This window comes from Pseudoalteromonas sp. XMcav2-N (assembly GCF_024124545.1).
Classification (GTDB): domain Bacteria; phylum Pseudomonadota; class Gammaproteobacteria; order Enterobacterales; family Alteromonadaceae; genus Pseudoalteromonas.
In genome coordinates this window covers 114,003-154,382 of sequence record NZ_JAMXSF010000015.1, presented here as the reverse complement: position 1 = coordinate 154,382, position 40,380 = coordinate 114,003, and the positions used below count along the sequence as shown (strand labels likewise).

Sequence of the window (40,380 nt, the reverse complement as noted above, 5' to 3'; positions counted from 1 at the left end):
ATGTTAGTCACTCAGTTCAGTTGAGACTCTAAATTTTTGTGCGTCACTACCTAAGTAGCTTCGCTGTTAGAACTCAATCTGTACGAGTGCCCACACAGATGATTGCTTCATATTTTTAAAGAACAGTATAACTAACCTTAGTTAGTTACCGCAGCCTTGCTGCGAAGTGGAGCGCCATATTAACCGCTTCACTTTTAAAGTCAACTAGAAAATTTAATTTTTCTTAATTAAGCTTTCCGTTTGGCTTTCCCTTCACTTGGCTCGTTGCTTTTCAGCGTTGTGCCCCGTGTCGGTGGATGCGCATTATAGGGAAATCGAAACCCAGCGCAACCCTTTTTTATAAGAAAAGTAATTAAAATAGCTATCTCGAGCAATTTTCATACTAAACACGCCAAAACCCCTATTATTGTCATCAAATATTCACCTATTTGACACAATCAAGCTTCCAAGGGATCTAAGTATTGTACATTTCAGAAGAGACGCAAGAAAAAATGGCGCTTTTTTGCGCCATTTTTATTAGAGAAAAGAATCAGTACAAAAGACTGTAAAGTTTTCGCCGGTAGCGAGCTGCTATTTCGTCGCCTTCCGGTAAGGATGCAATGATATCCAGGTAGCCTTTTTTGGCTTCTCCAAAGTTCATGTCTTTTCTTAGTACAGATATCAGGCTTTCCAAAGCATCAGCTTTCTTGCCTGCATCAACCTGGGCCTGGGCAAGTTGGCACCATATCGACAAATCATCCGGTGACGATTCGGCTTCACTCATAAGACGCTTGAGTTCAGGTGATTCCTGCGCATCTTTTGCCAGTTCCAGTTTTGAGCTTAAATTGGTGAAGTAGGCATCTTGTGCTTCTGCTGGGACAGACGCTAATAGCGCCTCAGCTTCTTCCACTTTTTGTATCTGAATACAGATATCTGCAAACACCAGCGAAACTCGTGGGTTATCTTTTGCAACACCATAAGCCTGCTTTGCCAGTGCAAAGGCATCATTCAGTTCACCATTAGCAAGCGCGTGCTTGGCTTGATCAAGTAAGATCAGCTCAGGTGAAGGCAGGTGCTCCGACAAAGCCTTGGAAATCTCTTCTTGTGTTTTCGCACCAGGGAGAACATCTACAGGCGCACCGCCTTTCAACACAACCAACGTAGGTAACGCCTGAAGACCCACTTGTTGCGCCAACTGAGAAGCAAGCATTTGCTGCTGATCGCAATCTACCGTTGCAACCACTATGTTATTTGGATATTGCTGAGCAAGCGCATCAAGAATACCAGCTTGCGCAATACAGTTTGGTTCCTGAGCGCTAAAAAACGTCATTAAGATGAGCTTTTCAGGATCAGGAGATGCCAACACCTGTTGAATATTTTCAGGTGTAAGTGAGATTTTATTTTCCATGTTCAAACCAGCTGTGATAGTTGACTATTTATATGGTGACATCCACACCAATTACAAGGCAAATAAAAAAATCCTACTAAGCCGCAGACTTTCGGCGACCCGCTTTAGTCGTCGTGCGTTTTTTTGTTCTTTTTTTGGAAAATAAGGCCCTCGAACCCGATTTGCCACTTTTCAAGCCACTAAACATGGAACTATCACTCATATTTGCGCGCTTAACAATGTTCGTGATTTCTTTTTCAAGAGGATCCATAAATGTCTGATAGGGCTGCTCCTTCATTGCAATTCGCGCCAGTTGTGATTCCCACAATGCCGTTCTGTCCGGCATGGACAAGTCCTCAGGAAGCGTCTTTACAAGCGCAACGCCCAACTCTGTTGATTTGATACTTTTGCCACTGCGTTGCAAAAAGCCTCTTTTAAACAATAAATCGATGATCCCGGCTCTGGTTGCCTCTGTACCCAGTCCATCGGTCTCCTTCAACACTTTCTTGATGTCCGCGTTCGACACAAACCTGGCGATACCTGTCATGGCGCTTAATAAGGTTGCTTCTGTAAAGTGACTGGGGGGCTGAGTATGTTTCTCGATTACTTGTCCTTTAAAACAGTTAAGTAACTCGCCGACTTCCAGCTGGGGCAAAATAACCGGCTTCTTTTCTTCCACTTTAAATAAACGCTTAAAACCAAGGTCGATGATCTGCTCAGCTTTGGCAACAAACACGCCGCCCGCAATTTCTAGTTCCACTTTAGTTTCTGTATATCGATAGGCAGGGTAAAACTGCGCCAGATACTGAGTACAAATTAGCTGGTAAACTTGTTTTTCGTATTGCCCTAATTGAGCCGTTTTCAACTTTTTTGCTGTTGGGATAATAGCGTGGTGTGCGTCAACTTTAGCGTCATTCCAGCATTTACCCTTCAAGTTCAGATCAGCACCAGCAACTTTGTCTGCTTCCAGCCCCTGGTTATTTAATGCCGCATCTAATACCTGTCTGGACTCAGCAAAGTGCCCCTGCGGCAGATAACGGTTGTCAGAGCGGGGGTATGTAATAAGTTTATGCCTCTCATAAAGCGCCTGACAAACATCCAATACTTGTTTCGCAGACATACCAAATCGCTTGTTAGCATCGATTTGCAATGCCGACAAGTTATATGGCAGTGGTGGGTTGTGCTTCTTCGGTTTCGCATCTACTTTCTTAACTTGGGCATTCTGGTCCAGGATCCTCGATGCAACATTATCAGCCAACGCTTTAACCAGCACCCGACCTTCTTCATCCATATAGGGCTGACACGCCTCACTGGGTTGCCACTTGGCACAAAATTCACTCCCACCACTTTTCTTTATATGCGCTTGCACCTCATAAAAGGGCTTGGATACAAAGTTTTCAATTTCAATATCCCGCCTCACAACAAGTCCCAGGACCGGAGTTTGTACTCTGCCAACTGACAGTACTCCCTGGAACCCTGCTTTTTGCCCAACCAGCGTATAAGCTCTGGTCAGGTTCATACCATAGAGCCAATCTGCTCGTGCTCTCGCTAACGCTGACACGCTTAAAGGTACAAACTCCAGATTGGAACGCATCTGAGTGAGGGCTTTTTTTACAGCTGAGGGGTTTAAGTCACTGATCAGCAGTCGCTGTGTATCCTGCTTTTTGTAAGCTGGGAGCTTCGCATCCTGAAGTACCTCATCAACCAGCAATTGCCCTTCTCTGTCAGGGTCGCCAGCATGAACAAGGTGCTTTGCTTTTTTTATGAGCTTTTTAACTACACTCAGTTGTTTTTTTGTCTTTGGCTTTGCTTTAAACTGCCATTGCTGCGGCACAATCGGCAAATGCATCATTTGCCATTTTTTATATTTAGGATCATAGTCTTCTGGAGCAGCCTGCTCAAGTAAATGACCAATACACCAGGTCACACAGTCCCCATTGGCCAGTTCTATATAGCCATCATGCTTTTTATGAGGTTTGGGCAAAACATCCGCTATAGCTCTGCCAAGGGAAGGTTTTTCGGCAATATAAAGTTTCATCATTGAAATAACTGTATGTATTTACAGTTATGATAGTCAACTCTGACGGTAATTGCCAGAGTTGACCCTGAAGGATAATAAGATACAGGGAGGACTTAGGTTTTAAGTAGATTTAACTGCTTGTGCTTTTGCTCCACTATATAGGTCAATGCACTTGCTGCTTGCTCTACTTCGTCAGCAAAACCAGACAATTCAGCTGCTGCGTCAGAAATCCCTGTTGTGTTAGTGCTAATTTCCTCAGTCACCATGCTTTGCTCTTCTGCCGCAGTCGCAATTTGTGTTACCTCATTTGATATACTGCTGAGCTCGCCCACTAAGCTACTCATTAACTCTGCCGACTCCCGGCAATATGAAACCGCTTGTTCACCCTGACTGACAGTCTTTTCAATGATCTGCTCTGAGCCTGTGACTTCGCTTTGCAGATTATCGATAAGCTTGCTAATGTCGTCCGTTGAGGCCTGTGTTTTTGAAGCCAGTGCACGTACTTCATCAGCGACCACAGCAAACCCTCGACCTTGTTCACCTGCCCTGGCCGCTTCTATCGCCGCGTTTAGCGCAAGTAAATTGGTCTGCTCAGCAATGGCGCGAATAACATCCAGGATTTTGGAAATATCACCACTTCGCTCTGAGACTTTGCCAAACGCGTTTTTCGCGTCTAATACCTGCTCGGCGATTTCCTGCACTGTCTCTGTTGTTCTGACTATACTTCGTTCACTACTTTGCACTGTCTCAACAGCATGATTTGTACTTGAAGCGGCTTTTTCCGAGGCTCTGGCCACTTCTGTGGCTGTTGCACTCAACTCATTAATTGCGGTCACAACACTGTCGATTTCAAGGTGTTGATTCGACACCTTGTTTTTTATATTGATGGCAGCTTCTGTGGTCTTGTGAGATTGGGCATATGACTCTTCAGCCAACTCTTTGAGGTCAATGATCATGCTTCTGAGTTTATCTGTAAAGCGGTTAAAGCCATGAGCCAGAGATATCAGCTCAGCATGATGACTTACTTCCAGCTTATGAGTCAGATCACCTTCGCTAGACGCAAGGCTATCGACACGCTCCTCAATATATGTGAGCGGTCCAATGATGGTGTTAATCAGCACCAGCGCAAGACCCAATGCTACTGCTGCAACGACAGTGCCCAGAAATAGCATCCAACGCCCCAGTGAGTTGGTTGATTCTTCTATTTGTTGCTCTATCTGAGTAACAGAGGCCAGTGCAACCTCCTTCGGTAATTCGATAACCAAAGACCAGGTCGTGTTGGCAAGTTTGATCTCAATAGGCACAGCAATAGCCAGCATATCTCCTATTTCACTGAATCCACTTTTTTGATGCAAGTTCAACAGCTTCTCTGCGATATCCGGATTGACAGACTCTTTCAAAGGTCTGGCAAGCTTGTCGTAATGGCTGGCACCGACAACCAACCCCAACTTGCTGAGCAAAGAGACTTTCGCCTGCCCCTGATATAGTGATTCTGATAATTCATCAACCAACTTTTGGAATACCGGCAAGTTCACATCAACTCCTACCAGCCCCTGAAAACGCCCGTTGACATCGACAGGAACCGTTAATGATGTCATCAACATCTTGTTACCTGGAGAAATTTCGTACAAATAAGGTTCCATAATACAAGGCGCCACACTGTCGCGTGCACAGAGATACCATTCGGCTTCGCGAAGCCCAAATTCGTTACGTTTGTCTAAATACTTATCAGCCGCTGACTCAATTTGATGTTGCGTGATCCCGCTGGCATCTCGAGTAAAATATAATTCCAGCGTACCATCACCTGGTGCAGAGTGACTGGCACCGGACGTATAAGCTTGGTCTTGTCCGTCATAACCATTTGGTTCAAACTGAGCATACATTGAGGATACAAAACGATTTTGTTTCAATGCGCCGGCAACCAGGTCTTGCACCTGAGTACGCGCCAATGGCGTATTGACAGAAGTTGCTTTCAGAGCGCCTGCCAATGTATAGGGCACCCGATAAGCAGAGTTAATAAACTCTGCAACCTGACGTGCATAGTATTGTCCCTGTGCCGTTAACCCCGTTCTGATCTCCTGATAAGCCAGCTCTCTGAGCTGTGTACTCTGCACTTTGTTCTCTTTTTGCAGGTTCATCCACATCGTTGTTACTAGCAAGGCAACAAGGGCAGTCACCAGCGTGACCACAAACAGGATAAGCTTCTTTTTGATGGACATATGCTGCATATAAAACACTCACAAATGGTTGTTTATTGGGATAACTTTAGCAAAAGTTTCGCTATCTTGCGTATTCTAAAATGACAGCTTTAAGTAATTATGACTACACTATTGGGCGATTTTTTTTACATTAAACAAGGGTAGTACATAATTTGTACTTATTGATAAGAGTTGAATGGGTGAGAGCAGACTAAACAGCTCACTAGGATGAAAAGTTGGGGATACAAACGAAAGGAGTCGCTGTTGAAGCCCTACAGCGACTCACGATTAAAAAGAAACTCAGTCTTCCTCAATCTTGTCTTTGCCACGGGTGGGCTCGATACTGTCTAATCTGTGGTGAATTGCCGATTTAATCAACATATAACCACTGATAGGCGCGGTAATAAGCAAGAACATAGAAATTAGAATTTCTTTGACACTCACCCCTTCCCCGTAAAAACCATAGTAAGCCATTGCCGCAAATAATAAGCAGGCCATACCCAAAGTCGTTGCTTTAGTCGGTCCGTGCAAACGCATGAAGAAATCCGGCATTTTGACCAGGCCTATGGAGCCGACCAAAACTAAACTGCCGCCTAACAATAACAAAAATGAAATAACCCATTCCATCATTCGCTCCCCCTATTCAATGATATCGCCGCGCAGCAGGTATTTACATACCGCCACTGTGCTGACAAAGCCAAGCAAGGCAATCAATAGTGCAGCCTCGAAATACAGCGAAGTGCCCATGTTCATGCCATATAGCACTATCAGGGCAATCGTATTAATGTACATTGTATCTAATGCCAGAATCCGATCAGGAATAGATGGCCCGACCACAAGTCGCCACAGATTAAGTAGCAAAGATACACCGATCATCGCAAAGACAATCAGAATCACCGTCTCTAACATGCAAAGATCTCCTTAATGGGTTTTTCATAACGCGTTTTAATCGTGTCGATCAGCGCTGCCTCATCATCCAGATCCAGAACATGGATCAACAGGTAACGCTGTTGTGGCTCTGCGCCATCACTCATGTCTTCAGGCCATGGGTAGACTTCTGCACTCACGGTGCCCGGTGTCAGTGACACGGTGCTTGCCAAGATGGTTATGGGCATAGACTGAGCCAGATCAATGGGCACTTTTACAAAAGCGGGCTTCAATTTTCGTGTCGGGCCCAGAATCTTGATTGCTACCTCAATGTTAGCCATCAATATATCGTACAAAACAAGCAATAAATATTGTAGTGCCTTACCAGGTTTCAATACCAAAGGTTGTTTGGTACGAAATGGGAAAGTCGCAAGGGGAATAGCAACAGCCAAAATCGCAGCCAAGATTAAATGACCCGGTGCCACGCTGTTATTTAACAACAACCAAACAATGAACAGCATTAGGCTGCGAAACGGCGTCGGTAACCATTTATATTTTGCTTCCAAACGCATCTAGTTTACTCCTCCTAACACGTCCTGCAGTAGCCCCGTAAAATCGTGCAACTCCTGAGCAGCAAGCAATGCATATTCACTCAGAGGACCTGCAAAAATCACCATCAACGGTGTACACAATACCAATAAAAGTACGGCACAGATCTGAGCTGGGTGAGCCCGCTCCTGTTCACTCTCACTTTTACCACTATGATGCCAGAACACGGTACTACCCGCTTTTGAGACGGAGATAAGAACCGCCAGGCTCGCAACCAAATATACCAGCCAGAACCAGTTTCCATACGGCGTATCCAGCGTTGATCTCAAAATCCACACTTTTCCGACGAATCCAGATAACGGCGGCATTCCAATAACCGCCACCGCGGCAACTAAGAATGCACCACCGATCAGCAAAGGTTGTGCAACAGGCCGACCTGCGGTGATCCTGTCTGCAACTTTACCTCTTTGTCTTGCTATAAGATCCGCCAGCAGAAACAGCGCTGCACTTACCAAGGTCGAATGAACCAGATAGTAGATGGCCGCCGCACTGCTTTGAACTGTTTGTACAGCAACCAAGGCAACCAAAGTACCAACGGACACAACGACTAAGTTCGCCACCATTTTTCTTAAGTCCTGACTTGCTAATACACCGATGGCACCCATCACTATGGTTGCGATTGCCAGCCACCAGAGCCAGTTTTGTGCCATGTGGCTTAACTCACCCGCTTCTTCACCAAAGATCAGGGTGTACACACGCATCATCGAATAAACGCCCACTTTGGTCATAATGGCAAACAAAGCCGCCACGACCGGCATCGCCGTCGAGTAAGTGTTTGGCAACCACAAATGAAGCGGTAATAGTGCGCCCTTGAGTGCAAAGACAACCAGTAGCAAAAGTCCGCCAATCTTGGCCAGGTACACATCATCACCTTGCAGTAACGTCACTTTTTGCGCCATGTCCGCCATATTTAAGGTACCCAGCGTGCCATACAAGATCCCCAAAGCAATCAGGAATACCGACGAGCCAACTAAGTTTAGGATCACATACTGTAAAGCAGCACGTGTATTGCGCTTATCACCACCGTGCATCAGCAGTGAGTACGAGGCAATCAACAGTACTTCAAAGAATACGAACAGGTTGAATGCATCACCTGTAAGAAATGCCCCATTGACGCCTAAGACTAAAAAATGAAGTAGCGGGTGGAAAAAACTTCCCCGCTCATCATCGCCTGCACAACTGTATAAACCACACACTAGCCCCAGAAATGACGTCAGTGTCACTAGCAACGCGGACAAAGGATCTGCTATCAATACGATACCAAATGGTGCAGACCAGTTACCAATGGCATAAACAGACGTGCCATGCTCCTGGGTCATCAGCAGTAAAATTACCGACGCCACTGTAGTGAGCAAGCCCATGCCCACAGAGACGATGCGGCGTGCCCTGAGATTTTTGCCACAAGGTGGCATTAACATAAAGATAGCAGCCAGCATTGGCAGCAATACTGGTAAAGAAGTTAGATGCTGCGTCATGCTTTGCTTTGCTCCTTACGTTGAGAGCCAACATTGCGCGATGCCACTTGTACTTCACTACCATTGACATGGTCGTTACCCAAATCAGCACGACCACGAATAGCCAGAATGACCACAAACGCCGTCATTGCAAAGCCTATCACAATCGCTGTCAAGACCAGCGCCTGAGGCAAAGGATCGGCATACCCGTCGCTAAACCCCAAAACCGCAGCCTTGTTCATGGTCAACCTGCCAGACGCAAACAAAAATAAGTTAACTGCATAGGACAACATAGTAAGCCCCAATACCACCGGAAAGGTCCGGGCTCGTAAAATCAGGAATACTCCGCAGGCCACTAACAGGCCTACGCAAGATGAGTACAATAGCTCCATTAAATATTTACCTCTTCTTTAGGTGCATTGGCTGTCAACTTGCCCAGGCTCGCCAGGATCATCAAAGTTGCACCAACAACCGTAATATACACACCCAAGTCAAATACCAGCGCACTGGCAAGTTCAATCTCGCCAATTACCGGCAAATCAAAGTAATCAAACCAGCTCGTCAGGAATGGACGGTCGAATGCCCAACTGCCCAAGCCTGAGATCATGGCTATGGCAATACCTGAGGCAATAATTTTGCGGTAGTTGAGTGTGAAGCGCTCTGAAATCCAGTTCGATCCGTGCGCGATGTACTGCAAAATAAAGGCAATCGCAGTAACCAGACCCGCAATAAAGCCCCCGCCGGGCAAGTTATGGCCACGCAGGAAGATGTATACCGACACCAATAGTGCCAACGGTAACAAGCTTTGAGAAATAGACGCTAACAGAATGGGGTAACGCTCTCTTGCCCAGGGGCGACCCTCAGAGTCACTACCAGGCATAAATAGCGGCAAATTGATCAATAGCTTATAAATCCCCAGAGCAGCAATACCCAGTACAGTAATTTCTCCCAAAGTATCAAAACCACGGAAGTCGACCAAAATGACATTCACCACATTGGTACCGCCTCCTCCGGTCTTCGCATTGGCAAGGAAGAAGTCAGAAATAGAACTCAATGGACGTGTGATCAAGGCATAACAAATACTACCAACTATGACACCAATGGCAGAAGCTATCCCCAGATCGCGCAACACGCGTACCGAGCTACTTTCTTTCGGTGTTCTTTGCGGTAAGAAGAACAGCGCCAGCATCAACAGAATGATAGTGACAACTTCAACAGTTAACTGAGTAAGTGCCAAATCAGGTGCAGAGAAGCGAGTAAATGCGACGGCTACCATCAGGCCTACAACCGAGATCATCAGCAAGGCAACCATACGTGTACGATGCCAGATCACTGTGCCTATTGCACCAATCATGAGCAAACCTGCACCAATCGCATTGTGAACATCGATAGGTGTTGGTTTGTTTTCACCGACTAGCTGGGTCATTTCGAACAGCGGCCAGCCTGCACTTAACAGGACCACTAATAACATAAGCATCAGGTATCGTTGTAACGACCCGTTTTCGATAGCATCAATGCGTGCACGGCTCCAGCTAACCACTCTGTACATCACATGCTCAAACCCTTTTTTCGCATTAAGAGGAGGCAATGAAGCCTGGAATGTAAACAGATAGCGGCGCTGAGTGTAAATCAACAGACCACCACACACAGCAATACCGCTCATCAACAGAGGTAAATTAAAGCCATGCCAAATTGCAATTTTAAACTGAGGAGGTTCTCCACCCAATACAGCAGCAGAGGCGACATTAAGAATATCACTGACAATAAAGCCCGGGAACATACCTACAATCAGACACAATGCGACCAAAACTTCGATAGGCACACGCATGTAACGCGGTGCCTCATGTGGCTCCTTAGGTAAGCCCACCGGATCTCCGTTGAAAAACACATCATGAATAAAGCGGGCTGAGTATGCCACAGAAAAGGCACCTGCAATGGTTGCAAGAATCGGGATCAACCAGGACATTGAGCCTAGCAACTGCTGATGTAAAGTTTCAGCAAAGAACATTTCTTTCGACAAGAAGCCGTTTAACAGGGGAACACCTGCCATCGCAGCCGCAGCCACCATAGCGAGCGTTGCTGTGTATGGCATAAATCGCCACATACCATTTAGCTTGCGCATATCTCGAGTGCCGGTTTCGTGATCTATGATCCCGGTAGCCATAAATAACGAGGCTTTGAAAGTCGCATGGTTGATAATGTGGAAGATAGCCGCGACCGTTGCCAGTTCAGTATCTAAGCCCAGCAACAAGGTTATCAAACCCAAATGACTAATGGTCGAGAATGCCAGCAGTCCTTTGAGGTCATGCTTAAACAAAGCGATATAGGCACCGACCAGCAAAGTCACAAGACCGGTTAATCCAACCAGAATAAACCAAATTTCGGTTCCGGCCAGTGCCGGATAGAAACGAGCCAGTAAAAAGATACCCGCTTTAACCATGGTTGCCGAATGTAAGTAAGCACTTACAGGCGTTGGTGCAGCCATAGCATGCGGTAACCAGAAATGGAACGGGAACTGCGCAGACTTAGTGAAAGCACCCAGTAATACCAGGATCAGGGCGAGTTCATATAGGTCATGAGCCTGGATCAGTTCACGACTGGCGAGAATGATGTCCAGATCATAACTCCCGACAATATCCCCCAGTAATAGTAAACCGGCAAGCAGAGCCAAACCACCGCCTCCGGTGATTGCCAGTGCCATTTTTGCCCCTTTGCGGGCTTCTGATTTGTGCCACCAATAGCTGATCAGCAAAAAGGAACTGATACTGGTTAATTCCCAGAATAGCCATAGTTGCAATACATTATTCGACATCACAATACCCAGCATAGCCGTCATAAACAGCATTAAGTATGCGTAGAGCTTAGGCATAGAATCGTTACTGCTGAGATAGTAACGCGCGTAGAAGATCACCAATATGCCGATTCCCAGGATCAGGAAAACGAACAACAATGATAAACCATCTAAGCGGAATGAGAGTTCTAAGCCCAACAGCGGGATCCACTCAATCGTGGTACGCAGCTGTTCATTGGCAAACACCTCCGGAGCCATATAGCAGGCCAGCGCAAGTGCCAGTCCGGGCGCAAGCAAAGTTACCGCAGTCGAGTGATTGCGGGATAGTTTACCTGTAAATGATGAGAGTAAACTGCCTAATAAGGATAGCAAGGGTATCCAAAGCAATGTCATAAAGAAAACCTTTTATCTTCAATAACCGTAAATAACGGAACAGCGCGCAGTGTGTAGCTAGTGTTATGCATAGACTATCTGATTTATTTTGCGCACGTTTTTATCACACATAACGCTTACCAGTTATACTTGATTAGTATTTGAGTTGTCTAGACTTTCGCGCTCTATACGCTGCCATTTTAGCCAACATTTACAAACAATTCAGATTAAATTCATAATTAAACTGGGCTTTTAACCCCTGGCGGCTAATTTGGCCTGAATAAATCGCTGAAAGTTGGTTGGTTTATTGCGCTGTTGTTGAAATGCCAATAACCAAAGTTCTTTGTAACGTGTTGACAACGCGAGGCTCTGATATTGCATATTTGACATGGCTTGCTGAGGTTTATAAGCAGGCAACGCCCCTGCCTCACAGCTGTGGCTGGGGTACCATCCCTTGGGAGGCGCATGCCCTACATATAAGTTAGGTGCCTTTCGACCAGGAGTTGCACATAACCACTGAGCTTTTTCTGTGCCAATGGCATATTCATCTTCAAAGCCGCTAAAGTGCATCAACTCATGAATAAACACTTTGTAGTCACTTTTCAGGTTTAATGTCATTACCCCCCGACTGACATTGGCCGCTCCACGCTCGGTCATCAACACCAGATGATCCGCCGAAGACCAGTGTGCTCTGTCAGGCATGTTAACAACATCACAATGTGCATACTTGCGTGCCTTAACACCACACTGTAAGTCTGCCCCCATATAGATCGGACCTGCAAAGCAATAGCTTCCGGCATACGGTAAAGGCGCCTTAAGATACTGCGCTTTGAGCTGCTCCAGTTTATTTAGGCCCAACCAGGAGTCACTCAGCATTAGTACTCGACGCTGACATGCTGGGTTATTCCAGCTGACCTTATCTAGTGTGTCCACCGCAAGTCGGTTTAAATCAGAACGACCAAGCTGGCCTGGAGACACTCCTTGCATAAGTTGTGATAATGTCATGTATGGCTGAGGCAGGGTGAACTGCGCAGACAACTGAATTATCTCAGGAACAGCCTGAATCGCAGTCAGTGATTGCAATAAACGCCTGTGAGCTTGTGCGCCAGCAGCGTTCCAATGTGCGCTGGCAAGCATTACAGCGGTGCTCAAATCGCCTTTTTTGAGCAGCCTGTTCGCCCACTCGAAAGCAGCCTCAGGCAATCCTAGTTGACGCAATGCCAATACAGTGTCATCGGGTAGCTCAGGCAACAATAAGCTGGCCTGTCGGGTGTCGAGGTAAAAACTCTGCGGGCTGCGCTTAAGCAACGATAAGTGTGCCTGACGCGCATTGGGGGAGTGCAATAGCCAGGGGTTGGCAGTACTGCCCGCTATGAGGGTAATGCTAACCAGCATCACCACATAGCGAAGCACAGAAGCAGACATAGCGTTAGCCTACATCCGCCTGATTCATTTCGTCTGCAATGATTTGTAATTCCAGACGAGCGTATTTATGCTCGACAAATTCGTACACATTGGTGGCCAATGCCAATTTAAAATACTCGATAGCTTTTCCAGTCTTACCTTCAAATTGGTAACGCTTGGCAAGATAGAAATAGGCCTCGCACAGACGCTCTGCAAACTCCTGCTGCGACTTAACACCATCTCCAACCTGTGCAAGGAACGCCTGCTGAGACAACTCTCCCAGATATAACTGAACCAGCTGTGTCGCCCATTCGTCATTATTCAATGCCTGGCTGTGTTGCTTAAGCGCCACTTTTGCCGCAATTGGATCTAGCTTTGATTCTGCAAGATAGAGCCACATGAGGCGGTAAGGGTCCTGAGGAGAACGTGCCAGAAAAGCCTCAAAATCACTCACGGCCAGTGCCGGGCGCTCACCGTAATACAAGGCTATACCTCGGTTTAAGTAGGCGTATTCATGGTCTGTGTTCAGCTCAAGTACCGCATCAAACATTTCATACGCTGTGCCGTATTCCTGTCGCAGTGTGTGATGTATACCAAGGAAGTTATAAACTTCAGCCAAATCTGGCTTGAGCTTGACTGCACGATTAAAGTCTATCCGTGCCAGCGTGGTCAATCCCAGACTGTCATATAGCATACCGCGATTATAAAACAGCTGTGCCTGTTGTTCATTATCCAACGTTTTGTTCTGTAACAGCTCGCTGTATCTTGCGATGGCTATTTCATTACGAAAATTAGCCGCCAGTGGCACAGCAAAAGGTACTGTGACATTGGGTGTATCAGTGCCCTGCTGAGTTGACTGGCACCCCAACAAACTCATACAAAACAAAGGTAATAATAACAATCTCAATCTACTTCCCCTTTTGGGCATGTTACGGGTTCACGCGTTGGCTACAACCATCGAGCGATCATTAAAGCACAAAAAAAGGGGCCATTCAGCCCCTTTCATCGAAACTCATTGTTTCTTTATCAGATTTTACTCAGCAGCAGGTGCCGCATCTGATTCCAATGCTTCTTTGATGCTCAGACGCACACGACCCTGACGATCTACTTCAAGTACTTTCACTTTCACTTCCTGGCCTACGCTCAGGTGATCAGCCACGTTGTTTACGCGCTCTTTGCTGATCTGCGAAATGTGTACCAGACCATCTTTACCTGGTAGTACGTTTACGAAAGCACCAAAGTCTACGATGCGGTTTACTTTACCTGTGTAGATAGTGCCCACTTCCAGCTCAGCAGTCAGCGCTTCGATGCGAGCAATCGCTTCTTTCGCACTGTTACCGTTGGTTGCAGCAATCTTAATGGTACCGTCATCTTCGATTTCGATAGTTGTATCTGTTTCTTCCGTCAGCTGACGGATCACTGCGCCACCTTTACCGATTACGTCTGCAATCTTCTTAGGTGGAATGTTCATGGTGTAGATACGTGGTGCGAATTCAGACAGGTCCTGAGACGGGCTGGCAATAGCCTGATCCATCACGCTCAGGATATGCAGACGTGCTGCTTTTGCCTGACGCAGTGCAATCTGCATGATTTCTTTCGTGATACCTTCGATCTTGATATCCATCTGAAGTGCAGTTACACCCGCGCTGTTACCCGCTACTTTAAAGTCCATGTCACCCAGGTGGTCTTCGTCACCCAGAATGTCAGAAAGTACGACAAAGTCATCACCTTCTTTAACCAGACCCATCGCGATACCCGCAACAGATGACTTGATTGGTACACCAGCGTCCATCAGAGCCAAAGACGTACCACATACAGACGCCATTGAAGACGAACCGTTTGATTCAGTGATTTCAGAAACCACACGTACAGAGTACGGGAATTCCTCAAGTGTCGGCATAACCGCCTGTACACCGCGCTTAGCCAGGTTACCGTGGCCAATTTCACGACGCTTAGGAGAACCAATGAAACCTGTCTCACCTACACAGAATGGAGGGAAGTTGTAGTGCAGCATGAAGTGATGCTTCTGCGTGCCAATCAGGTTGTCCATCATTTGTGAATCGCGCTCTGTACCTAAAGTAGCAGTAACCAAAGCCTGAGTTTCACCACGCGTGAAGATAGCTGAGCCGTGTGTACGTGGCAATACGCCAGTCATCACATCAAGCGCACGAACCATATCTGGTTCACGGCCATCAATACGCTTTTCACCCGCGATGATGCGGCCACGTACGATTGTCTTCTCAAGTGAGCTAAACAGCTTAGACACTTCCTGCTCGTCCAGCGCTTCGTCTTCAGCCAGCTCAGCAGTCAGCTTCTCAACCACTTCCGCTTTTGCTTCGCTTAGTGCGTCTTTACGGGCAACTTTATCAGTGATGCGGTATGCGTCACCCACTTTTTGCTCAGCGATAGCTGCGATTTTGTCAGACAGCTCAACGTTTTTCTCTGGTGCAGTCCAGTCCCAAGCCGGCTTGCCTGCTTCTGCAGCAAACTCGTTCACAGCCTGAATGATAGCCTGTGATTGCTCATGACCATAAACAACCGCACCCAGCATTTCTTCTTCAGTCAGAATTTCAGCTTCTGACTCAACCATCAGTACGGCACCTTCGGTACCCGCAACAACCAGGTCAAGTTTACTTTGCTCAAGCTCTGTCACTGACGGGTTCAGCACGTACTGACCATCAGTGAAACCAACGCGAACGGCGCCGATTGGACCATTGAATGGCACACCAGAAATGGCTAGTGCTGCTGAAGTACCAATCATTGCAACCATGTCTGGTTGAATTTCAGGGTTTGAAGAAACCACTGTCGCGATGACTTGTACTTCATTTACAAAGCCGTCCGGGAATAGAGGGCGGATTGGACGGTCAATCAGACGCGCAATTAGCGTTTCATTGTCTGAAGGACGACCTTCACGCTTCAGGAAACCACCAGGGATACGGCCTGCCGCATACATTTTTTCCTGATAGTTTACTGTCAGAGGGAAAAAGTCCTGACCAGGTGCAGCTTCACGCTTACCTACCACAGTGACTAGTACAGAAGTGTCGCCAATACTGGCCAATACAGCACCGTCAGCCTGACGCGCAATCGCACCGGTTTCCAGGGTTACTGTGTGTTGACCAAGTTGGAATTCTTTAATAATTGCTTGCACAAATATATTCCTTACAAAAATAACATATAAGCGCCAACAACGACCAATTACAGTCTTAAGAGGACTAAAGTGACTAATAACTATTTGATAAAAAAGGCTAAACCAAACAGAGCTAGATGATCCGCTTAAGCACTACAATTGGCTGCAGACTTGGCGCTGAACCACCAGAATGGCGGCTCGGGCATAAGTATACTGAGTATATACCCACAAAAAAAGGGGCGATTTAGCCCCTTTTTTCTTATCGGATAAAAATCCGACAAATAATCAAGTTCTTAGCGACGCAGGCCAAGCTCTTTGATTAGTGCAGAGTAACGCTCTACGCTCTTACCTTTTAGGTAGTCAAGCAGGTTACGACGCTGGCTTACTTTACGTAGCAGACCACGACGTGAGTGGAAGTCATGCTTGTGGTTAGCGAAGTGACCTTGTAGCTTGTTGATATCAGCAGTTAACAGTGCAACCTGAACTTCAGGAGAACCAGTGTCGCCTTCTGCGCGTGCGAATTTTGCTACGATTTCTGCTTTTTCTTGATTGCTTAGTGACATAATAAACTCCAATTGTTTAAGTAATGCTTCAGCCGATCACTAATTCAGCCAAAGCGACAAAGCGGGCGGCATTGTATCAGCAATTCCCCCCGCTGACAAAAAATTTTATTGGGCGCTGGATAAGGCACGCTTGGCCTTTAAATGGCCGTGCTGATTGCGCTCACCAATACCAACAAAGCGACCATCAGCCACGACTTTCAATACACCCTCAGGTAGCTCACCAACCACCACGGTCTGACCATGACTGAATGCTACACCTTGCTCGGCGGTTATCTCTACCGCTGGCAAATCAACCAGTGCCGTGTCCATAGGGAGTAACAGCGCATCAATGTAAGTCGACGGCGGCAAATCTTCTGCTTTGGCCTGCTGAAGCTTTTCTTCAAGCTCTTCAAGCGTGATCATTTTATCACTCGGATAATGGCCCACTTCAGAGCGATGCAGCATAATGACATGCGCCCCACACCCCAGCTTCTCACCCAAGTCGTCTACTATGGTACGAATATAGGTTCCTTTGGAAACATGGACCGTCATCTGGATCTCTTGTGCCTGGTCGTCATACTCATCTAATGTGATCGAGTAAACGTTGATCTTGCGACACTTGCGTGGCACTTCGATACCTTCGCGGGCATACTTGTACAAAGGCTGCCCCTGATATTTAAGCGCCGAATACATAGACGGATACTGATCAGACTCCCCCAGGAAACTGGCAACATCCTGCTCCAGCTGCTCGCGGGTGATCTGCACAGAGCGTGTCTCAACCACTTCGCCATCTGAGTCTGAAGTCGTGGTACGTTCGCCTAGCTTGGCACGCACGACATAAGTTTTATCAGTATCCAGCAGGAACTGGGTAAACTTGGTCGCTTCACCAAAGCAGATTGGCAGCATGCCCGTTGCCAGCGGATCGAGCGCACCCGTGTGGCCCGCTTTTTGCGCAAAGTAAATGCCTTTGGCTTGTTGCAAGGCTTTATTGGAGGAGATCCCCTGCGGCTTATTGAGCAGCACAATCCCGTCTATTGGACGGCCTTTACTACGACGCGCCATCAGGCTTCTCCGTCGTCGCTTTTCGTATCTGGCTGCGCTTCGTCACCACGCTTTTCATTGTCTTTGCGGATCACTTCATCAACCAGGTTAGAAATGCGCATGCCTTCCATCAGTGAGTTATCCAGCACAAAGCGTAATTCAGGCATGATCCGGGCGCGGATCCGCTTGCCCAGCAACGAGCGGATATAGCCTGTCGCTTCATTTAAAATCGACAGGTTTTCTTTGGTTTTATCATCATCACCACCCAGGACAGTGATAAAGATTTTGGCATAGGACAGATCGCGCGATACTTCTACAGCCGATACAGTGACCATGCCCAAACGCGGATCTTTAATCTCACGCTGCAAAATCACGGCAATTTCTTTTTGGATCTGTTGTGCAACACGATCAGTACGAGAAAATTCTCTCATTTTCACCACTTCAATTTAATCATTAAAACGGGCAATGCATACAATCGCCCACTAGAGGAAACACAAACACAAATGGGGGCTAACGCCCCCATTTCAAGGTTGAACCCTGATTGACTTACAACGAACGTTGTACTTCAACGGTTTCGAATACCTCGATTTGGTCACCGACCTTAACGTCATTATAGTTCTTAACGCCGATACCACACTCCATGCCGTTACGAACTTCTGCTACGTCATCTTTAAAGCGACGCAGTGATTCAAGTTCACCTTCGTAAATAACAACATTGTCACGCAGTACGCGGATAGGTGCGCTACGTTTAACCACACCTTCAGTAACCATACAACCCGCAACCGAACCAATCTTAGGCGACTTGAACACGTCACGTACTTCAGCCAGACCAATGATCTCTTGCTTGAATTCAGGTGCCAGCATGCCCGACATTGCCTGCTTCACTTCTTCGATCAGGTCGTAGATTACACTGTAGTAACGCAGATCCAGGTTTTCAGCTTCAATCACTTTACGTGCCGAGGCATCAGCACGGACGTTAAAGCCAACAATGATTGCGTTAGAAGCTGCAGCCAGCGTTGCGTCAGTTTCAGTAATACCACCCACGCCACTACCAACGATCTTCACTTTAACTTCGTCTGTAGACAGTTTAACCAAAGAATCAGAGATTGCTTCGATTGAACCCTGTACGTCTGCTTTCAGTACCACGTTCACTTCTGATACGTCGCCTTCGGTCATGTTAGTAAACATGTTTTCAAGCTTCGCTTTTTGCTGACGCGCCAGTTTCACATCGCGGAATTTACCCTGACGATATAGTGCAACTTCACGTGCTTTACGCTCGTCTTTAACAACAGTTGCTTCGTCACCCGCAGCAGGTACACCTGACATGCCCAGGATTTCAACCGGAATTGAAGGACCTGCAGTCGTGATGTCTTTACCATTTTCGTCTTTCATTGCACGAACACGGCCATATTCCAAACCACACAGAACGATATCGCCCTGGTTAAGTTCACCTGACTGAACCAGTACAGTTGCAACCGGACCGCGACCTTTATCAAGACGAGATTCGATAACCACACCTGACGCCATGCCTTTGTGTGCCGCTTTCAGCTCAAGCAGTTCAGACTGCATCAGGATCGCTTCTAGCAGGTCGTCAATGCCCAGACCAGTTTTCGCTGAGATGTGAACGAACTGCGTATCACCGCCCCATTCTTCAGGAATAACGTCCAGCTGAGCCAGTTCGTTTTTAACACGATCCGGGTCAATGCCTTCTTTATCCATTTTGTTTACAGCGATGATCAGAGGTACTTCTGCCGCTTTCGCGTGTTGTACCGCTTCTTTAGTCTGTGGCATTACACCGTCGTCAGCTGCAACAACCAGTACTACGATATCAGTCGCTTTGGCACCACGTGCACGCATTGAGGTAAACGCTGCGTGTCCCGGAGTATCCAGGAAAGTGATCATGCCGCCTTCGGTTTCAACGTGGTAGGCACCAATGTGCTGGGTAATACCACCGGCCTCGCCTGCTGCAACCTTGGCTTTACGGATGTAATCCAGTGTTGATGTTTTACCGTGGTCAACGTGACCCATTACGGTAACAACTGGTGCACGTTGCTCTAGCGCTTCACTTTCGTTACGCTCGCTCAGTACTTTTTCTTCCAGTTCGTTCTCTTTCACCAGAACAACTTTATGGCCCATTTCTTCAGCCACAACCTGCGCAGTTTCCTGATCGATGACCTGGTTAATGGTAACCATTTCACCCATCTTCATCATGGTCTTAACCACTTCAACGCCTTTCACTGCCATACGTGATGCCAGCTCAGCAACTGTGATAGTCTCACTGATGCGCACTTCCTGCTTCACTTCGCTAACTGGCTTCTTAAAGCCATGCTGTAGTGAGGTAGGTGCTTTAAGCTTGCCTTTTTTACCTTTGCCACGCACTGGCTGAGCCACTTTTTCAGCTGGCTTTTTCTTTTTCTTACGACGTGCACTCTTTTCTTCCTGTGCATCTGACTCATCTTCTGCTTCACGTGCATAAGTCGACGTCGTAAGGTGGTGATCTGCAGAAGCTTCGCGACGTGCACGCTCTTCTTCTTCAGCTTTCCAGCGGGCTTCATTCTCTTCAGCTAAGCGTTTCGCTTCTTCTGCTTTACGCTTGGCTTCTTCTTCTGCTTTCTTTAGGGCAGCTGCTTCTGCTTCTTTGCGCAGACGCTCTGCTTCTAGTTTCTCTTTCTCTTGTTGGGCGCTATCCACTTCTTCACTCTGCTGTTCTTTCGCTTGACGTTCAGCTTGCGCTGCACGTTTTGCCTCATCTTTAGCCTTGCGCTCAGCTTCCTCTAGTGCCTTGCGCTCGGCTTCCTCTTTTGCCTTACGCTCGGCTTCTTCTTTGGCCTTTTGCTCAGCTTCTTGCTGAGCTTTCAACTCTGCTTCTTTGCGCGCAGCTTCCTCTGCAGCGAGTCTTTCCTGCTCTTTTTGCTGCTCGATTGCGCTCTTTTTAACGTAAGTGCGCTTTTTACGTACCTCGACCGGAACAGACTTTGCCTTGCCGTGAGAGCCTGTCACACTCAGAGTGCTCTTGCTTTTACGTTGCAAAGTCATGCGCTCCGGCCCTTCAGAACCGGTACCGCCGTGTTGCTTACTCAAATGGTCAAGCAATTGTGCTTTCTCACTTTCAGTAACATGGTCGCCAGTGGCTTTGGTGATCCCTGCATCTGCCAACTGCTGGAGTAATTTATCAACAGTTGTACCAATGTTTTCGGCTAGTTTCTCTATGCTCACTTCTGCCATATTATGCGTTACCTCCCGTTAATAAACTACTATTGCTCACCAAACCAACAAATATTACGTGCGGCCATGATCAAGTCACCCGCTTGTTGTTCAGATAATTCAGTGATTTCGACTAATTCGTCAATGCCCTGCTCAGCCAGATCTTCCAGCGTGATCACCCCTTTACTGGCCATAACGAACGCCAGATGACGATCCAGACCTTCAAGGTTAAGTAAATCTTCTGCTGGTTCTGCGCCTTCCAGGCTTTCTTCGTCACGCAACGCTTTCGTTGTCAATGCATCTTTTGCACGCTTACGCAGCTCTTCCACTGTGTCTTCGTCCAGACCATCGATCTCAAGGAACTCTGCAACTGGCACGTAAGCCACTTCCTCAAGCGTTGAGAAACCTTCGTTGATTAATAGCGTGGCAAAGTCATCATCAATGTCCAGCGCTTCAGTGAACAGGTTGATCAACTTGTCAGACTCTTCTGCGTTCTTGCGCTCCATGTCTTCCACTGTCATCACGTTCAATTCCCAACCAGTCAACTGGCTGGCAAGACGTACGTTCTGACCGTTACGGCCAATCGCCTGTGCCAGGTTATCGGCTTCTACTGCGATTTCCATCGTACGGGTGTCTTCATCCATAACGATTGAGGCAACTTCCGCCGGTGCCATAGCATTGATAACAAACTGAGCCGGGTTGTCATCGTACAGTACGATATCAACACGCTCGCCACCCAGCTCAGTAGATACTGCCTGAACACGCGCACCACGCATACCGACACATGCACCTACAGGGTCAATGCGTTTGTCATTTGATTTTACCGCAATTTTAGCGCGTGATCCCGGATCACGTGCAGCACCTTTGAGCTCGATCATCTCTTCACCGATCTCTGGCACTTCGATGCGGAATAGCTCCATCAGCATTTCAGGTTTAGAACGCGTTACAAACAGTTGCGCACCGCGCGCTTCAGGCTTAACCGCATAAAGCAGACCACGTACGCGGTCACCCGGGCGGAAGCTTTCACGCGGCAGCATATCTTCACGATATATAACAGCTTCAGCGTTATTACCCAGATCCAGGACCACAGTGTCACGAGATGCTTTTTTCACCACACCGGTAACCAGCTCTCCTTCCTGATCTTTATAAGCGTCAACAATCAATGCACGCTCTGCTTCACGAACCTTTTGAACGATGACCTGTTTTGCCATCTGAGTCGTGATACGGTCGAACTGGATAGATTCAATCTGTTCTTCAACAAAGTCACCAAGCTGAATGTCAGGCTCTTCAACCTGTGCCGCTTCAAAAGTGATCTCTGCATACGGGTTTTCCAAAGAGCCGTCTTCTTGCGGATTTACCACCATCCAACGACGGAAAGTGTCATACTCACCAGTCTTACGGTCGATAGAAACGCGTACTTCGATCTCACCTTCGTGTTTCTTTTTGGTGGCCGTCGCTAGTGCGAACTCTAATGCTTCAAAAATCTTTTCTCTTGGGACTGCTTTTTCATTGGAAACAGCTTCTGCAACCAATAATATTTCTTTTGCCATAAGTATTGCCTCGCTTGCCCTTTTTCCTTCGCACCTAATTTTAAAATTTTGCGATCATGTTCGCGCGCTCGATGTTGCTGAGCATAAGGTGATGCTCCTGGCCATCGACGGATAGCGTGATCATATCGCCATTAACTGCAATTAAATCGCCCTTAAAGTTACGGCGACCTTCCTGTGGAAGCTTTGTACGCAAGCGCACTTCTTCGCCCACTGCCTGCTCATAATGAGCTTGTTTGAATAATGGTCTGTCTACACCAGGTGAAGACACTTCCAGGTTGTATTCATTTGTAATGGGGTCCTCGACATCCAGAATGGCACTGACCTGACGGCTCACATCTGCACAATTATCTACATTGATGCCATTTTCATGGTCAATATAGATGCGCAATGTCGAATGACGACCGGCTTGCATCACTTCCAGACCGAGCAATTCGAAGCCACAGGCTTCAACAGCCGGCTCTAACATAGTCGTTAATTCTTGCTCGAGTTTTGTCACAAATTACCTCCATACAAACAAAAAAAGGGCTCAAAAGCCCTAATGATTCAGCTGTTTGCTTCTGGGCTGGGCTCTATTGCTTAGCTCCAGATACAACAACGCCCCGAACCAAGCGGGGCGTCACACCAAAAACAAACTGTGTGGCCAGTGGCCGAGCTTGGTTGCGGGCTGTATCAGCCTAAATTAAGCGAATGCTTAAACGCAAAACGCGCATTACGATGAATGCGCGAACTGTAAGAAATGAAGTCATTTCTTAAGCTTGGTTGCGGGAGCCGGATTTGAACCGACGACCTTCGGGTTATGAGCCCGACGAGCTACCAGGCTGCTCCATCCCGCGTCAACGTGCAGTCTGGCTGCATCAACTGGCGTGTATTATAGAGAGAGTTGTATAAATACGCAACCTTAGATACCGCCTTTAACCAAAATGGCGCCTTAATGTACTGCCTTTGCCGACTATCAAGGCGAAAAGATGAAGCAATGGTGACAACGCCCTAAATACTCGAAATAATTTACCATTACCCAGCATGAGTTCGGGAATAGCGAACAAAAACATCGTTATTAACTTATAAAAAACCACTTGTTCACATTATTTTACCATTTGACTTGTTCTTAAAAGTTAAACATCTATACTGGCGGCCCATCGAGTTAATATAAATTGATGGAGAACCAGTCATGAAAAAGGCATTTATAGGCGTCTCGATGACAGCGCTAACACTACTCACTTTCAACACTTTAGCAAACAGTTGTGAAGGTTTTGGACCACAAACCCCTCGGGATATTGATCAACTGCATGGCGAAAATAAACGCGTTTTTTCTCTTGCGCCGCCTGCCAGTGAGATGAACTTATGTAATATCCATTTTCATAAGAATGCAGAACACAAGGCAAAAGACTTTGCCGTTTTTGCAGGTAACGGCAAGTACGGCGGTTACCAATGTAATGCCACCAGCAGCCTGACTGAGGCTGAATTACGTGCGCCAAAAGGCAAGGTATGTAAAAACGTCAAACCCGGTGATACGATTGAAGTACACTGGGTACACAGTTCATGTGATGTAGTCCCAGGAAAAGGTTTGGGATCCTGTCTGAGTAACGAATGTGCCAATCCCGATTTACGTGTTGAAACTCAGGTTTTCCTCGTTGTGAACGATGAAGATGCACTGGACTTCAATGATTTAAGCTATGATGGCAACATAGTCAATGGCTACCATCAGGCGAAATATATCCCACAAACGACCGGTAAACCGGTTGAGTTTCTGGGCTCTACTACAGGGCCAAGCTACAACAACAAGCAGTGCTCGCCCCTTCAGGTCACCTGGAGTGTCAGACCGGCCTGCGCCAAAGTTGATATCAACAGCCTGGCCAAGTGGTGCGAAGACAATGTATTTGAAGAGGATCACGCCCATGGTGTCAGACAGTTAGTCACCGACCCTAAGTTACTTTCTCCGATTAAATAGTGTTTTTCAGGCTATCAGCTTCGCCCTGTGGTGAGCTGATAGCAGGCTCCTGAGTATTTTTCAAACACAATAATTCGGATAAAGTTTGCCCATCAGATCATATTCTACCTATACTGAAAGTGATGGCGCATGTTGTACCGCAACTCAAACATATTAGGCCATCATTACTTTTACCCAAGTTACTGTAGCTCTCATTATCAGCCTAAGCAGGCTGACTTAGTGAGTCTGCGCAATTACTTGAGCAAATGGATTCGCTCTAATCGTATGTGGAGCGATTATGAGTATTTCACCCTATCAGTACCAGCTATTAAACCAATCTTTCACGACGCTTAAGCCTAACTTTCACTGCTTCTGCGTAAGCTTTTACAACAAACTGAAACAATGCCGGGTCAGCATGACATTGCCTGAATCGGACCAGCATGTTTTGTCTTTAGAATATCGATTACAAGACTTTATGCAGCAATGCCTGATTCACCTGCCCAGGCAGCATGAGCTGACTCAGTTTCTTCGCCAGCAGAGTATTTTGATCGCGGCGCTGTGCCCTTCAGTCAAAGATATCAGCACCTTTTGTAATAGCTTACTTGAGGTACTTAAGCTGCATTTAGGTTCACAGTTTACACTTGCCGTACGCAATGCCTGGAAACGCGCTTTACATGTGTTTGCCAATATCATCAAGGCAGAGTTGTTTGGTATCTCGAATGTTGTACAGCTTGACCGATATCGCAACCAGGCGGCCGCACGCCTGAGAACTTAAGTTTATCAGGCCCCCAGCTGAACAATCCGGCAGCTGTACTTGTACCAACTATGATGATAGCCATGATCAACCATCAGGTGATGTAAACAGGACAGCGTAAATGCGGGCTATATTGTGCGATAGACCATACAGACAGTCATAATGACAACGGACCGCGAAGCCAGTAAACTGACAACAAGTGGATTGATTTTGGATACTTAATATGAAGCGTTCTTTAATTTATGGCATGAGTTTGTTCGCATTGACCGGATGTGATTTTCTGGGAGACTCGAAAGCTAAAATAGAGCAACAATATCTGGCAAATAACCAAGAACTGGAACAAGTCATTGCGGATATCAGAGAGCATGGCCTGGCAGCAATGAGTCAGTCGGCCGAGGCTGGCACGATGGCCAGTTGTGTCGTTAAGCAACTCAATGCCGATCCTATGGGGTCGATGATCGAGGTGGAAGGTGCACTTCAGGACAGTGCAAATCTGGCAGATCTGATGGACACAATAACGGGCCTGGCCGACCAAGAGCTTTCAATGGAAAGCCTGCCGAACCTGTTGCAGGCAGGTGCCGATACAATGAGCTACCTAAAAACCTTACTGGCAAACTATGAGCTGGCAGAGCTACAGCAGCAAGCTCAAACTTTGCTGGAGCAGGGACAGAGCAAAAGCGAAGACATAGGCTCTCACCTGAGAGGTTTAGTGGAGCAGTGTCAGTAGGTTCCACATCGTTAGGCTAGCTAAATGACGCTAGCCTTTAATGCAACAACCAGGTGAGGTAACCCGCAGTGATACATAACCAGATTCGCGCAGGTAGCTCCACGGACAACTGGCTTTAAAACGCGGCTGAGAGCCCATTCCATTTCCCATGTAATTTCGCAAATTTTTGCCATGGTTCTCCACTACAAATGCGACTGGGTATTAAAACAGACGCTGCCAGCGTCGCTTTTTATTCCGTACCTTATGAACCCAGTTGACATTGATGGTAGTCACAGCGAGGACATCGCGCTTAGTTTTAGAGATCAGCTCATAACTGACGCTCTCAGCAGATCCAAAAGCCAGCAAATACTCAAAATGGCTCACATTAGCCCAGCATTGCAAAATCTTCTTTGAGCTACTCTCTCTTATGCAATAGTCACCCATTTGCGGGGCCGATATTGAGAACGTCACATCAGTGTAGCAAGTTCTTCCTTCATGCAATGCAACACACTTATTTGGTGCGGCCTGTAATATCCCTTTCCTATCTTCTTTGGAAGCAGCATGCGCAGTTGTCGAAGCGCAGAGCATCCCGATAGTAATGGCTGAAGTGAGTCTAGAATACATATTTCACCCCAGTAAAAAGCACTCTGGCATGGTTTGATTCCAATAGTGGACTCTCTTTTGCTTCACTGGAGCCAACTAAAAAAGACATTCCTGCACTAAACTCCCAGTCCTCAGCGATTGGATAACTTAACTGAGCTTGAACAAATGCAGACATTCCGCTGCCAGGTTCATATGGCGTAAGATAATCATTACGCTCTTCCTCGGTCACGCCATAAAAGTAGTTATTAAAATTACTGGAGTAATAGTTGGCACCAAAGTTAAGCCACAGATCCCAATTACGTAACTCGAAGTTACGCGTTGCTTCCAGGTGAAAAACCCAGCCATTAGTATCGCCAAACACATCGTAGACCAGTTCAGCCACCGCCAGGTAATCGCCAACGGCACGGTAATACGCGATCCCCAGTGACTGATCAGGATCTCTGTCTTTTATGCCTTTAAGCTCTTTCACTACTGGATCATCGGTATCGAAGTAACCTCTTTGTGTAAAGGGCAGTTGATAACTTCCGTAAATGATATCCAGTCCCCACTCTTCTTCCTGAATGAACTGATATCCCAGATCAGAACCACCAAAAAAATCCCCAGAGTAAGTCACCAGATAAAAGTTTTTGTATTGTAGTTTGATGTCTGCCCGCAAAGTAGCCGGTGCCGGAGAGTTATCGGCGCCAACTAACTCAGGTAACGCCATGTCTACGTAAAAGGCACCTATACTCAACTGCCATTCCAGTCCATTGTCTTCTAGCCAGTCTTCTTTATCACCAGCGCTGTCATTGGCATACACCTGATGCGTCAGGCAAAGCAGCACAGCAGAAAGTAACTTTATAATTTTCATCGTTATTATGACTTTTCATGTGCCTAAATTAAGTCCCCATGATACCTGAGGTCAACGACGACAACAAGGTGTCGAAATTAAGATTTTATTTAACCAATATTTAATACTAATGTAACACAAGGACTTTCTAATTCCCGAGGCTCATATAGAGCCTACATTCTAACTATTGGAACAACACTACAATGAAAAAACTATTATTGCTCTGCGCACTGACTCTGACAGCCGCCGAGACACAGGCGTTTAGTCAGGAAACACATAAGCGCATCGTTATCGACGCCGTCAACTACATGGCACAAAATCCGTCAACCACGCAATTTGCCAAGCTTCAGGCGTATGCTCAGTCGCATGGCATGAGTGTGACCCAGCTTGCAGAAGTAATGGGACAAGCAGCCTATGACGTCGATGACTTTGAAGATACTTTCTTCTGTGGTGCGATTACTGGTGACTGTGTGCAGGCACCTTTGTGGGGCGCAGCTCAAAGTATTGTTAAATACACCAGCTATTGGCATTTCCAAAATCACACCCAAGGCGCTGACGTCCATGGTAACGACTTTGGTGGATACAATTATGACAAGCTCACGGTCTGGGGCACAGTAGACAACATGGCGGCCACTTGGTTAAAAGGCGACTATCTCGATGACGGCAAAGGGGGTGAAACGGGCTGGTTTAGTGCTGATGACAGTGAATATGACAGCTATGGTATTACAGAGAAAAATTACCGCTTAGACAGTCACTCCAGATATAGCATGTACGACGACTTTGAAGAGATGCCATTTCAGCCAATCGATAACCTGGGACAATACTGGTATCAAAGCTATCTGCAAAATGGTAACCCACAGATCCTGGGGTTTGTATTTCACACAACGGATCTCCTTCAACCTCACCACACCTGGACGACCTCTGACCTTAATCACGCCAGCTGGGAATCCTGGGTGAAAGATTACTATGATCAAGAAAACCTCAATAGCCTCACACTGGTAAAGCAGGCAATGAACAGTTTCTCCACACCTGATGCTGCAAACAAAGATATTCGTCCGCTACTGACACAAGGCGGTGCCTATTCTTACTCACAAGGTGGCATTGTACTAAACTCAGAGGATCACTATGATCGTGTGAATACCGCACGTCAGGTTATCCCGCATGCTATCGCAATGGTTGTACACATGCTTAATCATGCCATGGTAGCCCGTTAATGAACTACCTTGTTTTACTCCTGGCAGGCTGTTTAAGCCTGCCATGTTGGGCAACACTGACTCAACTAACTAAGCCTGAACTGGCTCTGATGCAGTCTCTCTATACGCAGCAGGGTCGCGGTTTATCCTCGGCAGACCTGAATAAGCACTTGCTTGAAAATCAGTTTTTGCTGGCTACAGCCCAGCAACTCAACCCCGAGCAGATGATCCGTCAATCCAGTGTCGGGTTTGATAATGACTACCATATCCGTCGTCTTATTGTCACTTTGCTTACGCATCAATTTCCCGAACTCAAATCCATCAAAAAAGAGAAATCAGCTGCCCCTTTTAGCGCACAAGTACTCTCTAAACTGCTTGGAGATTACCCTGCTAATGGCAACTACCAAACCAGGCAACTCGAACAGTGGCAGCAAGTGCGGGTGCTCGACACACCCAAAGTAACCTTGGCGGACCTACTCATCAGTCAATCGATGCAGAATCGATTTCGCCTTCATCAGGGTGACATCGACTTGCTTGTTCATCAGCTTGATGAGCGGCGCTACTATGCGCACCTCACCAACAGAGCCGAGCCTCTGCTGGCAAAGCATGGACTAACCATGTCACGCCTGGAACTGTTGGCTAAAGGCGAGTTATTACGTCCTCCGATGCTGGCGTTTTTAGGAATAAAAGCACAACTGCACGGTGAGCGCAGCACATATCTGGAGCAACTCAGAGCGACTATCTCACAAGCTGAAATACAGCGCTATTATCAGCAGCATCGCAAAGACTTCAGGTACAAATCAACACTGAAAGCCATGGCAACCACCTTTGAATCACAGGCGCAGGCACAACAATTTCATCGCCTCATGAGTAAAAAAGGCCTGGCACAGGCACTAAAAGAGACACAGCAACACAATGAGTTCGACGCTGCAGGCAAAGCCACACTGGTCTCTATTACCCGGGAACATCAAAAACGCTGGCTTATACAACTGGCTTTTAGCAGTCAGCCAGGCAAAGCAACCCCTCCGGTGCGGACGCCATCAGGTCGGTGGGCTGTGGTATATACCCAGCACCCAGAATATGCCTATTACGCTCAGAACAGTGAAACAGTGCGTTATCAGGCATTAGAAGCGCTGACCATACAACACGCCCAGGCAGCTTATCAGCAAAAATTCAGGCGCTGGCAAACACAAAATGGGGTAACACTCTGATGACCCGGTTACAGGCAGTCACACTGGCGCTCGTCCTGACAGGTTTGGGTTATGCACTTTGGGTCCTGTCATCCCTTGCGCCTTTGCTCACTGCAAAGGTGCACTCACAGCGCACCTTTACCCCCACTGAGCAAGCAGGATATCAACACAACACATCAACCGTCTCCGAAACCACGACGATTTCGATGCCTTTGGCCAGCACAGCTAAAATGCCTGCTGCTGTAGCCGACCCCAGTGAAGAACCTGCACCTGAAGACGCACCTTATATCCCGCCCATAGCCTCAAGTACGCCGGCTCCGGTATATTCTGGAGACCTATCCGATCATCAAGCCTACCAGGCCTATCAGTCTGGCGAAATGGATAAGATGAAACAGGACTATATCGCCGCAGTAGATAAAAAAGTTGCCCGACTAGAGCTGCTGCTGGAAAAAGGAGTCAGGCATAAGCTCCCAGAGCAACAACTTCAGGAAGCAAGAGAGAAAATACAGGGGCTAAGAGCCATGCAGAGACAACTGCGCAAGGAACTGGCTCAGTAGTTTCCACAGTGTGGGGTTCAAACGCCAAAGTAGTCGGTCAAAACAGCGGTATAGATCTCCTCAATGGCATGGAGATCTGCTACTGATACATGTTCATTTACCTGATGAATAGAGTCGTTTTTGACCCCGCACTCAATCACCTGAGTCTCATTTGAGGCAAAAAAGCGACCATCCGACGTGCCACCCGCTGTACTGAGTGCCGGAAACTGACCTCTGACCCGAAATATCGCTTGCTCAACCAGGCTAAGAAAGCATGCAGCTTCTCGACTCCCCGTGTAATAGGACTCACAAGGGCGCTCCCATTGCACATTGACATGGTCACCCCAAGGTGCCAGCGCCTGTGCAACTATCTGATAGATTTCCCGACTTTTATACGCGTGGCTATAGCGCACATTAAAGGTTATTTCACAGCTTGCCGGCACCAGGTTATCGACGATATCCGGTACAGTCAGACCGGTAACCTGCAAACTCGTTTGCGAACCCAAAACATCTTTCCACCAGCTGATGTTTGCTAACTCATTAACCAGCTCTCCGGCGATATGAGCGGCATTGATGGTTTGTTCCGGGTAAGCGACGTGCCCTGCTTTGCCTTGTATCTGTATACGTCCGGAGATGGCGCCACGACGGCCATTTTTAATCGTGTCACCAACCTGTTGATGTGAAGTAGGCTCGCCAACCAAACAGGCATCGAGTGTAACGCCTTGTTGGGCCAAATACTCTGCCATGATTTTAGAGCCATATTCGGCTTCACCTTCTTCATCTGAAGTGATTAACCAAAATAGCGTGCCCTGACAATGCTGCGTCTGTTCACATAAACGTTCAGTTGCACTGAGCATAGCAGCCACACCACCTTTCATATCTGCCGCTCCACGTCCATAAATAACGTCATCAATCACAGCCGCAGCGAAAGGATGTGCAATCCAGCCTCTTGGATTGGCCGGTACGACATCAACATGCCCCGCAAAAGCCATAACAGGACCAGGGCCAAACTGCCGTCTGGCAACCAAATTGCGAACGCCATTACAGTCAAGTGGCGTACATTCAAATCCTAAAGCACTCAGGCGCTGTGAAAGATATTCTATTGTACCAGCATCATCAGGGGTGACAGACGGCGCGGTAATCAAACGTCTCAGGGTGTTGACGGTATCATGTTGCGGGCTGTGTTTAGCAGCAGGTTTCGTCGCATGGGAAGGCATACTCTACATTTCCTGTGTTCTGAATATTGAGCGCACTGGGATCCGGTTCAGTCACACAACGCGTGTCACTTGGTATCCAGTGGTCATGCTTTTCTCTCCCGATTACACCGCCCGAGCGTGACCAGTTCATGTCGTCTGCAAGGCAGTTTTGTGACAAATGACCATTGCGAAAAACACAATAACACCCAGGGCTCTGTCATATATTGGTCAATTTCGATAACAAGTTGTCAATTGCCCTGTGTATGCTAGAACTAAGTATGTGAAGGTTAGTATTGATAACCTAATCTTGGGTCCCGGAAGTCACTATTGGGTTATAATTGCTGCAAGATAAGGAACTAGTAATGCAGGATGTCAGTTTTTTGGTCGTCGACGACTGCCAGCTGGTTAGAAATCTGGTTCGTACTACTTTAGTCAACCGGTTAGGCGCAGAAAATGTCTACACCGCTGAGGATGGTCAGGCTGCACTAGAACTGCTCGACGCCCGCCATATCGATATCATCATTGCAGACTGGCAAATGCCAAACATCGACGGAGAGGAACTGCTTAAACGAGTCAGAAAGTCGAAAAAGCACAGTAAAACTCCCTTCATCATGATGAGTTCGCTGGGGGACAGGGAGCATGTAGTCTGCGCTATTCAAAATGGGGTATCACAATATATGATGAAACCCTTTACCGCCGACAAGCTCGAAGAAACGGTTCATAAATCCTGGAACACCATCAGCCGCCGTGGTGCCATCAGACTATCCGGTTTACCAGAACACAGTGTTCGGATCCGCACTGGTAGCCGCACATTATCGGGGCACGTAAAAAACATCAGTCAAACTGGCATGTTGTTGCAATCGCCGTATAGCCGAGAAATGCACTTGTTTAATACCTATGAACTTGAGCTGGATGTCTTTGATCTGAACGATGGAAATTTGCTGATCTCTCCTTTATACGCAGTGCCCGTTCGCATGGTGGCGGTTGAAGGCTTTGTCGATACCAAAATGTGCCAGCTGGCACTGCGCTTCAATCGCGACATGCTCAATGACGTTACTAAGCGCCACCTTGATGAACTCCTGAAACATCTGGGCGGCTGTGAAACCGAAATGATCCAGGATAATTAAGCTGCTATCCCAGGCCATCTGAGTCAAAAACTTAATCTAAATCAAGTTTTCAATTTTTTCTGAAACCTCGCAATTTGAATATTGATCTAGAACAGTTTTTGAAAAATCCCATCGGCCTATGATAGCTGCAACAAAAAGATTTACCTTGTACAGGTTCAGGAGATGAAAATGAAAAAACTTACTGCCGCTATCCTATCTACGCTGATGCTAACTGCTCCACTGGCTCAGGCTCAATTCAGTGTAAATGTGGGCGCAATTAACGTTAATCCGAGTGACACTGGCTCTGCGTTGAATGAAATCAAAACAGCAGGCTTGGTGGCTGACTCTGATACGCAACTGGGTATTACATTTGACTACCAGTACAACGATAACATTGTATTTGAATTAATTGCAGCGACTCCGTTTTCGCACACAGTTGAAGGAGTAGGCTATATTCCGGGTAGCCCGAGCACGCAACTGGGTGGCGTAGAGATTGCTTCTGTTAAGCACTTACCACCTACATTATTGGCGCAGTATCACTTTTTCGGTGCAAATGATAAGTTCCGCCCATTCATCGGTGCAGGACTGAACTACACAGTGTTCTTCGACGAAGAAGCAAGTGCGGCACTTAAGGGTGTATTAGGCACTGATGATGTTAAGGTGGATCTGGACAGTTCATTTGGTGTAGCACTTCAGGTCGGTTTCAACTATGACCTGAACGACAAGTGGGGCCTGCACGGTATGATTTCTAAGATGGACATCAACACTGATGCAACCGTATACGCAGACGGTAAGCAAGCGCTAACTTCAGATGTAGAGTTAGACCCGATTGTTGCCATGTTCGGTGTGAAATACAAGTTCTAATGATTTAAGGTGCCCACACTATGTGGGCACGATACAGAGTTACTTTCTCAATCCCCAGGGGTCATAAACACTATGACCCTTTATGCCACTTTATTATTGCGTGCTTTCTTTTGCTCCAGCATTTCTTTCCAGTGAACCACTTCTTCAGGCAAAATTGGCGCTTCACCGGTAAACTCGGCAACTTCCAACATTTCTTCAACACTGATCACGCCCTGACGACTTTTAAACACGCCACGCACATAAGCGATAGCATGCAGACCACGGTCTGAATGAAATTTCTGCTCGATATAAAAATATTTGTGATCCCAGCCAACTAGCCGCGTTGACACTGTAAACTCTTGCAGTGGTTTGATGTCTCGGATATAGGTTATCGCAGTAGCATTCACAATGGGAAACCAGCGACGTTTCATAATCGCACTGAAAAGCCCAACTCGCTCAGTCATCCAGGTACGCGCTAAATCCATCATGGCGAGGTAGCGCGAGTTAGTCAGGTGTAAATTAATATCACAATCACTCGGCAACGCTCTGAAGTTAATATCAATCTCGTCGAGCAGAGGTTGCGTGGCTTTGTTCTGACGGATCCGCCAGAACAACCACAGTAAGCGGAAATACAAATTCATGTTATTGGTCCAACCAGTTAGCATAAAACCCGAGTTTAGCACAGCCGGGGTTCACAACAAGCAGGAATTAAACCACTCTTTTCATCCACAACTTGCGAAAAGTGCGTTTGTGCATTAACTTTTATGCAAGACTAAGAAGAGTGTAACTTGATGAAATATATAACCAAGCTAGTGTATTTATTGACCTTGTTCAGCGCAGGTCACGCCTGGGCTGATTTTGATTTGCCCGGCAAAGGTCAGCTGGTTTATCCCACCGGCATAGAAAAAGATTTTAACTTTGGCTTTGGCTGGCAAGGGGATGCTCAAAAGTTTCGTATTGGCGATAACAGCTATGATATGGCTCAATTGCCCGAATCGTACTCTGTTGCCATTACACTGAGCAAAGATGATTCTAAGGTCTGGATCCAGGAGTTTAACCCTGGTTTTATCGAAGGGTTCAGCTGGCAGCTTGGGGACCACAAACTTGAGCTATTTAAAAAGCAGTTTATGAGCCCCGTAAAAGGCGATTATGTGTTGCGTCTGGACGATATTGATTACTTCCTGGTTCGCAACAATATCAGTGTCACTATCAAGTTTACCGAGCAAGGTATAGATAATATTAAACTGGATGGCGTAACCAAAAACATGGGGACGAAGAAATAAGGGGACTGACAGTCCCCTTACCTTATACTTTCACTGTTTTTCGGTTAATACCGTACTCTCTGAGCTTATTTGCAACCGCGGTATGACTTAATCCCAAGCGTTTAGCCAGCTGACGTGAGCTGGGATAAGCTGGGTAGAGTTTACGCAACAATGTTGCTTCAAAACGCTTAACCGCCTGCTCCAATGTGCCTTCGAAGTCCGATTCCAAATAACCCAGATCATGGGTAAAGGTTGGTAATTGAAGGTGTTCAATGCGCAGCTCATTGTCGTCTAGCATAGACACAGCACGATAAATGGCATTTTCCAGTTGTCTGACATTACCCGGCCATGGATATTGCTCTAGGAACTGCAGGCACTCCTCATCCAGCGCCGGTGTTGCATGGCCACTTTGCTGTGCATACTTTTGAATAAAGTGCTCTGCAAGTGACTTAATGTCGGCTTTGCGATCACGCAAAGGGGCAATTTCCAGCGTTAAGACATTGATACGATAGTAGAGATCTTCACGAAAACTACCTTCTTGCACCATTGCAGGAAGATCTTTTTGCGTCGCGGCGATGATGCGCACATTGACTTTTACTTCATTCTCATCACCCACTTTTCGGAACGTGCCATCTTGCAAAAAGCGCAGCAATTTGGTTTGTAGCTGAGTTGACATTTCACCAACTTCATCAAGGAATACGGTGCCTCCATCAGCCTGCTCCAGCACGCCTCGTTTCGGCGCACTGTTTTCTTCGTAACCGGCATAGCCAAATAACTCTGACTCGGCGACATCATCAGGTAAAGAGGCGCATGACAGTGCAATAAAAGGCTTTAATGAGCGGTTAGACGCGTAATGGCAGGCTCGTGCAAGTAGCTCTTTACCTGTCCCCGTTTCACCAGTGATTAAAATCGGGGCTTCAAGCTGTGCCATTTTTCGCGCTTCGCGGACAACTCGTCGCATCGCCGTACTCTGGCTATGGATGGCAGCAAAACTCTCCTGCCCGTAGCGACGAAACGCGCTAACCTGCTGACCCAGTCGACTTTGTGATTTAATATTGATCACCGCCCCTGCCAGCACATCTCCTTCAGGACCTTGTGGGACAGAGATAGGTAAAATATCAGCAATAAAGTCTTCGCCGCCTACTTCAACCCGCGTGGTTTGGCCCAATACATCTTTTCCTTCCAGCCAGCGGGTAAAATTAAACCCTTTCAGCAAGTTATTAATATTGGCACCCATGATCTCCGCTTCAGGTTGGTTCAGGTCGCGACATGCAGCATCGTTACAATGACGCACCCAACCCTTCGCATCAATGGAAATAACCCCATCGGGAAGTGCACTGAGTAAGGTGTTGAGCTCGTTGTGTTCACGCTCAGAAGGCAGAAAAGCCGTTGTTCTGACATCCTCCACCCCATCGATCAGTCTGATTTCAGGCATAATTTTCTGAAACTGTTCAAACTCAATAGGGGGGAAACTCACATACATTCTGCAATTGACGGAATCAACTTCTATTCCTTTTAGATCAACCCGGTACTTAACCAGGATATTCAAAATTTCCTGCGCAATACCGATCCGATCGGCACAGTGAATTTCTAAACGCATTTGTTCCTCAAAACGGTTTTCTACCTTTTGCGGGATCATACTCTAAGAATAGACCCCAGACTAGCAAAACGTAAACATATTTGGACAGAGATTTTAGCCATAGCAACTATAATGAAAAAGAGAGATTCTCCCTGTGAAAAAAATACGTATTAATGCGTACAATAACTCAGTCATCAATGTACGCATTATTAATACTTAACGATTGCAGTTTGGTGAACAATGAATTTATAATACAAAAGACCTAGATATTAAGCCGTACAGGTTAAGGGGCAGCCTTGAATATTTACAAATTAATTCCATTTGTTCCCGTAATGTGTTTTCTCAGCGCCTGCTCTGTAGAGGACCCTTACGAGACTGGCCCGACACAAGCACAGCAGGAAGAGCAAAAGCAGCAACAAGAGCAGCAAAATCAAACGCGTGGTTTAACGTTGCAGCTGCTGGATTCTAATGACGCTGCCTTAACTGATGCGAGTGTACAGCTTTTCGATAATCAGTATCGTACCGATGCACAAGGGCAGTTAACACTGACAGACCTGAGTAGCGACAACGTGACGTTGGCTATCTCAGTGCCCGGTTATGAACGTATTGTGATGGTCGTCAACAGCAAAGCGTACCAAGACCAACCTTTGCCTGTCGTGTTAAAAGAGGTAAGTGCCACCAGCAGCGAGTTGATGTTTGGTGGAGATACCATGTTTGGCCGCCGCTATATGGACCCTTCTTTGACCACTATGGGAAATCTGTTACCCGATGTTGAAGAAGCCATGATCCGACCAGGTAATGCCGCAAGCAGTGCCATTGCCCTGACACAGTTTGTCAAACCTATCATGGCTAGCGCCGACTTTGCTTCCGTTAATCTCGAATCGCCAGTGCTTGCAATACCCACGACGGTTCACCCAAGCAAAGAGTTCGCCTTTTTTTCGTTACCGGATACCCTGCAGGGCTTAACCGCAATCGGCATCGATTATGTCGCTTTGGGTAACAATCACGTGTTTGACTATCAGCAAAAGGGGTTAGAGGACACCATCAAATTTGTTGAGCAGGTAGGTTTTAGCCACAGTGGCGCCGGTAACAACACCATTGAAGCCTATGCTCCCCGCCTTGTTAAGGTGGGTAACACAACGCTTGGGCTGGTGTCAGCCACTTCTATTACCGGTGAAGACCATCAGGTCACTTATATCGCCACCGCTGACAAAGGAGGCGCTGCCGACCTGACCGACAGCACGGCTCTCAGCGCCGCCGTTGAGCAAGCCAGTAACAACAGTGATTACGCTATTGTCCAGCTGCATGGGGGAGATGAGTACTCTTATGCACCAACCCGTTATATCAACAACCGGTTTGAATTCGTCAGTCGTCGCGCACCTGATCTGATGATAGCCCACCACCCTCATGTGGCTCAGGGTTTTGGCCTCTATAACGGTGTACCTGCCTTACTGGGCCTGGGCAACTTTGTATTTGAACAAAACCGACATGAGACCTTACTGGGCGTTGCCGTCTCTGTACGGGTCGACCCAACGCAATCACCCAAAACACAATCCGCCAGAGCCTACCCTATTTACCTGGAGGATTATCAGCCCAAGCTGGTGAGTGGTTTTTTGAGTGACTATCTCATCCGCCGACTGGCTGAGTTTTCGAGCCCTGAGATTGCCATTGTGCCCGGACCAGGTTATGGAGATGTCTATTTCCAAACACCGCCTGGTGTACAAGAGGTAAAAACTGTCACATTGAACTTGGCAGCAGGAGAACACCTTGTTGATTTTCGTGAGTATGCACCCAGCAACGCGTTTTTGAGTAAAATTACCAGTACAGGCACCGCAGACGTAACACTTGGCCGAGATCTGATGTGGTTTGGCGATTTTGAAGACTGGGACAATGACAATGAAGTGAATGAAGTCACCCGCTGGGAACATGAAAGTGATGACATTACACCCTGTCTGACCGGCGCAATGCGTGGCACGCAAGGCATGTGCTTATCCCGAACACAGTTTAATAATCGGCCTATCCGTATGCCGTTTAAACAAACATTACGTACCATGCCAATCACCCCAGCAGAGTCGACACTAGAAGCCTATTCTGAATTGACTCTGTTTGGCTATGCAAAAGGTGACAACGCTGGCGCTTTGGGTGCTGAGCTGACCATAGTCACCGCGGAAGACAACCTGGAATTTTCCAGTGAGGAAGTCGGTCTGATTGAATCAGGTAGCTACGATTGGCAGACATTTCGTCATGACATCACCCTGCCGGATGACAGCCAGACCCTGGGGCCTGAGCAATTGCCTGCACGTGCAGTCAAACTGGCAATCAAGCAGGCTCCGCCTGAGCAAGGCGAAGCGACCATCATGCTAGATCAGCTTGCATTGATCTCATGGCAAAAATCTTTTAGTCTCAACAATAGGTTATGGCAGGCAGAACGCATGCATGGCTTGGATTTTATGGCACTGGAAACTGACGACTCCGTCACGTTGACACTGCACTTTTCTGCTTACGATTAACATAACCAGGTATTTCGGGGGGCGTGTGTCGCTCAAACAACAAGTCTTTATGATCAAGCGACAAAAGCCGTTTTGGTCGATTTTACTGCTATTTTTAGTTGTTCTGGTGTTTGCCGTACATGGCTCATTTGCACGCCTGAATGCCTATGTCTACAGTCAGTTTAATCAATTGTTTGAGCAGCAGAGCAGTGATATTGTGGTGATTGAGTCGCCAAATTTACAACGCCAGCAATCTGAGCTCATCACCCAGCTGCTTAACCATAAAGTGAATGCCATTATTGTGCTTTCCGATGTTGTCTCGAAACAAAGCATGTCGTTTGCCAATGTGTACTTTCCCTTCGCTGACCCACGCTATTGCCTGCCAGACGTACAACCCTGGTTAGGTTATAACATGGTGCTCGGTAAGCCTCGGGATAAGTGTCAGAATGTCTGGCAAAGCATTTATGGGCCGCAACATCTCAACACCGGCAAACTGATCAACTTTGCACTATCACCCAGCGCGCTGCCTAAGTTTTCAAGCACCCGACTGCTTGAAGAAGACGTGTTGCTCAGCCAGCTTGAAGACAAGGTGGTGTTAATTGCTCAGCAACAACTCGGTTTTAGCGTACCACTGCGGGCACCCAAGCTGCACAGTGCAAACAATCCGGTCTATTTGCATGCTTATGTTGCAGACAGTCTGCAGAAAGACCAGTTAATTACTCGCCTGGCACAGTGGCAGTCTGTGGCGTTACAACTGGGGTTGCTGGCACTATTACTCATTGTATATCAGAAAAATACGCTCACGCTGAGCATCATTATTGCAGCCAGTTTATCTCTTGCAAGCCTGCTGGCCAGTTATCTGGTGATGGTCACGCTCCAGTACTTATTGCCCATAGGGCAGCTTTTGGTGATTAACTTAGTGACTATGTTATGGGTATTTTTCTCCCGTAAATGGCTCGAAGAAAACGAGCTGCTGGAGCTGATTGCCAATGTTCATCAACGTATGATGGGCCGCTATTTACCGCGCTCTATCAGCACCGAGAGCACGCCCTGGGATGCCATTATTACCCTGGTGAATCAGCAATTGGCACTCAATCGTTCCATTTTTCTTGCCCGTCTTGAGGGTGACCACAGGCTCGAAGAGATCCGCGCCATCAACTGCAATATTGAAGACATCGTGGAGCAGCGTCGTGATTATCAGCGTCCGCCTTATTCCGACGCTATCAAAGCCTTCGGTGCCGTACAAACCTCACGTCCGTTTTTCAGTGGCCTTCAGGAGCTTGAGCGTCAATTTGTTGTGCCTTTAATGTATGCCGGCGACATTCGGGGGTTTTGGGCAATGACGGTGATCCCGAATGAACAGTTTGATGAAAAGGCCTTTGTAAAGAATGTCAATCGCTTTGCAAGTCAGATTGGTGAGCTACTCTTCCACTATAGAATGTTGCAAAACCAGCAACGTGCTTCCTTGAGCCCCCTGACCCGCGCACTGACTCTGACACTTGAAAAGCCTCTGAGCCAGAAGGTGAAGTCGGCCATTGGAGAAATGGAACAAAAGCTCTCTACGCTGGAGCAAGTTTTCAATCAAATCCGTACGGCTGCGGTGTTATTTAACTTATTTGGCC

At 47.1% G+C, this 40,380-nt stretch carries 34 protein-coding genes and 1 tRNA gene (1 of these 35 cut by a window edge); 11 read left to right on the top strand and 24 right to left on the bottom strand.

Annotated features, from left to right (window positions below; translation table 11 throughout):
- Positions 1-529: 529 nt before the first annotated feature.
- The 19 genes from NH568_RS18210 to NH568_RS18120 all read right to left on the bottom strand — a co-directional run bounded on the left by NH568_RS18210 (position 530) and on the right by NH568_RS18120 (position 23,378).
- The gene (locus NH568_RS18210; protein WP_253049562.1) at positions 530-1,387 is read right to left on the bottom strand and encodes a tetratricopeptide repeat protein; all 858 of its coding nucleotides are present in this window, start codon (positions 1,385-1,387) and stop codon (positions 530-532) included.
- 76 nt (positions 1,388-1,463) lie between these two features.
- On the bottom strand, positions 1,464-3,404 hold the full coding sequence (locus NH568_RS18205; RefSeq protein ID WP_253049570.1) for a DNA topoisomerase III: 1,941 nt from the start codon (positions 3,402-3,404) through the stop codon (positions 1,464-1,466).
- 95 nt (positions 3,405-3,499) lie between these two features.
- Positions 3,500-5,614 carry a methyl-accepting chemotaxis protein gene (locus NH568_RS18200; protein WP_253049560.1) on the bottom strand — a complete coding sequence of 705 codons (2,115 nt, stop codon included), beginning with the start codon at positions 5,612-5,614 and terminating at the stop codon, positions 3,500-3,502.
- A 270-nt stretch (positions 5,615-5,884) separates the two neighbouring features.
- A complete protein-coding gene (locus tag NH568_RS18195; RefSeq protein ID WP_253049559.1) occupies positions 5,885-6,214 on the bottom strand; it encodes a Na+/H+ antiporter subunit G in 330 nt (109 codons plus the stop codon).
- A gap of 9 nt (positions 6,215-6,223) precedes the next feature.
- Entirely contained in the window at positions 6,224-6,493 is a 270-nt protein-coding gene (locus tag NH568_RS18190; RefSeq protein ID WP_010385043.1) for a K+/H+ antiporter subunit F, read from the bottom strand.
- Positions 6,487-7,023: a Na+/H+ antiporter subunit E gene (locus NH568_RS18185; RefSeq protein WP_253049557.1), complete on the bottom strand. Its 537-nt coding sequence runs from the start codon at positions 7,021-7,023 to the stop codon at positions 6,487-6,489. The genes NH568_RS18190 and NH568_RS18185 overlap by 7 nt, the downstream gene beginning before the upstream one ends.
- A complete protein-coding gene (locus NH568_RS18180) occupies positions 7,024-8,535 on the bottom strand; it encodes a monovalent cation/H+ antiporter subunit D (protein WP_253049555.1) in 1,512 nt (503 codons plus the stop codon).
- On the bottom strand, positions 8,532-8,906 hold the full coding sequence (locus NH568_RS18175) for a Na+/H+ antiporter subunit C (RefSeq protein WP_253049553.1): 375 nt from the start codon (positions 8,904-8,906) through the stop codon (positions 8,532-8,534). Before NH568_RS18175 ends, NH568_RS18180 begins: the two co-directional genes overlap by 4 nt.
- On the bottom strand, positions 8,906-11,698 hold the full coding sequence (locus NH568_RS18170) for a monovalent cation/H+ antiporter subunit A (protein WP_253049551.1): 2,793 nt from the start codon (positions 11,696-11,698) through the stop codon (positions 8,906-8,908). The genes NH568_RS18175 and NH568_RS18170 overlap by 1 nt, the downstream gene beginning before the upstream one ends.
- Positions 11,699-11,929: 231 nt before the next feature.
- On the bottom strand, positions 11,930-13,102 hold the full coding sequence (locus tag NH568_RS18165) for a hypothetical protein (protein WP_253049548.1): 1,173 nt from the start codon (positions 13,100-13,102) through the stop codon (positions 11,930-11,932).
- A 4-nt stretch (positions 13,103-13,106) separates the two neighbouring features.
- Positions 13,107-14,009, bottom strand: coding sequence for a lipoprotein NlpI (nlpI, locus tag NH568_RS18160; RefSeq protein ID WP_253049546.1), 903 nt, complete (start codon positions 14,007-14,009; stop codon positions 13,107-13,109).
- Between the two features lie 105 nt (positions 14,010-14,114).
- Positions 14,115-16,229 carry a polyribonucleotide nucleotidyltransferase gene (gene pnp, locus NH568_RS18155; RefSeq protein ID WP_253049544.1) on the bottom strand — a complete coding sequence of 705 codons (2,115 nt, stop codon included), beginning with the start codon at positions 16,227-16,229 and terminating at the stop codon, positions 14,115-14,117.
- A 272-nt stretch (positions 16,230-16,501) separates the two neighbouring features.
- Entirely contained in the window at positions 16,502-16,771 is a 270-nt protein-coding gene (rpsO, locus tag NH568_RS18150; RefSeq protein ID WP_010385052.1) for a 30S ribosomal protein S15, read from the bottom strand.
- A 105-nt stretch (positions 16,772-16,876) separates the two neighbouring features.
- The gene (gene truB, locus NH568_RS18145) at positions 16,877-17,812 is read right to left on the bottom strand and encodes a tRNA pseudouridine(55) synthase TruB (RefSeq protein WP_253049542.1); all 936 of its coding nucleotides are present in this window, start codon (positions 17,810-17,812) and stop codon (positions 16,877-16,879) included.
- The gene (rbfA, locus tag NH568_RS18140) at positions 17,812-18,222 is read right to left on the bottom strand and encodes a 30S ribosome-binding factor RbfA (RefSeq protein WP_253049540.1); all 411 of its coding nucleotides are present in this window, start codon (positions 18,220-18,222) and stop codon (positions 17,812-17,814) included. The genes truB and rbfA overlap by 1 nt, the downstream gene beginning before the upstream one ends.
- Before the next feature lie 115 nt (positions 18,223-18,337).
- Complete coding sequence (gene infB / locus NH568_RS18135) at positions 18,338-21,016, bottom strand: translation initiation factor IF-2 (RefSeq protein WP_253049538.1); 2,679 nt, start codon at positions 21,014-21,016, stop codon at positions 18,338-18,340.
- 29 nt (positions 21,017-21,045) lie between these two features.
- Positions 21,046-22,545, bottom strand: a complete 1,500-nt coding sequence (gene nusA, locus NH568_RS18130) for a transcription termination factor NusA (RefSeq protein WP_253049536.1) — start codon at positions 22,543-22,545, stop codon at positions 21,046-21,048.
- Between the two features lie 40 nt (positions 22,546-22,585).
- Positions 22,586-23,041, bottom strand: coding sequence for a ribosome maturation factor RimP (rimP, locus tag NH568_RS18125; RefSeq protein WP_138550236.1), 456 nt, complete (start codon positions 23,039-23,041; stop codon positions 22,586-22,588).
- Between the two features lie 260 nt (positions 23,042-23,301).
- Positions 23,302-23,378, bottom strand: a tRNA-Met gene (locus tag NH568_RS18120).
- Between the two features lie 335 nt (positions 23,379-23,713).
- Between NH568_RS18120 and NH568_RS18115 the strand changes: the two genes are divergently transcribed.
- The 3 genes from NH568_RS18115 (at position 23,714) to NH568_RS18105 (ending at position 25,953) form a co-directional block, all read left to right on the top strand.
- Positions 23,714-24,493: a delta-class carbonic anhydrase gene (locus NH568_RS18115; RefSeq protein WP_253049534.1), complete on the top strand. Its 780-nt coding sequence runs from the start codon at positions 23,714-23,716 to the stop codon at positions 24,491-24,493.
- A 277-nt stretch (positions 24,494-24,770) separates the two neighbouring features.
- On the top strand, positions 24,771-25,247 hold the full coding sequence (locus NH568_RS18110) for a globin (protein WP_253049532.1): 477 nt from the start codon (positions 24,771-24,773) through the stop codon (positions 25,245-25,247).
- 202 nt (positions 25,248-25,449) lie between these two features.
- Positions 25,450-25,953, top strand: a complete 504-nt coding sequence (locus NH568_RS18105) for a hypothetical protein (RefSeq protein ID WP_253049530.1) — start codon at positions 25,450-25,452, stop codon at positions 25,951-25,953.
- A gap of 201 nt (positions 25,954-26,154) precedes the next feature.
- Here the strand turns inward: NH568_RS18105 and NH568_RS18100 are convergent, their stop codons facing one another.
- Both NH568_RS18100 and NH568_RS18095 read right to left on the bottom strand, forming a co-directional pair.
- A complete protein-coding gene (locus NH568_RS18100) occupies positions 26,155-26,556 on the bottom strand; it encodes a DUF3019 domain-containing protein (RefSeq protein WP_253049528.1) in 402 nt (133 codons plus the stop codon).
- Entirely contained in the window at positions 26,546-27,385 is an 840-nt protein-coding gene (locus tag NH568_RS18095; RefSeq protein WP_253049526.1) for a MipA/OmpV family protein, read from the bottom strand. Before NH568_RS18095 ends, NH568_RS18100 begins: the two co-directional genes overlap by 11 nt.
- Before the next feature lie 182 nt (positions 27,386-27,567).
- Here NH568_RS18095 and NH568_RS18090 point away from each other — a divergent pair, with 182 nt between their 5' ends.
- From NH568_RS18090 to NH568_RS18080, 3 genes are read left to right on the top strand one after another with little or no spacing between them, the layout of a single operon-like run.
- Positions 27,568-28,578 (top strand): phospholipase, encoded by a 1,011-nt coding sequence (locus NH568_RS18090; RefSeq protein ID WP_253049524.1) that lies wholly within the window; start codon positions 27,568-27,570, stop codon positions 28,576-28,578.
- Positions 28,578-29,768: a peptidylprolyl isomerase gene (locus NH568_RS18085; protein ID WP_253049522.1), complete on the top strand. Its 1,191-nt coding sequence runs from the start codon at positions 28,578-28,580 to the stop codon at positions 29,766-29,768. Before NH568_RS18090 ends, NH568_RS18085 begins: the two co-directional genes overlap by 1 nt.
- A complete protein-coding gene (locus NH568_RS18080) occupies positions 29,768-30,304 on the top strand; it encodes a hypothetical protein (RefSeq protein WP_253049520.1) in 537 nt (178 codons plus the stop codon). Before NH568_RS18085 ends, NH568_RS18080 begins: the two co-directional genes overlap by 1 nt.
- Before the next feature lie 17 nt (positions 30,305-30,321).
- Here the strand turns inward: NH568_RS18080 and dapE are convergent, their stop codons facing one another.
- Positions 30,322-31,500 carry a succinyl-diaminopimelate desuccinylase gene (gene dapE, locus NH568_RS18075; RefSeq protein WP_253049518.1) on the bottom strand — a complete coding sequence of 393 codons (1,179 nt, stop codon included), beginning with the start codon at positions 31,498-31,500 and terminating at the stop codon, positions 30,322-30,324.
- A 341-nt stretch (positions 31,501-31,841) separates the two neighbouring features.
- Here dapE and NH568_RS18070 point away from each other — a divergent pair, with 341 nt between their 5' ends.
- Positions 31,842-32,606, top strand: a complete 765-nt coding sequence (locus NH568_RS18070; protein ID WP_253049516.1) for a response regulator — start codon at positions 31,842-31,844, stop codon at positions 32,604-32,606.
- Positions 32,607-32,774: 168 nt separating this feature from the next.
- Positions 32,775-33,449, top strand: coding sequence for an OmpW family outer membrane protein (locus tag NH568_RS18065; protein ID WP_253049514.1), 675 nt, complete (start codon positions 32,775-32,777; stop codon positions 33,447-33,449).
- 80 nt (positions 33,450-33,529) lie between these two features.
- Here NH568_RS18065 and NH568_RS18060 read toward each other — a convergent pair whose 3' ends face one another.
- Positions 33,530-34,069 (bottom strand): thioesterase family protein, encoded by a 540-nt coding sequence (locus NH568_RS18060; protein WP_253049512.1) that lies wholly within the window; start codon positions 34,067-34,069, stop codon positions 33,530-33,532.
- Between the two features lie 150 nt (positions 34,070-34,219).
- On the opposite strand from NH568_RS18060, the gene NH568_RS18055 reads away from it, so the two are divergent.
- Positions 34,220-34,711: a hypothetical protein gene (locus tag NH568_RS18055; RefSeq protein ID WP_253049510.1), complete on the top strand. Its 492-nt coding sequence runs from the start codon at positions 34,220-34,222 to the stop codon at positions 34,709-34,711.
- A gap of 22 nt (positions 34,712-34,733) precedes the next feature.
- Here the strand turns inward: NH568_RS18055 and tyrR are convergent, their stop codons facing one another.
- Positions 34,734-36,290, bottom strand: coding sequence for a transcriptional regulator TyrR (gene tyrR / locus NH568_RS18050; RefSeq protein WP_253049568.1), 1,557 nt, complete (start codon positions 36,288-36,290; stop codon positions 34,734-34,736).
- A gap of 275 nt (positions 36,291-36,565) precedes the next feature.
- On the opposite strand from tyrR, the gene NH568_RS18045 reads away from it, so the two are divergent.
- Entirely contained in the window at positions 36,566-38,779 is a 2,214-nt protein-coding gene (locus NH568_RS18045) for a CapA family protein (protein WP_253049508.1), read from the top strand.
- A 49-nt stretch (positions 38,780-38,828) separates the two neighbouring features.
- A protein-coding gene (locus NH568_RS18040) for a hypothetical protein (RefSeq protein ID WP_253049506.1) crosses the window boundary here: on the top strand, positions 38,829-40,380 show its 5' portion. The gene runs 395 nt beyond the window's last position; the window shows 1,552 of its 1,947 coding nt (coding positions 1-1,552); it begins with the start codon at positions 38,829-38,831; its stop codon lies beyond the right edge, outside the window.

Excerpts from the sequence above, each read along its gene's own strand:
- rpsO (WP_010385052.1), bottom strand. The coding sequence starts at position 16,771 with ATGTCACTAAGCAATCAAGAAAAAGCAGAAATCGTAGCAAAATTCGCA.
- NH568_RS18085 (WP_253049522.1), top strand. The coding sequence starts at position 28,578 with ATGAACTACCTTGTTTTACTCCTGGCAGGCTGTTTAAGCCTGCCATGT.
- NH568_RS18070 (WP_253049516.1), top strand. The coding sequence starts at position 31,842 with ATGCAGGATGTCAGTTTTTTGGTCGTCGACGACTGCCAGCTGGTTAGA.
- NH568_RS18090 (WP_253049524.1), top strand. The coding sequence starts at position 27,568 with ATGAAAAAACTATTATTGCTCTGCGCACTGACTCTGACAGCCGCCGAG.
- NH568_RS18185 (WP_253049557.1), bottom strand. The coding sequence starts at position 7,023 with ATGCGTTTGGAAGCAAAATATAAATGGTTACCGACGCCGTTTCGCAGC.
- NH568_RS18080 (WP_253049520.1), top strand. The coding sequence starts at position 29,768 with ATGACCCGGTTACAGGCAGTCACACTGGCGCTCGTCCTGACAGGTTTG.
- NH568_RS18060 (WP_253049512.1), bottom strand. The coding sequence starts at position 34,069 with ATGAATTTGTATTTCCGCTTACTGTGGTTGTTCTGGCGGATCCGTCAG.
- nlpI (WP_253049546.1), bottom strand. The coding sequence starts at position 14,009 with ATGCCCAAAAGGGGAAGTAGATTGAGATTGTTATTATTACCTTTGTTT.
- NH568_RS18200 (WP_253049560.1), bottom strand. The coding sequence starts at position 5,614 with ATGCAGCATATGTCCATCAAAAAGAAGCTTATCCTGTTTGTGGTCACG.
- NH568_RS18065 (WP_253049514.1), top strand. The coding sequence starts at position 32,775 with ATGAAAAAACTTACTGCCGCTATCCTATCTACGCTGATGCTAACTGCT.
- NH568_RS18115 (WP_253049534.1), top strand. The coding sequence starts at position 23,714 with ATGAAAAAGGCATTTATAGGCGTCTCGATGACAGCGCTAACACTACTC.
- dapE (WP_253049518.1), bottom strand. The coding sequence starts at position 31,500 with ATGCCTTCCCATGCGACGAAACCTGCTGCTAAACACAGCCCGCAACAT.
- infB (WP_253049538.1), bottom strand. The coding sequence starts at position 21,016 with ATGGCAGAAGTGAGCATAGAGAAACTAGCCGAAAACATTGGTACAACT.
- NH568_RS18195 (WP_253049559.1), bottom strand. The coding sequence starts at position 6,214 with ATGATGGAATGGGTTATTTCATTTTTGTTATTGTTAGGCGGCAGTTTA.
- NH568_RS18205 (WP_253049570.1), bottom strand. The coding sequence starts at position 3,404 with ATGAAACTTTATATTGCCGAAAAACCTTCCCTTGGCAGAGCTATAGCG.
- NH568_RS18100 (WP_253049528.1), bottom strand. The coding sequence starts at position 26,556 with ATGTATTCTAGACTCACTTCAGCCATTACTATCGGGATGCTCTGCGCT.
- NH568_RS18105 (WP_253049530.1), top strand. The coding sequence starts at position 25,450 with ATGAAGCGTTCTTTAATTTATGGCATGAGTTTGTTCGCATTGACCGGA.
- NH568_RS18210 (WP_253049562.1), bottom strand. The coding sequence starts at position 1,387 with ATGGAAAATAAAATCTCACTTACACCTGAAAATATTCAACAGGTGTTG.
- tyrR (WP_253049568.1), bottom strand. The coding sequence starts at position 36,290 with ATGCGTTTAGAAATTCACTGTGCCGATCGGATCGGTATTGCGCAGGAA.
- nusA (WP_253049536.1), bottom strand. The coding sequence starts at position 22,545 with ATGGCAAAAGAAATATTATTGGTTGCAGAAGCTGTTTCCAATGAAAAA.
- NH568_RS18095 (WP_253049526.1), bottom strand. The coding sequence starts at position 27,385 with ATGAAAATTATAAAGTTACTTTCTGCTGTGCTGCTTTGCCTGACGCAT.
- NH568_RS18055 (WP_253049510.1), top strand. The coding sequence starts at position 34,220 with ATGAAATATATAACCAAGCTAGTGTATTTATTGACCTTGTTCAGCGCA.
- truB (WP_253049542.1), bottom strand. The coding sequence starts at position 17,812 with ATGGCGCGTCGTAGTAAAGGCCGTCCAATAGACGGGATTGTGCTGCTC.
- NH568_RS18165 (WP_253049548.1), bottom strand. The coding sequence starts at position 13,102 with ATGTCTGCTTCTGTGCTTCGCTATGTGGTGATGCTGGTTAGCATTACC.
- NH568_RS18180 (WP_253049555.1), bottom strand. The coding sequence starts at position 8,535 with ATGACGCAGCATCTAACTTCTTTACCAGTATTGCTGCCAATGCTGGCT.
- NH568_RS18110 (WP_253049532.1), top strand. The coding sequence starts at position 24,771 with ATGAGTATTTCACCCTATCAGTACCAGCTATTAAACCAATCTTTCACG.
- NH568_RS18175 (WP_253049553.1), bottom strand. The coding sequence starts at position 8,906 with ATGGAGCTATTGTACTCATCTTGCGTAGGCCTGTTAGTGGCCTGCGGA.
- NH568_RS18170 (WP_253049551.1), bottom strand. The coding sequence starts at position 11,698 with ATGACATTGCTTTGGATACCCTTGCTATCCTTATTAGGCAGTTTACTC.
- rbfA (WP_253049540.1), bottom strand. The coding sequence starts at position 18,222 with ATGAGAGAATTTTCTCGTACTGATCGTGTTGCACAACAGATCCAAAAA.
- NH568_RS18190 (WP_010385043.1), bottom strand. The coding sequence starts at position 6,493 with ATGTTAGAGACGGTGATTCTGATTGTCTTTGCGATGATCGGTGTATCT.